The organism is Bacillus sp. FSL K6-0923 (genome assembly GCF_038630825.1).
In the GTDB taxonomy this organism is placed as follows: domain Bacteria; phylum Bacillota; class Bacilli; order Bacillales; family Bacillaceae; genus Bacillus; species Bacillus pumilus.
Genome location: NZ_CP152044.1, coordinates 858,644 through 916,314, shown reverse-complemented (window position 1 = coordinate 916,314; position 57,671 = coordinate 858,644). Strand labels below are relative to the sequence as shown.

Genomic DNA, 57,671 nt, shown 5'->3' with positions numbered 1-57,671 from the left:
TCTAGATCCACGCTAAAGGCGTACTTTTCATCAAGAAAGACGTTTACCCGCTCTGTATTGTTTTTTTGAGCGGAGATTTTTGTAATATAGGGCATCCTGTGATCACTCCTTTTTTCAAACAGTCAGGATGTTTCTTCTGATTCAAAATCGTGAAAGATATAGGTATGTATATGAGAGGAGAGATGTCAATTGAATATCGCCATCACCGGAGGAACCGGTTTTATCGGCCAGCACGTCACGAAAGTGCTCGCTGCTGAAGGACATCATCTATATATTTTAACAAGAAATCCAAAGGAATCCGAACAAAATCATTTACACTATGTGCAGTGGCTGACAGAAGGTGCTGCGCCTGAACATGAATTGCCTGCGATTGATGTCTGGATTAACCTTGCTGGAAAATCCATTTTCACCCGCTGGACAGACAAGGCAAAAGAAGGCATCCTCTCTAGCCGTATTCAATCCACACAAGAAGTAAGGCGCATTATAGAAGCGCAGGAATCGAAACCATCTGTGCTCATTCAAGCAAGTGCTGTCGGAATTTATGGCACGTCTCAAACAGGAGATTTTACAGAGGAATCACCTCCTGCGGATACTGATTTCTTAAGTCATACATCCAAGCGTTGGGAAGCTGAGGGGCAAAAGATTGAAGCACTCGGCATTCGTACCGTCTACACACGCTTCGGCGTCGTGTTAGGAGAAAATGGTACCTTGCCACTGATGACACTGCCATATAAACTATTTGCCGGCGGAACGATTGGCTCCGGCTCGCAATGGGTTTCATGGGTTCATGTCGAAGATGTAGCACATCTCATTGCTTATGCCATACACAATGACGACATCTCAGGTCCACTCAATGTCACATCACCGAATCCTGTTCAAATGAAGCAGCTTGGACAAACGATAGCGTCTACCCTTCACCGCCCTCACTGGCTGAAGGTCCCATCCTTTGTCATTCGAACGGCACTTGGCGAAATGTCATTACTTGTTTTAGAAGGTCAGCGTGCGCTGCCGAAGAAGGCATTGCTTTCTTCTTATGACTTTTTGCATCCTGAATTAAAAGAAGCGATTTTGCATTCAAAGGAATAATTTTTGTCAAAAACACCCATCCTATTAGAAATGAGATGAGGGGGCGATTTTGATGAAGAAAAAAGAACACCAGCCAACTTCAAAGCTGAAGAAAACCCAGGAAGTCCTGTATCAGCAGGAATTCAAAAAAGCGGAAAGAGCAGCAGAAAAAAGAAACAAATAAGATGGATATTCCACTCCAACAAGCACATAACTAAAGTGATCTTGTAAAGGAGGGAAAGGCTTTGAAAAAAGACCAACACCAAAAAGCCAATCACGAACTTGCAGCACAAGAGTCGGATGGCGAATATGTTGAATTTTCCAAAGAACTTGCAGATCCGAATGACGTAAAAGCAATGGCACGTATGAAAGCAGCCGACCAGCGCGCCAAAAAACAATAAGTAAAAAGCAGACCCATTAGCGGTCTGCTTTTCTTTTATTTGATTTCAGTAAGAAGACTTGATGCTTTCTGACGTGATTTTTCCTCAGGCACCTCTTCTGGATAACCAATATGAAGGATGGCAGCAAACCGCTCGTTTTCCTTTAGACCCATGTCCTGTTGAAAGCCTTTGTCGTATAAGATGCGGCCGCTCTTCCAGACCATACCGATTCCTTGATCCCAAGCAAGCAGCTGGAAGTTTTGAATGAGTGCGCTCACAGCGGCAAAATCATCATTTCTCACTACTGGGTTTTCGTCTTCCTTTAACACTACAAGTAAAAGGGCTGGAACTTTTGAAAAGTAATCTCTATATTGATTGATCTTTTCTTCCTTTGCATCTGGATTGTTGCGTTTGAAGAACGCAACGAAGCGATCAACAAATGTCGCTTTCGCTTCATCCGTCACCGCATATAGAAAGCGCCACGGCTCCGTAATTTTATGATTCGGTGCATAGACCGCATCCTCTAATAACGGCTGAAGCTGCTCAATGGTCACAGGCGTTTCTTTGAATTTCCGAATGGATCGTCTATATCTGACAGCGTCTCGTACCGTTAACGCTTCTGTTTGTTGTTTGATTTCTGGCATATGTGTCATCCTTTCAATCAATCTTAATTGAAATTGATTCTCATTCACATTATAAACATCATTTCGAGCAGTTGCAAATGATGTTTCCCATCCCGTCTGCTAAAAAGTTGTTTGAGTTTTTCAAGTAATGTTACAATCATATTACGTTTTAAACAAATTTTGATAAAAAAGCCAAGATGATGAAATGATTTCAGGTATTCCCATTTTGTCTGATTCGGTTCTTTTGTCAAAAGGCTTTCAACCCATGATTGGAAGGGAGGCTTCTGGATGGAATGAAAATCAATATCGGGCAAATCATTAAGCTCTACCGGTATAAACAAAATATGACCCAATCTGAATTGGCAGAAGGAATTTGTTCTGTCTCTCATTTAAGTAAAATCGAAAATGGCTCAAAAGAGGCCAATCAAGATACGATCAATTTATTGCTTGAACGACTCGGCATCAGTCAAGAAACGCTGTCACAAAAGGCGCGTCACCTGCTGTCACTCTTGGATGAGTTTCAAATGAATATGTATTTCTATGCACTCGATCAAGCGGAACAAAATGCAGAAATGATCATTCAGCACGAGGAACAGTTCTTTTCGCTGGATTTAGGCATTCAGTATCATTTGTCCTTATTTCAATTTTATTTATTATCGGACAAGCAGCCGCTTGCCTTAAAAACACACCGCGTGCTGAAAAAATTTGAAAAAACCTTTATTGAAACGGAAAAAGAAATATTTGAATATCTAGATGGCATTCATCTCATTAAAAATGGTCAGCTTGAAGAAGGCATAAAGAAACTGGAGAGCTGCTTTTCTTATGCGTCTGTTGAACAAAGTGACCTGTATTATCACTATGCAAAAGCACTTGGAAACATGGGACATCTTGGTGATGCGCTTGAAGCAACCCATCAAGCGATGGATTTATATAGACAAAAGAACAATTTCAAACGGATCATTCACTGCACACTCATTCATGGCGTGATCTCACTGGAACTAAAAGCCTTTCAAACGGCGAAGAAATATTTAAAAGAAGTGATTTTGCACACATCCCTTTATCCTGATGCCTATATTAAAATGACCGCATATTTTTATTACGGGGTACTTTTAAAACGGGAAGGTGATTTCTCTTCAGCTGTGCCTTATTTACTAGATTCACTCAATTACTTTAATCAAGAACAGATAGAAGACCGGTACTGTGAAACTCTGTATGAAATCGCGACATTATATGCTGAATACGACCGCAAAAAGGCACTTCCCTACATACATGAGCTGTTAAAACAGCCTCGTATTCAGCCAAACTGTTTATATATGATCAAAATCTATAAATTGATGATTGAGGAAAACCCTCTTGATTTGAAAACCTATTTGATCGAAGCAGCCCTTCCTTACTTTAAACACAATGAGCTGCACAGTGAGTACTTATTTGCTCTAAGAACCTTGCTTTCCTATGCGGCTTCTGAGCTTGACGAACGTACCTATATGTCCTACACGAAAACGCTGCTTCATCATCTTGCATCATATGTCCCCTATTACAAAAAAGCATGACCTTCTGCCGATCGAAGGTCATGCTTTTCCTATTCATTAAATGGTCTTCTGTTGATCTGTATCAGGACGGGTGACTTGTTTGACTGAATGGACATACCGCTTTCTCGCAAAGTAATCGTACGCATGCTGCCCAAAGCCTAACCAAATGCTGAGCACGATGAATGGGATCGTTCCCCATAATGCAGGGATATTGCAAGCAATTTTCAGCAATGTATAGATCCCCGAATTTTTTTGGTTTTTGGCTAAGGAAATTGACACGATCCGCTTTTCTGCCTTTTCTTCACTTATTTTGTTCAGTTTGAGCAGCTGCGAGTGTCGAAAGGATTCAAAATGAATACGGTTCTTCCAATCGAGAGCTTTCAACAAGTCTATCGCTTTTGCACATGAAGGACTTTGCCCGTCATAAAACACAAGCAGCCTAAGTGATTTGATGGAACGCTGTTCTCTTTTTTTCGATTCAGCGAGCTTCTTTTTTTCTTGATCGAGATAAATGATTTTTTTCATAGATTGATCGCCAGCCCTTTTCCGTCATTTGTTTTTTTAGTTCGTTCAAAGGAGATTACAACTAGATTACTATAGTTGCTGGGCCTCTTGTATTGGGAAAAAGCAAACCAACGTGCGTTATATGAGCCTTTAGATAAGGGCAAAATTAAGGTTTTCATGGCACATATGAGGTTTTTCAACTAAAAATGGTTGGGAAAATCGTGATGCGTTGCGGTTTTCTGCGGTTTTTTGTAGAATTCTGCGGTTTTTCTACATCTTTATGCGGTGTTTTGTAGGTGAAACGCAAAAACAAGATAAAAAAAGACTACTTCCCGTTGCGGCGAAGTAGTCTTTTGGTTTATATTTTTTCCAAAACTTCTACTATTTCTTTCTCAATATCTTTCCATAAGTAACGATCTGTCGTATAGTGATGTGCGGCTTCTTTCGCAAATACTTGAAAAGCTTCCTCAAAATCAGGAGCATCCTTGTCTGGTTTTTTCTCATCAACAAAGCGCTGTGCTTCTGTTGAGCGTGGTCCCCATTTTCCTACTTCATTCCCGTCTTGATCAATGATCACGATAATCGGAATCGATCTTGCGGTTCCGTTCGTTAAATACTGATCCATCAGGTCTAGATGCTCGTCCCGAATGAAATAGCGCGCTTCAATGAGTGCTTCACTTGCAATACGCATGAAAATTGGTACATTGACCATCGCATCTCCGCACCAATCCGCTGTGATGACAAGCGCTCTGAGCTTTTTCTTTTGCAGCTTTTGAAGCAGCTCTTTTTCTTTTTGATGAATTGCGTACTGGTTGTACACCGTGAGTAGATTTTCTCGGTTTTTCTCCATGTTGTGTACATATGTACGTTCAGTTAATCCCTTTGCAAACCATTCATTTAATGTCATATTTACATCCCCCTTACTCTTCAACTTTACCACTTTTGCTATTCTTTTGTCTAAAAAAACCTTCACCTAGTGAAAGGTAAAGGTTTTTGATCTATGGACGCCGGCTGCGATTTGGGTCCATCCCTATCAGCTTGGTGACAAGCACCATTGTGACAGGTAAAGATGTATTCTTTTTATACGCTAAATATTTTCCGCGCCATTCAGGTTTATATTTCTGTTTAAACGATCGTAATCCACTGAAGCTGTACATAAATCTGACGTTGTTGAAAATAACACTCGCCAAACGCTCCGTGAGAAAGGACTGATGAAATGTTCCTACATTTGATAAAGGCGCCATTCCCATGTTAAAGGATTTGTAGCCTTTTTCTTTCGCCCATTGAAAAAGGTGGATAAACAGCGCATCCATCATCCCGTTCGGTGCATCATGCATATGACGCATAAGGTCGATCGATATCTCCCCTTCTTGATACATCGGCATTAATGACACAAAAGAAATGATCTCCCCATGTTCATCCTTCAGTATCGCAATTGGTGCTTTTTGAAGATAATCTTCTTGAAAATAGCCGAGCGAAAACCCTTTTTCTTTTTTCTTTCCAAGCCAGCTATCAGAAATCTGTTTTAAGGTTGAGATCAGCTCATCTGAAAAAGGAGGTTCCAGCATGTCAAACGTATAGCCTTCTCGTTCAAACTTATTGGCCACAGCCCGTAAATTTGATTTTTTCTTACCGGAGAGAGAGAACGTTTCTAAATCGACCATGGCTTCTTCTCCAAGCTTAAAGAAATGAAAGCCTAAGTCATGGTAGAGCGCCATCCCTTCCCGTTCTACTTGATAAAAAGCGACGCGATAGCCTGCTTTTTCTGTCTGCTGTAAAAACTCTTCAAGCACTAGTGGATAGGATGCTTTACGTCCAGAAGGATCTCCGAGCACAATGACGCAGCGGCCAATGCGTCCAAATTGAAGCATCGCCTCTCCATCACTTGAGAAAAATAATTTTTTATCGCCTAAAAAGCCAAGATGACTAAGGGCATTGCCGCCCTTTTCTTCTAAAAATGTTTTTAGTTTTTCCTCATCTGCTTTTTCTCCAATCGGAAATGCTTTCTTATTAAAAATCAATTTACTAATGAAGAAGAAAAGCGGTACACCGATAAGCGCAATCATGCTTGTCATCGTGATGTGCCGTTCATTATGCACGAGGTAATCCTTACTCAAGAAATGCCCGATTTTGGTCCAAATAAAGTTACCGATGACATTATAGTTAAACAGGACGAGTAAATAACCAGCGGCAGCCGCTACAAACTGATACAACGAATAAGGAGCCTGCTGCTTCACAAATTGATTTCGAAGAGAGAAAAAGACAGCCATGATGACTGGCAGTATAAAGATAAGACTTAAGTTAAAGCCTTTTAACAAAGTAAACACAAAGCCGCCTGCTAGGGCGATCATCGTCAGCACGTATGATCTTTTCGTTCGTTTGTACACTTCAATGGACAAAACCATCAGGATAATGCCGAACATTAAAGAAAGACCATTAAATCCTGATAACAAAAAGCGTGGAATGCTCGTAATTACACCTAATCGATCGACAGGAAGGACAACAGACGCCATAATGAGCAAGCCGCTTCCAAAGGTTAAAATTGATAATGATCCGTACAGTAAACGGATTAATAAAGCACGGTGCAGCACAATTAAGACGTTCGTTGTTTCTACGGCTGGTGCCATTCTGGGATTGCCTTCAAGACGTCTAAGCGTCGTTCCCGTTAAATCATAAGCAGCTAGACAAAGCCCAAGGATAAACGGGAAGATCGAGTACACGAAGCGGTACAAAACGAGCGCCGTCAGCACCATCTCTTTATCAAACCCAATGTACTGCATACTCAATAAAAAGATGAGGTCAAACGAACCAAAACCGCCCGGAACCATACTGATTAAACCGCCAATTGACGCAATCGCAAATACGCCTAATACAATCCGGACATCGACATTCATCCCCATAGAGACGACAGCCATGTACATGACAAGACCAGCTGCGAGCCATTCTAAAAACGATGCACCAATATAAGCGTAAATCGGATGCTTCAGTCCGCTTTCACCGCTCTCAATTGAGCTTTTTCGTATGGACGCCATAATGATGTAAATAGGCACAATACAAGCAAAGATGATCACAAAAGCCCACAGCCACGGCTCTTGGCTGATAATACTTTCAACAGGAAGCACCCTCACCAAGATCAGATCGCTGAAAATAGATAAGCCCAAAAGGACCGAGGAAGTCAAAAGGGCAATGCCTTTGAGCAGTTTTTTCGTATCGGTTATGTACTCCTTATATAGAAGTGTTCTAAGCCCTGCTCCTGATAGACCGCCGAACCCAAGGACACTGTTAAAGGAGTTCGCAATCCAAGAAATGCGAATCGTTTTCCAGCCGCTGATGGGCATATTCAGGCTTTTTCGTAAAATAAAATCATATAAGGACATCGATAACACTGCAACCAGTCCAAGAAAGACAAGAATAAACAAGTCCATTCGATTCAAGCTGTCAATGATATAAAACGTTTTTTTAATGGAAAGGCCGCTCAGTTCCTTCTTGGCGACAAAAATTAAGACAAGGATAATCACGATCGGAAAAAGCATTTTTAAGATCGTCATACCCGTTTTTTTGTTCCACATGTTTTTCCCAACTTTCTAAGTTGCTTCATTTATTTCGACTGAACATTATTATACAACAAATACCACTTGATTCATGCAGTTTAACATTCAAAAGCTTGACGAACCTTTCAATTAGAAGTAAAAATCAGTAATATAGAGAAAAGAGCCGCTTAAAGGAAGTGAACAAGCGTGGAATACAATATTCATGACACCACAGTATTAAAAGAAGAGATTCTATCTCCAGAGGAAAAAAAGACATGGGTGCTTTATATGAAAGTACTCACAGCTGCAGGTCTTGGAGATGTGTCAGAATGGATGAAGCTCGATATGAGTATGCCTCAAATGAAGGTACTCATGCTGCTCAATAACCATGGCTCTCTCAAGGTATCCGAAATCGCTGAAAAAATGGGCGCTTCTTTGTCCAATATGACAGGTCTGCTTGATCGGTTAGAACAGTCTCATTTTGTTGAACGAAAGCACTCTGAGCGTGACCGGAGAATCATTGTCGTCGAACTAACTGAGGAAGCGAAAAATATTTTCAGAAGCATTTATCAAAAAGGACACGAAAAAATCAAAAACTCCCTGCAACGGCTCAATGACGAGGAAAAAGAAAAAGTCAACGAAGGGCTGGCTATTTTAGAAAAAGCACTGCGTCCTGAACGCGGCTAAACATGAAAAGGAAAAAAGACGGTCACTTGAGATCCGTCTTTTTTAGTTCTTCTTCTACTTGTTTATCTGAGAGAATGAAGGTTTTTTGAAGAACGACTCTGTCATCCCATAAAAGATAGGCTAAACCGATGATGAGAAATAGAATGCTGATCCACGTACCGCCAGGGAGCAGCTGTTCAAGTTCCTCAATCGTTCTTTCTGAGCCTAAGCTGTTACTATAGCGTATCTCAAAAAGCACATATTTCGCTAAATAAAACAATGCCGCCATACAGATAAACATGGCGCCGACAATTCTTCTACCAGACATGCGTTTACTCCTTTAATTCCACTGATTTCTTTTGATTAATTCCGTGATATGAGCAAGGTGATGCTTTGAGTGCCAGACGTACATACCTGTTGCATCATATAAGGATACCGTTTGTTGATCGGCTGGGTGATAATAAGAAGCGTTGAAGTCTTCCTCTGACATTCCCCGCAGTAAAGTGACCCACCTGCGATGCAGACTGCTGATTAAGGGCAGTGATAGGCTGATGGGCGCTTTGCTGTCTGGAAGCTCGGCGAATCCCGCCTGATCATATGGACGTATGTGCGGTGTTTCTTCTGTGAGCGCAAGCTTGAATCGTAAGTATGCATTCAGATGACTGTCTGCTACATGATGAATAAGTTGACGGACAGTCCATCCTCCAGGCCGATAAGGTGTATCCAGCTGAGCAGCTGTCAATTGATTGGTGACCGTTTCATATTCTTGGGGAATCTCAGCCAACTGATCAATCCATGACTCTAGCTGTTCCTTTGTTTTATTTTCAACCGGTTCATATAAGCCAATCGGATATTGTAATGACGTCATACCCTCTCCCCTTTCTCAAATCCTTCTAGTACAAATTTACCAATCATCTTTCCTTGTTCAAGGGTTTGATGTGCCTGCTTCAAGTTAGAAGCATTGATCGGACTGAGAACCTTTGTTAAGGTATGCGTTATTTTTCCCTGCTCAAATAACTCACCCGCCTCTGTCAAAAGCTCATGCTGTTTGATCATGTCCGCTGTTTCATACATAGGGCGTGTGAACATGAATTCCCATACAAATGCCGCACTTTTATTTTTGAGTAATTGAATGTCTAGGTTGTGCTGATTCTCGACAATGGTACAGATCGTGCCTTGCGGTTTTATGGCTTCTGCCATGCCTTTGAAATGTCCGTCTGTATCATTTAGGCATAAAATGAAATCCACTTCGCCTATTTCTTTTTCCTGAAGCTGCGCAAGAAGCGGCTCATGATGATCAATGATATGATCAGCACCTAATGACAGACACCACTCTCTTGTTTCAGGTCTCGATGCAGTGGCGATCACAGTGGCATTTGCTAATTTGGCTAGTTGTATGGCAATAGAACCTACTCCGCCTGCACCGCCGATGATGAGCAGTGTTGCCCCTTCTGCATTTCGTTTCATATGCATCCGGTCAAATAACGCTTCATATGCCGTAATCGTCGTCAGAGGCATCGCGGCTGCTTCTGCAAAGGATAGATTGGCAGGCCTTTTTGCCACAATCCGTTCATCCACAAGCTGATACTCACTATTTGAGCCTTGACGCGTGATATCTCCCGCATAGTATACGTGATCACCTGGCTGAAATAATGTACACGCTTCGCCGACTTCAACAACTGTACCGCTTGCATCATAGCCAAGAATTTTCAGTTTTTCTTCCTTCTGATCCTTCGGTGATCTCACTTTCGTATCAACTGGATTCACTGACACAGCCTCTATCTTCACCAGTATATCCCTACCCGTTGCTTTAGACTCTTCTACTTCCTGATCCATCAAGCTTTGCTCATGCTCGATCGGTAAGTACTCCAATAGTCCAACAGCTTTCACTCGCTTGCACTCCCTTTCTCTATGCTTCTTTTCCACATTTTATCATAATTTTCTGATGTTTATGGGTAATCAAACGAGTGAATGCACATTAAGAACTCTTCAAAGCCTTTCTCTCCCTTGCTATATAAGAAGGGCGTGCCTTTTGCAATGAAGGAACATAGGAAAACCAGCTTGTGGATTTAAAGAATAGCTGAACGTAATAAAACTGGATGTGCTGAAGGGAAAAGAGCATGAATAGAAAAATAGCTAGTAAAAGAGTTAGGTGATCAGCTGCTCCATGTATCCATTCCGTGATAAAGAAAACAACAAAACCGATCATGATCAACTGTTCCAGCCTTTGCATGAGCTGGGTCAAGACATGTCCTCGTTTCGATAGATCACCAGACTGGCGCTTCCTGATCTTTCTCGATTTATAAAACCAAATGGTACATTCTACTAAGTTATGAGTCATAAAAAGAGCGATGAGGGCGATCAATAAAGGTGATGGGGTATAAAGGACTTGTGCAACGAATGGAAACACTAAAAAATAACATGCAATACATGCGTGTCTCACTGATAAGAGAAATAGTTCTTTTTCTATGTATGGTTTCATCTGTTTCACCTCCATATGTACTACGTCTGCTCTGCCATAAAGTTCCCTCTGCTTATCAAAAAAGGATGCCAAAAAGGCATCCTTCCTGAATCATATTTAAAATGCAGCGCTTAGTACGACAGGTCCTTGCGGCAGCTTGTTATCCTTTTTTGGTTCAAGGGTGACTGCCACGGTATCCCATGATTCGCTTGCTTCTTTTTCAGATAACGCATAGGTGACGGTTCCTTCTCCTTTGTTATCTGTTTTAAAGGCACCAGCTGGTACCGGCTGATCTCCTTTAATGAGCCACACTTGATAAACAGCAGATGAATCAAGCTGATCCTTTAATCCGTCTGCACTCACAACCAGCTCTTTTTTGCCGTTATGCTCAATCACTGAAAAAGCACCCGTTGTTTTTGGTGATGCGGCTGATGCCAGTGATTTTGTCGCAACAACTCTGACAGGTTCTTCCGCCTGTTCTTTTCCATTCAATAAGAAATACACGTTTCCAGCTGCTGAAATGAGAAGCAGTGCGGCAACGAGCGGCAATAGCCACTGGTTTCGTTTCTTTTGAAGTGGTTTCATCTCGTTTGGTTCACGTACTGCCTTGAGGTCTTTTCTATGGCTATTCTTTTCTTCGACTGTCTCTTCTTCAAACACCTGGGATAAAATACGGTCTTTCATCCCTGCCGGAGGTGTTTGGTCACCTGCTAGAAATGGAATGTCAGACATGAGCGATGTCAATTCTTCAAGCTCTTCTTTGCAAGCTGAGCAGTGCTTGAGATGCTCTTCAAATTGTGCTTTTTCCTCTCCTTGGATATGCCCGTTGAAATAATCAATCACTTGATGTTTACACTGAGTCATGCCTCTTCCTCCTTTCCTCCGCGAGACAGTCTCGTCCGTAAGTGCTTCAATGACAATCGAACTCTTCCCTTCACCGTTCCAATGGGGATGCCTAGCTTTTCAGCAATGCTTTTTTGTGTCATTCCTTTAAAATAGACATCTTCTATGATGGTTTGCTGTTCTTTTGACAATGTAGATACTGCTTCACGTATGATTTGTTTTTCCTCGTTCCATTCGACTTCCTTTGATACATCTTCTTGATGATCGGCTAAATATTCAATATGCTCATCTTCTAGTGCCGTTTCGTTCCGGTGCTTTCTTAGAAGATCAATGGCCGTGTTGCGTGACATCATGAATAACCACGATGAGAATTTCCCTTTATCCGTATGGTATTCTCCTATGCCGCGCCAGAGCTTGATAAAGACTTCTTGAAGCACTTCCTCCGCAAGTTCACGGCTTCCAGTCATTTTATAAATAAACGAATATAACACACGTTCATAACGATCATACAGCACTTCAAGCGAAGGCTTGTGACGATCAAATTTGATCTTGTGATATAGCTCAGAATCTTTCAGTGTATCCATGGTCATCTCCTTCCTTTTTCATGAGAAAGAGCATGCTGCATTCATCATGAAATCCTTCACGTATTGCTTATCACTCGATTTGCTGAAATAAGCCTACTTTGTACTTTACTCTTTTTTCAAGGAGAAAAAAAGAGCGCCGAAAAAGGAAATGTGCTCCTCATGAGAATGTACTTACTGTACGAAAAGCAAGGCCATTTGGATCACTTATATCTAAAAAGTCAAGAATCCATGTGTTTCCATTCTCTGTTCAGTTGATTTTAGCAAACTCTCATGTCCCTCACAATGGAAATGAAGTAGAACGCATTTTTTCAACATGTCATAATAGAAGGTAACGAAATGAATTGGAGTGTCCTTACATGATGTTGACGATCGTTCTTTTTTTATTAGCAGGAATAGCAGAAATTGGCGGCGGCTATCTTGTGTGGCTTTGGCTGCGTGAAGCAAAACCTATCAGCTTCGGGATCGCCGGCAGCCTCATCCTCGTCGCTTATGGGGTCATCCCTACCTTCCAGCAGTTCCCAACTTTCGGACGGGTTTATGCGGCCTATGGCGGTGTATTTGTGGTTCTTGCTGTGTTTTGGGGCTGGTGGGTCGATCGAAAAACGCCTGATCTCTATGACTGGATGGGTGCTTTGATCTGTTTAGCCGGGGTCAGTGTGATGTTATTTGCGCCCCGCAGTTAATTGTCTCATGTCTACAAAACAAAAAGGGCTAAAATAAGGTTATTTTAGCCCTTTGTCTTCTTTTTTAGCGCAAAATTTACATTCTAAATTGTGTTTCGTATAACCGGCGGTACAGACCGTTCATTTTGAGTAACTCTTCATGTTTTCCTTGCTCTTTTACGCCTTCTTTTGTGAGAACGATAATGCGGTCAGCATGCTGTATTGTCGCTAAACGATGCGCAATAATAAAGGTCGTTCGTCCCTGAGCCAGCTCTTCTAGTGATGCTTGGATAAAAGACTCTGTCTCGGTATCAAGCGAAGAGGTCGCCTCATCTAAAATGAAAATCGGCGGATTTTTTAAGAAAATACGTGCTATGGAGATACGCTGCTTTTGTCCGCCAGATAACATCATCCCGCGCTCACCAATGATCGTATCAAGCCCTTTTGGCAAACTATTGACTAAATCCATCAGCTGAGCCTTCTCTACTGCCTGCCAAATTTCCTCTTCCGATGCATCCAGTTTTCCGTATAGGATGTTTTCACGTATCGTTCCATGAAATAAATAAATCTCTTGCTGCACGACACCAATTTGAGAACGCAGCGATGCAAGTGTCATCTTTCTCGTTTCTATGCCATCAATTGTAATGCTCCCCTCCTGCCATTCATAAAAACGGGGAATCAGACTGCAAAGGGTCGATTTCCCAGCACCAGATGGGCCGACAATGGCAATTTTCTCTCCTTGTTTGACCTCTAGATTGATGTCATGCAGCACGGGTTTGTTTGATTCATATTGAAAAGAAACGTGGTCAAAAATGATATTCCCTTTTAACTGCTGGACTTCGATTGCATCCTCATCATCCTTTTCATCTGGTGTTTGATCGATGAGTGATGCGAATCGTTTAAAGCCGGCTGCACCTTTTGGATACATTTCAATGACTGCATTAATTTGTTGAATTGGTCCTAAGAAAATACCTGTTAATAGGACGAATGAAACAAATTCGCCATACGTCATATTTTTTTGCAATACAAACCATGCACCACACACGAGGCCAAATACCGTGACGCTTTTAATGAGGAAATGACTCACTGCTGTATGAACTGCCATCATTTGATACGTTGTCAGTTTTGTTTTTCTAAACTCCTCGTTATGCTCGATAAAACGATCCATTTCATGTGACTCATTTCCGAATGCTTTCACCACACGAATGCCGCTAATATTGTTTTCCACTCGTGAATGGAATTGTCCAATGCTTGAAAACATGTTATCAAAAGCAGCAGACATTTTTTTCGTAAAGTAGACGGATAATCCGATCAAAAATGGAACGACAATAAATGTAAGGACCGCAAGCTGCCAGTTAATCGATAGCATGAGGCCAAACGCGCCCGTTAATGTCATAATGGCAATAAATAAATCCTCTGGGCCGTGATGTGCCATCTCTCCAATATCCATTAAGTCATTGGTCATACGAGAAACGAGCTTACCTGTTTTCTTTTGGTCAAAGAAGCGGAAGGACATTCTCTGTACATGAGAGAATAGCTGGTTCCTCATATCAGTCTCAATATTGATGCCCAGCTTATGGCCAAAATAGGTCACAACGTAATGCATGGTGGAGCTGATAACGTATAAAACAAGCAGCAAACTGCCCCAGAACCAAATGGCTTCCCAATTACCATTTGGCAGTAAATCGTCCATCACTTTACTGATGGCTAGTGGAAAGGATAGTTCGAGTAAGGCCGCCAGTACCGCACAGGAAAAATCTAATATAAATAGTCCCATATAGGGTTTGTAGTATGAAAAAAAGCGTTTAAACAATTGACAGACCTCCTACTGATGAGATAAATCTGTCAATATATCAGCAAATTTTTCAGCTTGATTCATGACTGCAATTGGATCATAAGGCCAAAAGAATTCTGCATCTAGTTGATAGGTTTGCTCTTTTTTGACAGCTTTTAAACTCTTCCAAATGGAATTATTTTTATCAAATGTCCCGCCATTTGATTCATCAATGAATATATAATCTCCTGCATATTTCGGAAGGGTTTCATAGGAGAGTACTTCGTAGCCTGTTTTACTGTTTAAAATTATATCTTCGACCTGCTTTGGTGGGTTCATTTGCAGTTGTTGATATAGTGCCTGTCCACCTCGGTAAATTCCGTTCCCATACACATACACATCGTTTTTAAACGCGCCCATGATGGAAACTGTGTCATTCTCTTTTAATGCAGACTTCACTTTTTTTCGAGCTGTTTCGATTCGTTGATCAAAGGAGGCGAGAAACGCCTTTCCTTCCGCTTCTTTGTTTAACACTTTAGCCAAAGTCTTGATTTCTTCCTGTGCATCTTTGAATGAATTGTAAGGGTATACGAGTGTTGGCGCTATTTTTTTATACACATCATAGACTTTTTCGTCCTGTACTGCTGTGATAATCAGATCAGGCTTTAAGCTGAGTACTTTTTCAGCTGAACGTTCGTCACTCATGTCCTCTATGCCTTTGATCTTGTCCTTCAAGTGTACATTCTTTAAATCTTGTGTTGTTGCACCTACAGGGTGAACATCCAAAGCAATGGCACTGCCTAAATATCCATCTATGAGAATGCGTTTTGGGTTTGCCGGAATGTCGATTTTTCCTTTTACGGTCTCAATGGTTTTTGTTTGTTCCTTTGTTTCTGCCGTTTTGGCTTGTTCTTTATGACCACATGCTGACAATACCAGCATGAGGATGACAGCACATATCCAATATGCCTTTTTCATATGAGTATTCCTCCTTCATTTCCCCGATATAAATGAGAACAGTTATCAATTACTAGTCTCATGTATTCTAACAACCTCGTACGAAATGGTCTATGGAGGATTCTCGCAACTTACATATGGACAATTGTTGGATCGGCTACCTGAGTCAATTGAGAGACAAATCGGTTCATTAAATGAATCACCCGCTCCCCCTCATCAAATCGAAACTCCTCTAGCTTTAGTGGATAGAAGGTTCCGTTTTTCACAGAGGATAATTGACGAAGAACATCGCTTTCCTCCAGCCGCTGATCCATTTGTTCATACCACCCATGTTCAACGCTTACAATAAAAAACATGTGATCCGCCTCGAATTCTCTTAGCCTCTCTAAAGGAATGACTGTATGTTGATTAGGGAGAAGAACTTCTTCTAGAATCGTCTTCGGAGGCTTTAAGTCAAGCGTTTCATAAAGGTAGAAGGCGCCTCTAGCATCATAGGACCACATATACACTTTGTCATGTCCTCTCATTTCATAAATCGCCACTGTCTCTCCTTTTTCCCTAAAGGAAGATAGATCATTTCTTGCCTTTTGACTCACATGTTTGAAGCGTTTCACCCAATCATCTGCCTCTTTCTCTCTTCCTAACAGGCGGCCTGTAGATAAGACTTCTTGTACCACATGACCACCGCCATATGGCAAAACAAGGACAGGGGCAATCCGCTCCAAGCGCTTGATCAACTCAGGCTTCGAATAAAAATAGTTAGGAATGATGATTAAATCTAGTTGAAGTGATTTAAAAACGTCATCAGGCGTGTCTTCATCTATGACCAGCGCACCGGCCAGCTGATCTTTGAGTATATCTGAATGAAGAAAGGTTTCTTTGTCAATGCAGACAGGGCGAATGCCTAGCGCGACCAATGTTCCGACAAATTGAAAAGCAGCAATCCGCTCTGGTCTTCGATTGTTTCGGAACTGACTAGGGGTCCTTCCTGTCTTCCGCCTGAAGATCCTGCTGAAATATAAACTGTCTGTATAGCCCACTTGCCGCGCAATCATTTGAATTTGATCATCTGTTTGCAGAAGACGTTTTTTTGCTTCATCCATTCGAATTTGGGCAATATAGTCCGTCACACTTAGTCCCATACTTTGTTTGAAAAAGGTCGAAAAATAGCTCTCATGAAAACCCATCTTATGGGCTAAGTCTTTTCTCGTTAGCTTTTTTTCATAATGCTGCGCCATATATTGCAAAATCATTTCAATAGAATAATGGACCTTCTCAGTGTATAGCTTGGATTGACGGTGAAAGATGTGCATGATGTCCTCCAGCCCTTTCACCTGTTCTTGGGTGCTTTGACTCGTCTTCATTTGACTCGTCTTCATTTGTTTGATGCAGGAAAAAAGCATGGCAGAGCCTTTGACCATCGATCCATTATCCGGGAGATCGTCATAATTCATCTTATAGACCAATTCATTTTGCGCATCATTTGCCAGGGTAAATTGGTTAAAGGTGATTGTGTGAATTGACACCTCCTCGCTTGATAAAGATTGGAGCATGACGTTTATACCTGAGCGAATCAATATACTGTCTTTTGCGTTTAGCTGATATTGTAATCCTTCCATTTCAATTCTCACAGATCCATCGCAAGTCAAGAACATAGGGGAAGATGTTTGCCAGGAGACTGTTTGTTTGACAGAAAGAGATCGCTCTCTACTTTCTTTCATGCGCAGAATGGTATGAGTACGGGTTGTCATTTTCTCTTTCTCCTTCCATATAAAAAAAGTGCTAAAATTTTAGCACTTCAATGGTTGACTGGATGTTCCTGTTCATTAACGAGCGCCAGCCGTTTGCAATTCTTTGTTTTTCTCTTTAAAGCGTTCGTTATGAGAAGAAACATACGCCACTTTTTCGGCTTCTGGCTCGATATACAGCTTTGCACTATTGAGCGCATTGACTCCGTCAACAAATGCCCCAGCAATTAAGCGGACCTTGCTTTTATGTGTACATAAATCGCCTACCGCATAGACGCCCGGTAAATTGGTTTCCATTTTTTCATTGACCTCGATTAGTCCCCATTCACCTTGCTTGAGTCCCCATTCTGATAGCACGCTTAAATCGCCTTTCATACCGTGGTTGACGATGACAGCGTCTGTTTCTATTCGTTCGATTTCACCTGTCTCTAAATGTTGAATAGTGACAGCATCAATTTTGTCACCTTGACCATGAAGTTCCGTCAGTTCATGTGGGGTTAAAATTCGTGTGCAAGATGCTTTCATGTTGGCGACGTTTTTCTCATGTCCGCCAAACATGTCACGGCGATGCACGACGGTGACACTTTCAGCAATTGGAACAAGGGCATTTGCCCAGTCAACCGCAGAATCGCCGCCTCCAGAGATGACCACTCGCTTTCCTGCAAATGTCTTAAGCTCCTGCACTGTGTAATAAAGGTTTGTCACTTCATAACGGTCTGCATGCTCGATTTCAAGTTTCCGCTGAACAGGAATACCGTGGCCCATTGCTAAAATGAGGGTCTTCGTCAAATGGCGATCACCATTCTCAGCTGTCAGCAAAATGTTCTGATGTTCATCGCGCTCGAATGACGTGATTTTTTGATTCAGTGCAATCTCTGGTTCAAATGTTTTCGCCTGCGTTTCCAGCTGCTGAATCAACTGTTCACCTCTTGTTGGCGGCAAACCGCCTACATCCCAAATGACCTTTTCAGGATACAGTAGGATTTTCCCGCCAAGGCTTTCGTTATACTCAAGTACCTTCGTCTTTAAATCCCGCATCCCACTATAAAAGGCGGTGTACATTCCTGCTGGACCGCCGCCAATAATGGTGACGTCAAATAATTCAAGTTGTTCTGTCATTTGAGTCCCTCCAGTTTTTCATCGATTGATCTATTTATAAGTGATATTGATTCTCATTATCATATGTACCTATTGTAGTCTACTCTGGTGAAGGGAATCAATAGCTTTCTGCAAAAAAGAACAGGACGAGCGCTTTCTCGTCCTGTCCTCCATCACACAATCGTTAATCCAAGGTCCTTTAATTCCAGCGAAACAAGTCTTGCAATCGCATCTGCTCCTTCTTTTGTAAAGTGCGTGCGATCCTCTATGCCTGTTGACAGCATAAAGTAAGAAGTCGTTTTCTCTATGCCGGAAATTTGATAAAACTGAAGGCTTGCCGTATTTAAATCTACAAGAAGGACTTCTTCTTCATCAGCTAGTTCTTTCATAGCGGCACAGTAATCAGGGAAATCATTGATATATTCTCCGTCTTTTTCATGAAAGCGGCCAACTGGCGTTAATAAAAGCGGTGTAGCTCCTTTCGCTCTTGCTCCGTGAATATATTGAGACAAATAGCTTTTATACGTTGTGAAAGGATCTGTATGCCGTTCGGGCTTCTCCGTTGAAGCATCATTGTGCCCCATTTGTGTAAACAGCCAGTCCCCAGGCTGAATGTCAGCCAATATTTTATCAAGCCGTCCTTCTTCAATGAATGTTTTTGAGCTTCTTCCACCGATTGCGCGGTTGTCGACGCTCACACCCTGCGCTGTGTAGCGATGTAAAAACTCTCCCCACCCTCCTTGAACAGGACGATCTGGGTAAGATGAAACGGTTGAATCACCAGCTAAATAGATGGTTGTCATGTTCATACGCCCCCTTTTTCATATAGCCACTCTAATAAGCGATGCGGACATCCAAGTGGCTGCTGAAAAGATATGAAACAATCAGCATCGCTACTTCATTCATTCTCTTTTTAATGATCAAAACCCTGCTTACCGGTAGATGTGAATACGTTAAATATGCGGCGGAAGTTCTATTTTTGTCTCAACGGCTTGCTTTAACGCCTGAAGCATATAGCCAATTCCCTTATATGGAGCTAGCGGATAAATCGCTTTCTGATGAGGAAGTAATAAAGGATCGATCACCTTTCGATATTTCTTTCCACCTAGTATCACTAATTCATCATATGCAGTGAGATATTTTTCATGAAATTGCTGACTTAGTGCTTCTCTTGTTATCTGATCAGTATGCGGTGTACCAAAAGCCACATCATAATTTTCATGAATAATATCATCTGCCTTTAAGAATCCATGCTTCGCTGAAATGATTAGGTAGTCTGAAAAGAATGTTTGGGCATAGCTTTTCGTACGCTGATGCAGCGGACTTAAATAAACGAGGTTCGCCGGCTGGCTCCCTGCCTCTGGATGGACGTCCCACATTTTCTTCGCCCCACATGGAATGATACAAACTCGCTTCACTTGATTTTCTCCTTCCTTCGTTGATACATCCGATACAACATACAACCTAGCGCTGTGCCAAGTGTATTTAAGAGAATATCATCAATATCGCTGCTTCTTGTAATCATACCAGATTGCGAGAATATCCATTGAAGCACTTCAATCATTGTTGACAAGAAAAAGCCAGCAAGAATCGCCTTTTGCCAGCGCAAGGTTCGGAATGCTTGATAGAGAAAAAAACCAAGTGGCACAAATAACAAAATGTTCCCTGCCAAATTTAAAAAAACAAGATTGGGATAGCCGTGATGATAGGCATGGAGATTTTGATAAATGGACTGCAAAGGCATGAGGTTGACACTCACTTGATCCCTTGGTGCGGAAAAACGATTAGGAAAGACCGTCAAATACAATAAAACATTCGTATACATAAACAGACAGGCAAGAACGATTTCTGTTCGTAAATAGATAAATCGTTTGTGCTTTTTCGCCTGTCTGTATCTCATATGTAGATAGAGCGGGACGAGCAAGAGAAAATAAGCAATGGAAAACATCGCACTGAATGTCATACGGAGAGCTGCCCCTTTCTCACATGATGCTTGACCATATTTACAGCTTATTCAGGCTTGCCTGCATCTATTCATCACTTATTCTCCTATTCAATGACGAGAAACCCATATTGACAAATCGTCATTTTTCCGCTAAACTGACTGACATTCAGTCATTTAAGGTCGGTGATGATGTGTCGAAACGAGAAAAGATTATGCTTGCTGCCATTGGCGCGTTTAAAGAAAAAGGAATCGAAAAGACGACCATTTCGGATATTGTGAAAGCAGCAGGAGTAGCGCAAGGAACGTTTTATTTATATTTTCCTTCAAAGCTTTCCGTCATGCCTGCTATCGCAGAACATCTTATCGCACAGATGGTGCCTGCGATCGAAAAGGAATTAACTCAGCATGCAGATGTCCTCGATCAAGCAGATGCGCTTGTTGAATTCATCTTCTCTTTTACAAGACAATACCGTGACGTCCTTGCTCTGACCTACTCAGGTTTAGCAGCCACGGAGCATTTAAAGGAATGGGAAGATATTTATGAGCCGATTTACAAATGGGTCGCTGCTTTTTTAGAAAAAGCAAAGCAGGACAAAAAGGTCCGTGCGAATTTGAACTGTCAATATGCAGCCAAATTCATTATCGGTTTACTGGAATCGTCTGCTGAGCAAATGTACTTATTTACAGAAACAGATACAGAAGAGGTTCTGATTCAAAAGCGAGAGGTAAAGCAATTTCTCCTTTACGCACTTGGCATAGAGACACCTTAACTTAGTACAGCACTTGCTGTACGCTCTTTTTTGGTTTCAAAATGACGAATCGTCAGTTTTTAGTTTTAGGAGGAAATACGATGAAAAAAAGCTGGATGTATGTCGCACTCACTTGTTTATTCGAATTACTTTGGGTATTTGGTTTAAATAAAGCTGATGCTGTGTGGGAGTGGGCGATCATTATCTGCCTGATCCCGATTGATTTTTATTTTTTAATGAAAGCCTGCGAGAAGCTGCCGACAGGCACCGTGTACGCCGTGTTTGCCGGAGTTGGAACGATTGGTACGTCTTTGATGGATTATGCACTGTTTGGCGGTTCGTTTTCATTAGAAAAACTCTTATTTATGGGTATTTTAATTCTCGGCATTATTGGACTGAAAGTGTCTGATGGAGATGCACATGAGCAGAAAGGAGAAGCGGTATAAATGGGCTGGTTTTTTGTGCTGTTAGCCTCTGCCTTTGAAATTGGCGGAACCATTGGTCTCAATATGTTCAGTAAGAAAAAGCAAATCACGACAGGCATTTTATTTGTTGGCGGATTTGCCCTATCCTTTTTGTTTTTATACGCCTCGTTCTCTTCCGTTCAAGTATCCGTTGCCTATACAGTCTGGATTGGACTTGGAACGGCGGGCTCTGTCTTGTTTAATATGATTCTATTTAAAGAGCCGAAAAACATGATTCGTATCCTCAGCTTGCTGCTGATTGTGATTGGCGTCGTTGGGCTGAAGTTATTTGCGTAATTAAATCACAAAAAAGGAAGGGATCAAAGTCCCTTCCTTTTTTATTTCTCGTTTAATGGATATCTTGCTGCTCGAGCAAGATACCCATTGCGTAAATCATTTCGCCTTTTTCATCTAATAAAAAGTACACAATCAAAGGTTCGCCAAAAGCTACTGTTTGCTGCGTGAACAAAACACAGGTGAATTTTTCGATACCAATTGGAAGCTTTCTTTTTAATATAGGGTGAAGAATAGGCGAAGTCCGGATTGTATCTACATCAACATCCCAACATTCGTTTTTTAAAGTTGGATAATGCTCTGATAACAATTGGTGTAACATGTCGGTTGTGAGCGTCGCTTTTCCATCGTACCCATCATCTATTATGTTGGTGTTATACATCCGACGGCTGCTCACTTTTTGAAGCATTGATTCGTATTCCTTTTAAGACAAATCGTTTCTGGCCATCAAGAGTACAAGTGATCAATGTCAGTTCATTTTTCCCGCGATCCTTTAGTACATCAACATCCGTCGGTTCAATTGTAGCTGAGCTGACAATTTTATATTCGTATGTTTTCGCTTGATGATGTAAGACGACTTTTTCTCCTTTCGGCACCTCAGGCAGCTGCCTGAAAAGCCGATCGCCTCTATACCCTCTATGGCCCGCAATCGTGAAATTCCCTTCACCTGGCATTTGATGAGATTTGATCTGAGTTAGTGCAATACCTAAATTTTCTTTTGATGTAACAGGAAGCACTTTTTCGTTTAAATCAATTGACGGGATCTCTAGCTCCATTACATCTCGAAGGTCTTCTTCTGACACAGTGAGATGTGGAATAGAAGAAAGGGCATCACTGTCATTTTCTTCTATCATCTTTAATGCCTGTTCCATTGCCGCTGTCTCTTGAGAAGTTCGCCACTCATATATAAAAGGAACGGAGATGAGCATTAGTCCCGCGACCACCAAAAAGCTGCCTAATAAGGTTCTTTTTTTCATTAATACACTCGTTCCTTCCTTTTACTGAATGGTTCTTCTTCTAAGAACAAGGAGAACAGCTCCAGATACTATTAGTAAAATCCCTGCATACATCATATAACGCAGCCATTCTTCTCCAGTCTTTGGCAGCTCACCGTTTGAGTCATGGGGCGGATGTTGATCCCCTTTATCTGAGGCTGGAGGATTCGTGTGGTCCTCTTCATTCTTCATTGGAGCATTTTTCACAATCATTGTCTTGATCTCCACTTCGCCCATTTGAATTGTAAAAGCGAGTGGTTTTTTTAAAGCTACATAACCATTTGGAGCTTTCGTCTCTGTGAGTGTATATTCACCAGGTTTAAGCCCTTTGACAATGGCTTCTCCGTCTTTTCCTGTTGTCACAGATTTTATCGTTTTTCCAGCTTTTGTACGAATATCAAAGGCTGCACCTTTTAAGGTTCTATCTGTCTGCTGATCTACCTTTATGATACGCAGACTTCCTAAGATCAAATGATTCTTTGCTGTTAATTGAAGTGGCTTCTGCTGATTTTTTTCAATTGTAAACAGGATCGGCTTATGATCCAATTGATAGCCATGAGGTGCTTTCGTTTCAACGAATTGATATTCTCCCGGTTTTAGATCGTTGATATGAAGCTTTCCTTTTTGGTCGGTTACAAGTGATTTCTTCAACGTTTTCCCTTCTTTACTCAGAAGAGCAAACTCTGCATGTTCGAGCGTATGTCCCTCATCATCCACTTTGGTCAGTTCCACTGCTCCCGGCGTCAGTTTGTTGATCATTTCTACTTTTGCTGGTTTGTCTTGACCTAATCGAATCGTAAATGAGACAGGTGTCTGATCCAATTCATAGCCGGCAATGCTTGCTGTTTCGACAAATTGGTAGGTTCCTGGCTTCAGTTGATCGACTGTCAGTTGACCGTTTTTGTCTGTCTTTAAGTCTTTCTTCACACGCTGACCGTGCGCATCAATCAGTTCAAAGGTCACGCCAGCGAGCAACTGACCATCCTCCCCTTTTTTCTCAAGTTTCACAGCACTTGTCGTCCGAATATTTTCTTTTGTCACTTTCACCAGTTGATTTGGATTGAAATCAATCTTGAAGTCTACTGGTTCTGCATCAAGTTGATGTCCAAAAGGAGCCTTCGTTTCAACCAATTGGTAAGCGCCTGGTTTCAAATCGTTGACAGTGATGATGCCTTTTTCGTTGGTTGTTAAACCTGACATCAATTCTTTACCATCGTCATTGAAAAGTGTAAATTCTGCGCCTTTCAATCTTTCTTTTTCTTCCCCTATTTTTGTTAGTTCTACAGAACCTTTCTTGAGCTGATTGATGGCCTCCACTTGAATCAATTCTTTTTGACCTAATTCAACTTCAAAGACAAGTGGTGTCGCACTCAATTCATAGCCTTCAAGACTCTTTCTTTCAACAAATTGATAGGTTCCAGGTTTTAGACCCGTGAAGGTAATCTTTCCATCCTGATTGGTTGTGATTCCTTCTCCTCCTGCCACTATTTTTCCTTTGGCATCAGATAGATCAAAGACAACCCCTTCTAATGATTTTCCATCTTCTCCTTTTTTGTGTAACAGCACTCCGCCTGTAGTGCGGCTATTTTCTTTTGTCACACTGACTAGCTTCTCAGGGTTAAATGGGATAGCAAAAGTGACAGGTGTTTCGTCAAGCTCATGACCGAATGGAGCCTTCGTTTCAACAAACTGATAGGTTCCAGGTTTAAGATCGTTGACGATGATTTCCCCGTTTTGATCAGTGAGAAGACCTGTTTTTATCTCTTTTCCATTTGCATCTACAAGCTTGAATTCTGCTCCTTCAAGCGCTTCATTCTTTTCACCAAGCTTCGTGAGCTGGACAGCTCCAGTTTTGAGATCATTGATCACTTTGATCTCTGCCGGTGTTTTTTGTGCGATTTCGATGGTAAACGGATAAGGTTTATTTTTCTTTTGATAACCATCAATACTCTCTGTCTCTACAAGCTGATATTTGCCCGGTTTGAGGTTATTGACCAAAAGCTTCCCATCTTCATCTGTTGTCAAATCTTTACGTACAACTTCGTCATTTTGATCCGTGATTTCAAATCGAACACCTTGAAGCTTCTTGCCATCTTCCCCTTCTTTCATCACTTCTAATGCACTTGTTTCATATAGGTTCTTTTGTGAAATGATGACTGGTTCTGTTGGATCGAGTGGTACTTCAAATGTGATTGGTGTTTCATCTAATACATAACCATCTGGTGCTTTTGTTTCAATGAGCTGATACGTACCCGGTCTTAGTTCGCTTATCGTGATTTTGCCATTTTCTCCTGTGACGAGCGAACCATTTAGCTCATGTCCGTCTTGATCTAAGAGCTTGAACTGTGCACCTTCTAGTCTCTCTCCGCCTTCACCTATTTTGCTCAATTCAGCAGAGCCTTTGATGATGTCATTTACTGCAGTTACAATCGTTGTTTCTGTTTGATTTTCTTTAATGGTGAACGGCCATTTTTGCTGATTTAATTGATAGCCTTTCGGTGCGTTTGTCTCCACAAAATAATAAGAACCTGGGTCAAGATGTTTGAAAAGAATTTCTCCTTTTTCGTCCGTTTTCAAATGGGTTTGAACGGTATCCCCAGATTCATTTTTTAGTTCAAATTCTGCATTCTCTAATGCAGCACCTGTCTCTTTGTCTTTTTTCGTGAGCTTGACATGCTGGCGGATTTCTTGGTTCTGCACCGTCATGCTATTTCCTGTTTTCGCTTGATCTCCTGATTCGTAAGGCTGATCAATTGTGACATTGATTGGTTCTTTCGTCTTAATATAACCATCAGGTGCTTTCTCTTCTGTCACGATATAGTCACCATACAGAAGACGATCAAATCGAAGAGCTCCTTCTTCATCTGTTGTCTTTGTTCCAATGACGATACCGCTCGCCGCATCTGTCAGAGAAAAGCTTGCTCCTTTTAGCGCTTTCCCACTACTCGCATCTACCTTTTTAATGGTTAAAGCGCCAATCGCTCCTGTGCCATCTCCCATGCCAGCGGTACGTTTGACCACAATTGAGGCTTCGGATTCCTTTTTAATTTCTTTTACATTTTCACCTCTAAACGTTACTTCATTTTGTAGTGTACTTCCCACCTTATCTAAAATGAGAGATTGGTATTCTAAAATATATGGTCTCGTGATTTCTTCTTTAAATTTGATTTGAAAAGAATCTGGATCGAATTCAAGGTCTAGCTCATAATCCTTCCCTTTTTCCAGTTCTTCCTTTTTGGTCACTTGCCCCTTTTCATCTATTGTCGTCGAATACAGATGAAATGAGTTTTCTATTATGGCTTGGTTACTGCTCGGATGGTCTATAATCGTCGCATCTTGGACTGTTGATTGACCAAAGTTGATATTCAGTTTCCAATCAATGACTTTTCCTTGCTGATTTCCTGATTTGCTCGTGTATTTCCCTCCATTTGGAATGGACACCACAGCATTCACATCTGATTCTTTCGTCTTTCCATCATAAAGGGTCGCTTTATTTTCATAGGTTTTCTGTACTAAATCCATTCCTTCAACACTTGTTTGATACGTGATTTTGTATGGGGAATCAATGGCATGTTTGAAAGTGACTTCGAATCCTGATTCTCCCTTTTCATTTTCAAGGAATTTGATGTCATAATGTTCTTTCGCTAATACCTCTTTTTCTTCCGCCCCATTTTCCCCGCCTTGTAAATCAAGCGAGTAGACGATGATTGAATCTTTAAGCAAACGCTGATTTCCTTGAATGAAATCCTCGATTTTCGCCTCTTCTAAATGTTTCAAGTTATAGTTCACACCGATATTCCATGTGATCTCTTTTTTCTTTGCATCATATGTTCCGTTCTTGAACCCATTTGACTGCGTGTATGTGTCAGGCGTGAAGACAGATTGATTTTCCTTCGTCAAATCCTTGCCATCTTCATTTACCCATTCAAGCTTTACATGATTTTGCAGGTTCTTTTGATCTTTATCTGCTCTTTTTTCATAATCAAAAGACGTTGTATATGTGACGGTATGTTCTGTCTTGATTTCTTTCATAAATTGAATATCAAAACCATTTGTATGTTCAACGATTTGATAATCTGTGCCTTCTTCAAGCACTGTATTACCTGTCGTCACTTTTAAACTATCTTTTTGCAGCGTCAATCCTTCGTTTGTAAACGTATCTTTTAATATCAGGTTGTTCATGGTTTGTTGATCTTTGTTGAAGACGATACGCCATGGAATGGTCTTGTTCTTGTAATTCGGTGTTCCATGATTTTTCGTCAGGATTTGCTGATCAATTCTTTGCTTTCCTTGTTTGCTCTCTTTACCAGCTGTTACAGTATTGATAATCTCTTCAGCTTCGAAAATCCGCTCGGTTGCTTTTGTTTGATATGTGATGAGATAAGCCGATTGAATATCTTGATTGAATTGCAAGGTAAACCCGTTTTGTTCATCCTTTTTTTGAGGTTGAACCACATAATTTCCAAACGCTTTTGTTCCTGATTCTTTACCATCCTGATCAATTGTGACTTCCTTGACTTGAAATGAATCAGAAATCAGCGCCTGCGTGCCATTAAAGAAGTCTTCTAACAAAGCATCCTTTTCAGCAATCTTTTTTTCGTTATAGTTATAACGAATTTCCCACGTAATTGTTTGTGTGACTGGGTCGTAGTGGGCGGCTTTTTTATTTAAAGGACTGCCTCTTGTCACATTCACTGTTCCTTCTGCTGAACTAATCACTTTATCAGCAGAGACAAGGGACGCTTTATTACGAAACGCAGACTGATCTTGATTCGTAATGTCCGTTTCATACATTAAACGGTAGGCTAGATGCACGTCATCTTTAAATTCAATCGTGAAATCTTGACCATCTGCTGTTTGGCCGATTGTGTAGTGATTTTCGTCAAGCAGCTGACCAAGCGATGTTTCACCATTTAGCTTTGTATCAACACGGTAAAGCTTGATTGAATCTTTCTTTAACGCTTGACCTTCTTGAATCGGATCTAACAGTTTCGCTTGTTTCACATCGTCTAAGTCCATATTAAAATCGACTGTCCATTGAATGGTTTCAGCATTGTAAGATCGATTTGGTTCTCCCTTTTTCGAGACGTTTGGACCATTTGGAATGTATTGAATCGGGATCGATATCGTATCTTTGCCTTCAATCGGGGTAATGACCACTTCTTTTTCTTCAGTAATGACTGTTTTTTGATCTAATTGCGTCCACACTTGAAGTGTTCCATGGATATTTGAATATTGTTTTATAAAATCCGTGAATTCGATGGAGGCATTTCCGCTCTCATCTACAGAAAAATAACCAATGGTTGCCTGATTAAATTTCATCTCAAGACGATCGATTTTTTCATAAATCACTAATTCCTCTGGAACCTTGAAATGGAATTCATCCCCGCCATTATAGCTATGACCATTTGGGATCGCCCACTCATAGTTAATGGAAATAAGCGAGTTGATGTCAGGCTTATCAACTGAATTTCCTTCCTGATCTTCAAAAATTAATTTTGCATCAGTGAGAAGATTTTCTTGTATTTGCAATTGTTTTGAAACACTTTGCAGCCCTACACGCTTAGATACGTTCACTTTGTTCTTTAGTAATTCATCTTCATCGCTTTTTTTCGTTTGAGCAGTTTCTTGATTCTTATCGTTTTTTTCAGATGAGGTTGAGTCCTCTTTTGGAAGGCTTTCTTCACCCTCATTTTGCTTTGTTTTCTCTTTTTGCTCAGCTATACTAGTGACATCGATGTCTATTGATCCTTCTAAATTTGGATCAAGCTCGACATCCTCTTTCAATATGACCGTCACTTCATTTTGTTTTGAAACGGTATACTCGCCAACAGATATGTCACCCACAGTAATTAGTTCCTTCTGCTCCTTTTCTACCTGTATGCCTGCAGGAAGTGAGAGAACATACGGAAATTGCTTTTTTAGATCAATTCCTTTTATCGACCAATGAACAATGGCCTTTCTGACTTGCTGATCTTCCTTGTTTGATAACTTGTTTCCTTCGCTGTCAGCAAACTCAATATCCCCAAAAATATTTTCTTGAATTTCTTTGGCCTGTGCTCCTGCTAAAGGCAATATTCCCAATATACTTGACTGTATGACTAACACGGTGATGAGAGCCAATGACAATATTTTTTTCAATACATACACCCTTTTCTAAAATTAATTTTCAACAACAATAAAAAAACAATTTGGATACTATCTGATAAATCACTCCGCTTCTAATCAAATATTTTTTTAAAATAGCTCCTTAAGACCCTATGAATAAAATGAGTTGATCAATCATGAACTTGAAAGGGAATCATGAGTAGTGGATATAGTATCTGGATAGGGGTCTATAGAAATGGGGAATAGTGAGAGGGATCGTGAAAAGAATAAATGTGAATTTTTCTATTTATACTGGAATGAACAATAAATAATGTGTACATGCATATATAAGCATGTATTCACATATGGTTCGTTCATATGAAACAAGCATGTATCATATGGTATGTATGGTGAGACAGTTCAGCATCATGTAGATCGCATTCCTTTCTACTCCCTTTCATATGGTAATCAAAAAGCTGCTGCGTTTTATTCTTACATTTACCGTTTCAACAGCAAAAAAATAAACGAAATATCTAAAATGATCCATTTTTATAGGATTCATGACTCATTTATCACCTTTTAAAAGAAAAATATGGAGAATCAACGTATAACATTTGTTTTCGTCTAATTTTTTTCTCTTTTATCATGAAAAGTGAAGACAAAACGATTTAGCCTAAACATTACAATCATTTCATGCCTATTTTGAGAATCAAATGTTCTTTAAGTGAACTTCATAACATAGAGCAATCCAAGGAAAGGAGTTAGTTGTTTGATGGAGCTCATTGATAATAAATCAAAGAGATGGATAAACATTTTAAAACTGCTTGTATCCAAAAATAAGTGGTGGAGCCTTCAAGAGATATCGAATGAACATATCGGTTCGGTTCGTGCCATTCAAAGCGATTTAGAACAAATGAAATCGTTCCAAACAGAGAACGGAGAGCCGTTAATCCACATAAAGCCAAGACAAGGCATATCCATTTGTTATACACAGACGATACGAGTCGACTACTATATCAAAGAAATTTTAAAAGATACGATTGAAATTCGATTGATTGACGGCATTTTTTTCGAACAAAACAGGTCTTTCTATGAATGGATGGACACGCTTAATATCAGTAGATCCACATTGTATAACACCATTCATAAAATCAATTCCATTCTTATCTCTTATGACATTGAGTTACGCCCAGATAGTATGCAGTTCCATGGAAATGAGAAGGAGATTCGTCAATTCTTTGTTGAATTTTTGTTTGAAGTGTATGGAAGCCGGCTTTGGCCATTCGATGATATTCAAAAGCAAGACGCAGTTGATTTATTACAGGAGCTATTTCAGGTGCTTGAAGTCAATGTGCCAGATGTGGCAATAGATAAATACTGCCTGTGGTTTGCCGTCTCCATTCACCGAATGAGGAAAAATTTCACAATAAGCCGTAAATATACGTACTCAATGAAAGAGGAAAAACAAAATTCTGCAGCCAAAGGGATCTATAATCAAATCAAAACATGGGAAGAGCATATTTGCCGAATGACCAAAGACGTATTTGATGTGACGCTGGATCATCATGAATTTGTCTTTTTGCTATTGATCGAACCAGCTATTGGTCACTTTAAATCAATTGAAACTGTCGAAGAAAAATTGACGTTCTTTCAGTCACATACACCACGACTCTATGATGCCATTCATTCATTTATCAACCAATTGGAGTCGATTTTTCATCAAGAAATAGCGAATCGCAAGGTGATGACACTCATTCTTCTCCAATATTATGTGTATTCCAATGAAATTACCGTAAGAGATGGGTTCCTTTTCAAAAAGAAATCGAGCTATTTATCAGAGGTAAAAAAACAGTTTCCTTACTTCTATTCGAGGATTACTCATATCATCCAAGAGTTAAAAACAGACGATATCCTCGGTTCTTTTGTGAAAAATGAACGGGAATTGATTCGTATCATTACGTCTTCATGGAGAGGACTTGTTCATTTGGAGATGGAACGGAGAAACGCGCTGAACATTTTTGTTATTTCAACATTAGGCTATTATCATAGCTTGTTTATTGCTGATTTAATTAAATTAAGCGTGCCTCCTCTCATTCACATTTTCACAAGTCCAGAGAATACATTAAATGATACTACGATGGATCAACTTGGGATTGATATGATTGTGACTGATACTGAGCTTCCGGTTCAATTCGGGCGGTCTACGCTTCTGATCAGCTCTTTTCCAACAAAGAAAGAATTGGACAACTTGCACCGAAGATTGGTTGATATGATCGACTAATGTATATCAAAAAAAGCTGCTGAGGAGCTCTCTAGCAGCTTTTTGCTTCTGTATTAATGAAGCACGATTTGTTCATTCATCAAATCAATGGCATAAAGTGATTGCTCATATTCATCTAATAGAAGGTATACTTTGAGTGGTGCAGCGGTTTGATCGGTCTGCTGCGTGAATAGGACACAAGTGAATTTTTCGACCCCCTCTGGCAGCTTGCTTTTCAGAAAAGGATGAAGAATAGGAGAGATTCGAAGGGTATCAACATCTTTTAGCCAAAGTTCATCTTGTAACGCAGGATAATGGTCAACCAAAAACTGACGAAACACTTCCAATGTACTCAAGGTAGATATCCTCACTTTCTTCTATCATGGCTTCAAGCTTACCTAAAACAAACATGTTTAAAGTCATCCTATGATGTCAGTCCACCAAATGTTGTATACTACTAGAGACACGATTTCATTTTTCTTCAAAAAGCAATGTAGATCAACTTTACTGTCATGAGGTTTTCATATGTATGACGTCTACTATATTCCAACCGATGGACCTATGATCATATTCTTATCTGTTTCTTTCGTGATGAAACGACAACTTCCTGCTACAAAATTCCAAATTTCTTCAAAAAATTGGTGCATTGAGACAAAAAAGAACAGCTCCTCACTGTTCTTTCAAAGAAAACACTTCGCCGCTCTCTGCATCAACACCATCATGGCAATCGAGCTTTCCGCACAGAACATATTGTTTTTGCGCTTCGTCATAGACGTAGATAGGTGTAATTTCAAGACATTCTCTCAATTTTTCAAAGGCTTCTTTCTGAGTTACAGAAATTTCACTTGCCGCTTGAGAGGGGCTCAGTATCCCGCACACTTGAAACATTTCCTTTTTATCTATGTAATGAACGGCTTCAAACGAGCTGGCGTCAATGAAGACCTTGATCTTGTCCATAAACCCACTGCCTTCTTGCCCGTTCGTTTTTAATATTGCATGGATGTATCCATGATCACGATGGAGTGTTTTCAGAATCCACTTCCCTGAATCCTTTGGATATTTTTGCGCCAAGAAGGTTCGGACTGCTTTGATACACTCAGCTTGCTCTTCTTTTGATATCGGGAAGGAATCTGGTGACGGTTCCAATGAGAAAGCTTGTTCAGCTGAAATATTCTCATGAATGTCTATTTCTTTTTTTTCAAAGGTATTGTTTAACGGTTCATTCCATTCAATGACCTTATTCACATGTATACAATGCGTTTCTTCACGTCCAATTTCAAACGGAATCGTGCCTGTTCCATCGTTTTTCACATAAATTTCTTCTAACGCATAAATAGATCGGATTCGGTTGTGCTCGAAGGAAGGCCATTGAAACAGCTGGACTTGCTGCTCGGCTAAATTCTCCAGCTTATCAAGGGAAAGCGCATATTTCTCAGCTTTCAGTAATGTTTTGGCTAAAAATGGACCGTGGTGTGTAAAGTACATGAGCTGTCCATGTTCATCCCATTTCACTTCGATTCTGCCTGAAGGTGTTACTTTCACACCATCTATTGCTTCTTCGAAAGAAAGTTCCCCTTTTTCCTTCTGATGCATATAAAAATGCTCTCCATAGATCAACCCTGTTTCTTGTTCGATCCATTGAATGACATGGGCTGGATAAGGTCTCTTAAACGTGACACCATGCTGCGCATAGGTTTTGTCCATGACAAAAATAACCGATTCGATCTGTCCTGTATTCAAATTCACTTCAATAACAGCAGTGCCGTCTGGGTTGACATCGTCATCCTCAGGTTCATGAGAGGGGAACCATTCCATATTCAATGTATAAATCGTTTCATTGAACATGTTGACGTAACGATAAAAGCTGTGTCTTTTTAGATCATAAAGATCCAAGCCAAATTTCGCCTTTGTCTGATCGATTAGTTGTTGAATGTTTGCATTCAATGGTTTCACCTCAAAATGGTTATATTTTATGGAAGAACAAAAATGACGATAAAGATGAAGATGATGATGGCCATAAAAAATCCTAAAGCTATTGCCATTATGTTTGACTCTTTTGTGTAGCCTGTTAATTCACCTACAGTTGATCGATCAATTTTTCTAAAACGAAAAAGCATGCTTATATTTAAAATGGCTAGAACCATCAAAAACAAGAAAATGATCAATGCAGGATCGACGTCACTGAATGTATTATCCACATTTTGAAAAGTGAATGATTGAATAAACATAATGCCACTCAATATGACTTTCCAAACATGATCTAACCGTTTTTCTTTTTCCCACTCTTTCCCTAATTTCTCTTTTTCATAAATAGCTATCTGCTCGAAAATTGGAATGAAAGATTTTGTTGTCCCTTTTCTAATAAAGCCTAAAATACCTTGAAGAAGCATTAAAATTCCTAAACAAAAAAGGAAATGTGTAAATTGGATTTTAACAATTTGAATCAACATAAAAAAAACGATAATCATAAGTCCGACAAATAAATTAGAGACAGCTATTTGTTTTGTCCTCATCTTTTTCAGTGCAGCTTGTTCCATGTCATAAACTCCTCCCCGTTTAAATGTTTCTGTTGAACGCTCTATCTTTATTACGATTCCACCGAAAAAACGTTTCAATATTTTCCCTTTTTATTGTCAATTCGGCTTTTTTCGCAAATGAAAAGACGCCCATCATTCAATGAACGTCTTATCCTTCTTCATGAAATCAGCACATCATTTCTTGAGCAGCTGTTCTGTCTTTTATTTGTTGAGCCGCCATGTGTTTAAAGTCATCAATAGTCAGCTGTCTAGATGTCTTTTCTCCATGCTGTCTGATATTCAGTGTTTTTTCTTGCATTTCTGTATCGCCAATGACAGCGATATAAGGGATTTTTTGCATTTGTGCTTCTCTCATTTTATAGCCGAGTTTTTCATCCCGTTCATCGATTGTGACTCTGATTCCAATCTTTCTTAATTGCTGCTGCACCTCAAGGCAGTGGTCGAGGTGAACCTTTGAGACAGGGATGATTTGTACTTGTACTGGTGCCAGCCATAATGGGAAGGCGCCTGCAAAATGCTCGATGAGAATGCCAAGGAAACGATCAAGAGAGCCAAAAATGGCACTGTGAATCACAACTGGCCGTACCTTTTCATTCTTTTCATTGATATATGTTAAATCAAATTTCTCAGGCATTTGAAAATCCAGCTGAATTGTGGCGCACTGGTGGCTCCGCTGCAAGGCGTCTTTAATATGAAAATCGATCTTCGGTCCATAAAATGCCCCATCTCCTTCATTTAGCTGATAATCGACCTTTAGCCGATCAAGCACATTCTTTAGCGCTGATTCTGAAATATCCCAAATGGCATCATCCCCTAACGCCTTTTCTGGACGAGTGGATAGTTCCACAGAGTACTCAAACCCAAATGTCCGATACACATGATCAACTAATTGGAAAATCCGTTTGATTTCAGCTTCAATTTGATCTTCTCTCAAAAAAATATGGGCATCGTCTTGGCAAAAAGTTCTGACCCTGAACAATCCATTTAATGCGCCGCTAAATTCATGACGATGCACCTGACCAAACTCAGCCATTCTGATCGGAAGGTCTCTGTATGAAAATAAGCTGTTTTTAAACATAAGCATATGCCCTGGACAATTCATCGGTTTTAAAGCAAAGCTTGTATGATCAACTTCTGAGAAATACATATTTTCATGATAATGATCCCAGTGACCTGACTTTTCCCATAGCTCTTGGTTCATCATAAACGGTGTGCTCACTTCTTCATATTGCGCTTTGCTTCGAACTTCTCTTGAAAAGGCCATTAATTCATTTCTCACAAGCTGCCCTTTTGGTAAGTAAAACGGCATACCTGGCGCTTCTTCTGAAAACATGAACAGAGATAATTGTTTCCCTAATTTCCGGTGATCACGTTTGTTTGCTTCTTCTATGAAATGAAGATAATTAGCTAGTTGTTTTGGATGTTGAAACGCGACACCATACACTCGCTGCAATACATCTTGATGACTATCCCCCCGCCAATAAGCCCCTGCAACACGTGTTAGCTTAAATGACTTTACGAACCCAGTAGAAGGTAAATGAGGACCGCGGCATAAGTCGATAAATTCACCCTGCTGATACACTGTGATGGCCACTTCTGAGGGGAGTCGTTTTAAGATATCTAGCTTATATGGATCATGTGCAAACAACAATTCAGCTTCTTTGTAAGAGACCTCCTTTCTTTGGATGAGAAGATTCTCGTTTATGATTTTTTTCATCTCTTTTTCAATTGCAGCCAAATCCTCTACACTTAATGTTTGATTGAGCTTCATATCATAGTAAAATCCATTTTCGATAACAGGTCCGATTCCAAGTGTGACATTGTCGTATAACCTTTTCACAGCTTGGGCTAATACGTGTGCAGATGTATGGCGCAGCACTTCAAGCCCTTCTTTTGAATCGAGTGTGACAATAGACAGCCGAGCATCACTTTCCAGCTGATGACTGACATCGACCATTTGTTCATTGATCTTTCCTGCCACTGCTTTCTTCCTTAAGCTTGGGCTAATATAGGAGGCAACATCTGCGACAGTCGTACCTGCAGAGAACTCCTTTATCTTTCCATCTGGAAATTGAATCTTCACCATTTTTTCTCTCATGACTGACACACCTTTCATTTTTTGATATAAAAAAACACACTCATCCCTCATAAAGGGACGAATGTGTAATCCGTGGTTCCACCCAAATTCCCATAACGCATATTCGCTTTATGGCTCTGGTGCCGTAACGTGGCATAGTCGGTATTGGATACTTCAATTTTCCCCAATACAGCTCAAAGGTGGTAAGACAACTTTTCTGCGTTAGGAAGATTTCAGCGTGACTTCCCTCTCTGGTAACCAATAAAAGTGGCTCATGTCCTTTTCAAAGCAATGATCATAGTTGAGAGAACAAAAAAACACACCCATCCCTCATAAAGGGACGAATGTGTAATCCGTGGTTCCACCCAAATTCCCATAACGCGTATTCGCTTTATGGCTCTGGTGCCGTAACGTGGCGTAGACGATATTGGATACTATGATTTCCCCAATACAGCTCAAAGGTGGTAAGACACTTTTCTGCGCTAGGAAGATTTCAGCGTGACTTCCCTCTCTGGTAACCAGTAAAAATGGCTCATGTCCTTTTCTTCGCTTTTAATTTCTCCATATCTTACATGAAGGTGATGGATCATGTAAAGCATTATTTTTTGCAGTGCTACCGAAATTCATTCTTTAAATGATATGCTGGTTGTATTTACTTGGACTGTATTCAATTTGAAACGCAGGGAATAAGGCTCGTTTCACTTCTTCAGTGATGCGCTCTCCTTCTTGATTGAATTTCTTTTCCATGTCTGCACCATTTAGCACCAAATCATCTGTCTCTTCGTCAAACCAGCGGCCATACTGTATGTTCCAATTCCAGATCTTCGAGAAAAGTGTATCGCTTATTGGTACATCGTCTCTTTCTAAATGACATTGACAATGCCCACAATGAAAAGGTTCACCACCGTAATCTCCTTCAATTTTCACGAAAGGATGCTCCACAAATTCTCGACAGCACACCCATTTTTTGAAGTGCTGTCCGAACTCTGTCAGTTTAAACGAGTAATAACGCATGGAAGTTCGACTCCCTATCATGTCAAAAATCCCTTGATCAATTAATGTCTTAAGTCGATACTCAATAAAATCATCGCCGATATACTGTTCTAAATGACCGATCACTTCTCCTATTAATCGTGGCGTTACGATGTACTCCTCTTCTGGATGGGACTGATGAAGCCGCTTTGCCATTTTCACTAAATAAGCATCAAATTCATCCTCTGGTACGCTGATCGTTTGTCCTTTTTGCCATACTCTCAGGGTATGGTGTTCTTTAGCAAATAATAGCCATTCGTTTTGTAATTTCTCTCTTTCTTCTTTTGACACTGCGTGAATATGCTCTTTACTTCTGTACAAAACCTTCAATTTTTCAGATGTGATTTCCCCTGTATGTCGAATATCCATTCGTCTTGTATTTGTATTGAACAACTTGTCAAACGCAGTCGTTGTATTAATGAGAGACAATTCAATGTTTTTCTCTTTTAATAAGTAGATGGCATATCGCAAACCAATTTGCTCATGGGCATTATTGCCTGTCCAGATGAGGATACGCGTACCATCTTTGATATCTTTTATTTGCTGAATCATTCTATGCTGATCGATGACCATGTCATCAAAATGGCCAAATTCATTTGACATCACGTGACGAAGCCACTCTATACGCTTCTCCTGTCCCTCATGTTCTTGCAATTTCAGAAGGGGGCCAATCGAATAAATGTCATGAAAGACGATCATATCATTTACTTGCTCTTGCTTCATTTCGCAGAATGCTTGTTTTAAACTATCGGCAGCCGCTGCCCCAAATACGATATGTATCATTATTCGTCTCCCTTTATCTTACAGTTTATTTCATCTTCACCTATTTATGGTTCTTGCGTCAATTCTATTGAGTCAATTTCATTCAAAAGTATGACAATGAGAAGATAAGATATATAGAATGCAGAATTGAAGAGACTATATCCCACGAAATGGGGCTATATGTTTGCTGAGCTCGCTTTGAGACTTTCTCTCTGAATGATTGATAGAAATCCTCTTCATTCAGTTCATGTTCTTATTCACAAATTCTCCTTCACAATCGTTCTCTTGGCTTTCTTCACAATTCTGCTAGTTGCTTTTGTGTCAGAATCCTTTGACCACTGGTCGCACAGGTTCGTTACCCAATTTGGTTGTGTTTTACTCGCGTCATTGAGCCAGTTTCCTACAGAATCTTGAACATATGTGGATGGATCGGATTTGAGTAAATTTAGAATAGGCAGTGCCCTCTCTGGCTCTTGTTTTAATAACTCAATATGCTTTGTCCATACCCCTCTCGGACGGATCGACTCTACAGAGAACCGGCGAATGTTTTCATCCTCGCTTTTTGCCCATTCTGTTAAATGCTCTATACTTTGATCAAGCTGAAGACTTAGACTTTCTCTCACTGACATCCATGCAATTTCTCGAACACCAAAATGATGATCAGCTGCAAATGGTTGAATGTACGCCAGTTTCTCTTCCAATGTTGATAAACTCTGTTTGTTCATATAAGCAGCCCAGCATCGAACGCTATCAGATACGTGGTGAGCAAATACCTGCAGCACTTCCGCTTGTTTTTCTTCATTCTCTTCACGCAGCACGTCATCTAACAATTGACCAATGAGCCGAATGGCTTTCATTCCTGATTCAGCTTTTTGTTTAGCGATCTCAGATGATACTTCCCCTAAACGATGGTCTAAACCAGCGGACGACAAAACATGCTGTATTAGCGTCATATGATTGACAGCCAGCCATTCAGTTAAATTCACACTTTCGATCTCTCCCTGATTCAAAAGGTTCAAAACTTCATGGGGGATATCAGTCCCTTTTCGAGCGCCTTTTCGATTGATCATTTCCTCACTTATTGGCATTCTGTACTCTCTCCTTGTCTAGCAGCTTGGATATTGACTCCTATTGTAGCAAATAAAAAACTTCACTGGTGCATTCTTCAAATCAAAAAGGAACTACCCCAAATAAGTAGTTCCTTCCATACAACATTGAATGTCAGTTAGCTTCCTTGCTCGATCACCTTCAAACTCTTACGCTGAGAAAATCGGCCAAACGCTACCATTAGAATGGTCATCAGTAAAGCGAGAAAAACCGTGCCAGCACTGATCAAGCTTAGGTTTAATATAGATGTTTCGCTTAGCACAAACCCTCCTACACCAGAGCCTAAGGCAAATCCGAATTGAATAAATGATGTATTGACACTTAACGCGATATCTGGAGATTTTGGTACAAGTGTGACAAGATATAGCTGCTGAGCTGGTGATGTGCTCCATGTAGCGATCATCCATATCATGATGACAGCCACCATAACCACGAGATTCCCTGTGACGAATGCTAGCAGCATGAGCATGATAATTTGCAAAATGATTCCTGTGAAAATCGTGAATATTGGGCCTTTTTTATCTGCTGCCACCCCTCCAAGGCTGGAGCCCAAAAAGCTGCATATTCCCGCTAGTAACAAAATGCCACTGATTTCTGTGATGCTCAGGTTTGCTGATGCTTGCAGGAAGGGCGTTAAATAGGTAAATAACGTGGAATATCCACCTACATAAAATAGCGTCACTGCCACCGCAAGTAATATCCGCTTATCTTTTAAAATCGATAACTGCATACGAAGCGTCACCGGTTCTTGTTCTTTCATAGAGGGGATTCGTCTGTACACAACAATCAGCGGAATAAGCGTGATCACTCCAATGGCTGCAAATAATGCTTTCCATCCGATTATACTGCTTAGAAATGTCCCGATTGGAACGCCTAAAACCAAGGAGCTGCTTAATCCCATTAAAATGATGCCAATAGCTGTTCCTCTTTTTTCACGTTCTACAAGACGAGTCGCAACAGCCATTGCCACTACAATAGCCGTCCCCCCACTGATTCCTTGTAAAATCCTTGTCATCATTACCATTTCAAATGAATGGCTGACACTTGTGATGACATTACTTAAAATAAAAATCATCAGCATCCATGACAGTATTTTTTTGCGGTCTATATTGATGGTCAGTGCAATGACAATAGGTGCACCGATGGCCGCTGAGAGCGCTAAAGACGTGACCAATAATCCAGCGGCAGACGTCGTGACATGTAAATCATCTGCGACCATTTGGATAATGCCTGTAATGATATATTCGATTGTTCCAATTAAAAAGGCTGCTAATGCAAGTAAATAGACAACGGTTTTATTCTTCATCGTGACGTTTCTCCTTTGGGCAATGTTTACGATTTGTTTTCATTTATAATCGGAATTTGAATTTCAATGAGTCTGCCTTCTTCAGTTTCAGACAATGGATAATAAATCTCTCGGCCCGGCTGGTCTTCTTTCACGCGGTATCCATTATTTTCGATCCATGTCGCTAGGTCAATACAAGCTGTTTGTGCAGATGGAGAATGGGAATGAAATAATAGTGTCGCCATAGTCTCTTCAGCAGGTAACGTACGTATCGTGATTCCTTGAGGAAGAGTGCCTTTTAACGCTTTGACGGAATACCCTACCTCAAATTCGAACTCACTTTCCTTTTCGAATGATTCCCTCCATAGCACTACTTGTGGTCCCGAGATCGATTCTTGTTGATGTTTAAGTAATAAATGATGAAACGTTTGAAAGAATGAGGGAATCTCATCAACCGTTCCGTTCGATTGAAAAGACATGATGCGTTTGCTTTCAACAGATTTGATGATGACCTCCTGTTCTTTTTCAACACATCCCTCTCGTTGAATGAGGTGCATCCGTTCCTTAATACGCGCTAATTTCTGTTGTTCTCTCTCGATCAATTGCTGAATCTCACTTTCTTTCAGCAGAAACATGCCCTGAATCTGCTCTACTGAGATATCTTCACGAAGAAGCTGAGCCATTTGCTTTAACGTAAAGCCTAATTCCTTGTACAGAAAAATTCGATTGACCTCAAGCAGCTGCTCAGCTGAGTAATAACGGTATCCCGAATCTTGATCAATCTGCTTTGGCTTTAATAAATCAATTTGGTCATAGTATCTTAAGGTTTTAACAGGCACTTTACTTAACATAGAAAAATCACCGATCTTGAACATCCTGCATCTCCTCCGTTTTGTTGATCTGATCAAAGTATAAACCTTTCAGTTAAGGGGAAGGTCAACATGAAGTTGAATAAATTTTTCAAAAGCGCGAAAAAACCTAAATGTCTCTAACATCTAGGTTTTGCTCATTATTCTAAAATTGTTCTAACAAGCCCATCTCTTCCACAATCTTTATATCATTCATACATCGTTGCAAACTTACTTTGTTTTCTTTTTTCTGTAAATCCGAAGAATAACCTAAGCATAGATTAAAAATACAATCTAACCTTTCACCGACTCCGCTAAAATAATAATTTGTCAGTACTCCACTTTTATCACTTGCGAGAACCACAACTGTAGCCATCTCTAGTACATATTCAATATCTTCTTTAGAAATCGTTCGATCCTTTTTCTTAGCATTGATAAATTCATAACTATGAATAGAGCGTATCCTACCTTCAAGTAAATTGAGTATAGACCTTTTATAGATGACATACACACTGTGAATATCACTTTTATCAGGACAATAGGGATCTTGTAAAATGAATTTTATACGCTCATCTTCTTTTTCCATTTTTATTGCATCAAGATCATTTAATAAAATGGAATCAATTTCTTCTATTTTCATAGGACGAAAAGTGTTGACTGCATGTGTTTTACTTTTCATTTGATGAATCCAAACAATCCAATCTTTCCAAGCACTTTACAATAGCTCCGCTTTTAAAGAAATTGAGGATGACACCCTCGCTAAATCGTTCGGCTCTCACAACCTCCATCATCAGAGCAAGCACGCACTGCGCATTTAAATTTGAGATGTCCACGTTCTCCATATCGTTCAGTCCCGATTCAATCCCATTTTCTATCATGATTTCTCTGTAGCGGATAAGCTCCATCTCTTCGTGTTGTTCGGCAAAGGTATAAATATCTGTAATCAAGTGACGGACCGTTTCGGAATAATTCACAAATGGCATCTGAATCGGATGTTCAACTGTACCATCATTTTCTTGATCGATGACCCATTCCCCAATAGGATCTTCCTGAAGCATCGGTAAGTATTTTGTTAGAATATCGAATTGGCTCATTCTCATTCTCCTCTATTTCATTGATATGGTTCACTTTGTTTCTCGCGATTTCATCAAGTATTTTACTAGTGAGATTATTTAGCCACGCTGGTCTCCCTCAAACCTTTTATTTACCCCATACTCTCAGCTGCTTTATGACCAATGCTGCCGTTTCACTCGGATGGCTGAGAGGAAAATGATGACCATATGGAATAAAGTCAACTTGACCAAGATGTGATGGGGCTGAATAGCCTTTGTCATCATTTCCCCAAATGATATGAAGATGATCCTTTGTGACCTCATTGAAATCATCTTGATTGGCTTTCTGTTGTAGTAAGCTGTTAAGCTGAACCGTCGTATTTAATATTCTAGGAGACGTAAAACTATTTCTGACTTTTTCAATATAATGTTCAGGGATGCTCTCCGTATTTTCAAACAAACCAGTCCTTAAGACATAACGCCCTATCATATTAGTCGATGCCCATTTCAATGTCCATTTGTTCATAAATTGAGGAACATTTCGTGATGCAGCATTTTTCTTATGAATAGGCGGCTGAAGTAAAGTGATTGAATACTTCTGATCGATGTACTCTTGTACCAATGCTTCCAGAAGAATATATGCACCGAATGAATGGCCAATTAGATGTGCACCATTCGCCGCTTTCTCCAATACCTTTTTTACGACATTCAAATAGATATCTAGAAGATGTTTCTCTCGTTTAAAAGGAGAACGTCCCAAACCTGGAAGATCCAAGATCCATACAGGTTGATTCGTTTTTTCATGCAGTTCTTGTGCTAAAGGGAATAAATCCTCTCCATCACTCAACAAACCATGTAATAAAATAAACGGCTTCCCCTCTCCTTGTAATTGGTAAAGGGTCGTGTTATCACATAGTGTTCGTTTAAATAAATGATCATCCTTACCGTTTGGATTCATCATTCGATAATCCAGATCAGCTACTACAGCAGGGAAAAATTTCATGACACTTGTCTTCTGAAACCAACCTTCTCCCATTATTTTTTTCACTGCAACATTTGAAAACGTTCTTTTTGTCATAAAGTTCAATCCATCAGAAGGAATGTTTGTGATTTTACTTACGCCACTATTCATCATAGCTTTCATCAATGGCATTGGGACAGATATTTTTGGTGACCTCATATTCATACTTTCTGACATCACACTCAATAATTCACCAATATTCTGATCGCGCTGCCAGTCTTCAACAAGCGTATATGTTTGAATAGCCGGCTGCTCCAATTTGAAAATCTGCACAATAAACCTCGCAAACTCATCGTTTGAAATAAGTGGCAGCCTATAGTCCTTACCTCCAGGAATCACCGGCATGAGCCCTCTTTGCATACTCTTCACAAGCAAGCCTACTCCTGCTATTTGCTCTGTACTCCCCGTTTGGCTACTACCGACGACAGTTGGCGGATTAATGACAGACAGCGGATAACCTACTACTGATGCCTGTTGACGAATATAAAGATCTGCTAAAAATTTTGTTCTCTCATATGGATTTTTTATTTTCAAATAGCTGTTTCCTTCTTTAAACACATCAATTTCAACCTTGCTATGTTGATCATCAAAGGGACTCATATAACCGACAACATGAATAAATTGCTGCAAGCCCTTCAATTGATGAATACTTTTAGCTAACTCACTCATATGTTTGGCGCCATTTAAAAAGACGGAAGCGGCCTCTTTACTTGTCGCTTGAATATCCATGGGTCCTCCTGCGTGAATGATCACATCCGTTTTCAATACCTTCTCCTTATCTTCAGCACTTAAACCCAAATCGACTTTCGTCAAATCACCTTCAACAAAGTGCATCACTGCTTCTTTTAAGATGCCTCTTTCTTGAAAAGTGCGTGTTGCTTTACTTTTCGATCTCACTAAAAGAAGAATGTTCACATCCTCTTTGGCTAATTCTTTTACTAACTCCTTTCCAATAAAGCCTGTTCCACCAATTAAAAATACTGTTTTCATATGAAGTCTCCTTTTTAGTACTATTCAGTACTAATTTGATGTAAAAAAAATGCTTCTTTTATCGAAGCAAGTTAAATAAATGATCTGCTGTTTTTGTGATGACAGTGGCATCCTTCAATGTTTCTGAAATAAATAACGCGCCTTCAAGATTGGTAATAAATAGGGATGCAACCTCATCAATATGAATCGTCTTTCTGAATTCTCCATTCTCTACTCCTTGTTTCAGTAATAGAAAAACCTTCTTTTGTAATCCTGTAAAAAACAGTCCTATTTTTTCTTTAATTTGCGTAGCCTGTGTAGGACTTTGAATATAAAGAGTAATAAATGGACAGCTCCCCTTATAGTCTCTCGATTGAACTCCTTGTGATAATTGCTTTAAAAACAGTTGGATACGTTCTTCAACTAAAAATTGGTTCTCAGATAATACATCATCAATGGCGGATTGATACATGTCAATCCAATAATCAACGACCCCTTCTAATAATTCCTCCTTATTAGAAAAGTGATAATACACATTAGACTTTGACACTTTGCTTACACGTACTAATTCATCCATGCTTGTATAAGCAAATCCTTTTTCTAAAAATAATGTTGCAGCTACTTCAAGCACACGTTTTTGATTCATTAATTTTACTTTTTTCATAATTAGAACTATATAGTACTAATTTAAATATGGCAAGTGTTTATTTCATTTAGAAAAAAGTCTGATGAAAGAAATGCCCCAAAACTAAAAAAGCTCGAAAATCTAATATGATTTTCGAGCCTTGATTAAAGTCTATTTTTTCACGAGAGATACAACAGTCTCCACATGACTAGTATGCGGGAACATATCGACTGGCTGCATGTATTCGATTTTGTAGTCTTTTGACATGTATTCGAGGTCTTTTGCTAGTGTTGATGGGTTGCAAGAGACGTAGACAAGACGTTTTGGTTGGACTTGTTTGACGGAGTCTAAGAAGGTGCGCTCACAGCCTGTTCTTGGCGGGTCCACGACGATGACGTCAGGACGGAAGCCTTCTTTGACCCATTTTGGCAGCCAATGTTCAGCTGTTCCTGTCACATAGGTCGCGTTTTTCATGCCGTGTTTTTTAGCATTTTTCTTGGCATCATCAATCGATTCTTTGATGACATCCATTCCTCGTACTTCTTTGGCGCCATCTGAAAGCCACATCCCAATCGTCCCAACGCCGCAATACGCATCGACAACTTTTTCTTTGCCAGTCAGCTTTGCCGCTTTTTTCGCTTCGTCGTAAAGCTTTAGCGTTTGCTTCGGATTCAATTGGAAGAAAGCACGTGCACTCAGTTCGAAGGAGACGTCTCCTAAAAATTCTTGAATGACCATGTTGCCAGCTAGGTGAGATGTCTTATAGCCAAAGATGACCGACGTTTTTTCACCATTGATGTTGTGCATAATGGACGTCACTTCTGGCAAACGTTTTTGAATGGCTTCGGCAATTTCTCTTTTCTTTGGAAATTCAGGTTTTGATGTGACTAGAACGACCTGTACTTCACCTGTTTCAAAACCGACACGCACAACAATTGAGCGTACATCGCCTTTTCTCGTCCGTTCATTGTAGACCGATACACCGAATTTCTCTAAAATTTTGCGGACAACGCCCGTTGTTTTGTTCGTTTTTGGATGCTGCACGATGCATTCCTTGATCGGTACAAGCTTATGAGAGTTCAGTCCGTAAAGCCCTGCAATGATGTCACCGCTATGAGAACGCCCTACTTGAAACTGACTTTTATTTCGGTAGTGCCATGGATCTTCCATACCGATCGTCGGCCTGATATCAAGCTGTTCAACTGGTAGTTTTGTATGTCGTTCCATTGATTGAATGACAATATCTCGTTTTTCCCTTAGCTGCTGCTCATACGCCAAATGCTGAAGCTGACAGCCTCCGCACTCTTCGTATACTGGGCATGGCGGTTTCACTCGATGCTCGGAACGCTTTCTTACTTTTCTAACCGTACCTTCTGCATATTTTGCTTGGACATTCGTTGCTTCCACAACCACTTCTTCGCCTGGAAGCGCACCTGGGACAAAGACCACTTGCTTTTTAAAATACCCGACCCCTTCCCCATTAATGCCAAGGCGTTTAATGGTAAGCGGAAACTGCTGTCCCTTTTGCAAAAGGGCACTTTGCTGTTTTTCCTTCACTTCATTCTCTCCGTTCTATCTGAACCCTTGATAGGTTGTCTTCATTTTATTCCATCTCATTAGTATACCATGACTTGGACAAAGAGAGAAAATCCCTTTCATTTATCTGTCTCAATGCTTCTCCATAAATATAAAGATGCGTAGCTTAAATAGGGAGTCCACTCCTTGCTTAACACTGCCATCTCTTCTTTTGTCGGCTTTTCAGGCAGGTCAAAATGACGCTTGATGGCGTTTTGAATCCCGATATCTGCCATCGGAAAGAGATTTGGTCTTCCAAGTCCATTCATGAGCACATTTTGAACTGTCCAAGGTCCAATCCCTCTAATTGGAAGCAGACGTTCTTCCACCTCCAGATCAGTTAATTCGTGTAATTCTTCTAAGCAAAGAGAGCCGCTCACAATTCGCTTTGAGACATCGATGACATATTCCGCTTTTCGCTCACTAAATTGGAGCTTTCTCAATTCCTCTGTTTCAAGTGAGGCGATGGTTTCTGGTAAAGGATCAAACCAAACCCCCTCTATTTGCTCGCCGTACGTATGAACAAACCGTTTTGTGAGTTCATAAGCAAACGCCAGATTAAGCTGCTGATGAATGATGCATTTCATCAAGCAATGATATAAATGAAAATCCAGCATGAGAGGTGTCCCCTTATGACGCTCAAAAACGGGCGCTAGATTGGTTTCAGAAAAATGCTCATGCACAGCGTCTAATTGATGCTCCATGCCAAATATTCGTTTCACCTCACAGATGAGAGGTTTCTCAGGACCATTTCCTTTCACCCGAAACGTGGGCGCTTCTTTTGTTCCGGTGGCTTGAACGACGACAACGTATGGTGTTTGTTCTAATCTGATTGGTACTTTGATCTCTCTTTTATTTAAATCGACTGCTTTTAATGGATCACTTGATAAGCGACGCAGCACTTGATCAAAGTGATATGGCGGTTCAACGGTCAGCTCTTTTTCCCACATATTTTCCTCTTCCTTTCTGCAAACACGCAGATGCGATTGTTTCACTTTGCATGAATGATTCTCTATATTGAATACTTTCTAACATAAAGAGTACAAGAATTTATCAGTTATATCTTCCTTATTTCCGGTCATTTTCCTTTTGGATGAAGGAACATTTTTAGTCGAATTCAGCTAAAATTCGACAGCACCCTTCATGATTTTAGGTTCATTTTCCTTAAATTAGAAATAGACCCTCTGGGTGATAGCTTCTATCTTGAAAATATTTGTATAATTATGACATATCAAGGAGGTGAACAAAGGAATTAGCTGATTAGGCAATCATTTGTTTTATCTTGCAGGAACATATTTTACCTCATTGATCACCGGCTTCACCTAGTTTCACTTTTTACGAAAAAGAAGACCCAAACTTTTTTTAAAAAAGGAGATCTGACCAATGAAAAAAACCATTCTTTCTATTGCCCTTGCCACTGCTGTTTCTTCGACACTACCAGTATTCGCTGACGCTGCGGAGAAAAAAACGTCAGCACCCGTCTCTACTACACTACAGCAAACTGTATTAAACAAAGCGGCTGAAGGAAAAGCTGGAACGACAGCTAGTCCTAATGTTAACGTCAACTTCGATGTTCTTGGAATTGCCAATGCCATTGTGAACGCAGTAAATGCAAATGCCAACCGTTCTGGATTCGTTAAAAGCGTGATGGAAAGCACATTCTATGCTGCTGGCGGCAGATATAATGTCATGGTCTTTAACCTCAGCCAGAACTATGAAGACCGTTTTAATGGCGTGAAAACTTTTGCTACTGCTAATCTTGGCAATGTCGTTTATGGTATTTGGGTATTTGAAAGCGGCACCTTTAAAAACAACGGTGATGGCGGCTGGGATAACTGGGCGTTCAGAGGCTGGTTTGACCGTCAAGATAAATTTGTTACGTTCCATCGTCCTTAATTCTCGGTTTTATCCATCAATCATACACGCACATTGGACCGATCTCAGTGATGAGATCGGCTTTTTTTATGCAGAACACGTATAAGTTCACCGGTGCTGCTTCATGATATAATGCAAGTCTGGAGGGGTGCACATGCTGAAGAAAATTGCAGTGACAAAAAACGGCGACTTGATTGAACATGCAACATTGCAGCAGCTTTCAAGCCCAGATATCGCCTGGTATTGGATTGATTTTCATGCGCCTACGGAAAAGGAAGCCGCGCTTTTGAAAGAATACTTTCAATTCCATCCGCTTGCGATTGAAGATTGCTTCCATTATTTACAGCGGCCGAAGCTTGATTTTTATGAAGGATATTTATTTTTCGTGCTTCATGCTCTGAATCAAAAAACGCTTCGATCTGAGGAAATCGATCTGTTTGTTGGTGACAATTATATCGTGACCTTTCATTTGAAGGAAGCGCCATACATTGACCGTGTCATTCGAAAACTCAAAGAATCTGATAAAGCCCGAAACAGCGGGCCTGAGCATATCGCCTACATGTTGATTGATCAGCTTGTCGATGATTATTTCCCTATTATTTATCAAATAGAGGACAGGCTGAATGAAATCGAGGATGAAGAAGGTCATAAAACATATGGAACATTGATGAACGAAGTATTCGGGATTCGATCCGATTTGCTCAAACTGCGAAGAACGATTATCCCGATGAGGGACCTTTTATATCGTATTGTTAACACGCATATGCTGAGAAGTGATACGAACCGGCAAGCATACTTTAATGATATTTATGATCACCTTTTGAAACTAACCGAGATTGTCGAATCAAACCGTGATATGACAGCCGATTTACGAGACAGCTACCAGACGCTGAATTCTAATCGAATGAATGCGATCATGATGACATTGACCATTGTGTCGACCATCTTTATTCCACTGACCTTTATTGTTGGGGTGTACGGAATGAACTTTGATAACATGCCTGAATTACACTGGAAGTATGGCTATTTTGGCGTACTGATTTTCATGGGTCTGCTCGTCTCGGGTATGCTTTTGTGGTTTAAGCATAAAGGATGGTTCCGCATATTCAAATAATGTGTAGAGAGAATGGCTGAGGAGGCGGTTAGATGAAAAACTGGATTCCATTGTCTCATCAAGAACGAAAGCTCGTATGGGAGACGCTCTATCGAGATTTCAAATTTCATCCGAGTCTCTCTCGTTTTCCCTCATTTCGGGTACCTTCTCCTTTCGTTACATATGATATTTCTGCTTATTTTGAGGACTCTTCCCTTCTACATGCTGATGAAGACCTTGAAGAGAAAGCATGACTTGTTTTTCAGGAGCTTATCAGAACAGACGAATATATGCTGGCACTTGATTGGCAGCACGAATGCTACTGGATCACACCATACGGCTCATTTGAAAAAGATGAATTTGGAGAATGGACAGTGCCTGTGCTTCCGAACGGAGATTATTATTTCTTTTTATCAAAAGAGATGCATTGGGGCTTGCTAGGACATCCTTGGGAGCAAAGTATCACAATTTTTGGTGAGGGCTTGATTGATTCTTTCTCGCGCCATCATCCGATTTTGTTTCAGCGTAAAATAAGAGAAGGATAAAGAAAAAGCTCGCAGGTGTTCTGCAAGCTTTTTTTCTATAGCTGAGGGAGATGCCATACTTTTTCAAGCATGAGATCGTCTAGGCTTTTAAAAGAATAACCTTGTTTTTTCAGTGCCGTGATGGCATCATCCAATGCCTCGGCATTGTCCCTTGAGACGGTATGCAGTAAGTAAATGGCACCTGGGTGCGCCTGTTTCATCATTTGATCGTAAGCATACTGTTTTCCTTTTTGATGATGGATATGCCAGTCCACAAACGCCACTGACCAAAAAACGGTTTGATAGCCGAGCTCTTTTGTTTCCTTCAGCACTCTTTCACTGAATACACCGCGCGGCGGACGAAGATAGAGGTTGTCTTGTTTTCCAGTGATTTTGTACACGGCTTCATTGACACGCCCAAGCTCTTCTTTGATTTCTTTCGTACTCTTTGTTGTTAGATCTGGATGGTGATAGGAATGGTTGCCGATGATATGACCTTCCTCCGCCATACGTTTGACGAGCTCCGGCTGGTCCTTAACAAAGTGTCCTGTCACAAAGAAAGTGCCTGGTACTTGATGTTTTTTCAGCACATCTAAGATCTTCGGCGTGTACCCATTTTCATAGCCATTGTCAAATGTAAAATAGATCTCTTTCTTTTTCGTGTTTCCTAAATAGAAGGCATCATACTTTTTTAAAAGGGCGTTCAGTTCTTTACCCGCATCTGCTGGCTTATGTTCTTTGCTTTTCGCAAATCCCCAATGGACAGGCTGATTAGACACGGCTTCCGCTTCTGAGAGAGGCATAGATACAAAAAGCGCACATAAACAGATGAGCATGTATTTTTTCATTTACGTCACTTCCCGGTTTTTCTTCTATTGTGCAGAATAAGACCGAGACTCATACACTGATTCACCTGCCAATTTAAAGAAAAAAGCCCGCACTGTGCGAGCTATTCTTCCTTCCAATCATTTTTAAACCGTTCATATTTCGCTTCTAGGTCGTCAATCATCTGGATCAGTCTGTCTATATCCTCAACATCTGTTGATTCAGGATCTAATGAATCAATCACATTCATAAACATATCTAATCGGTTCTTTAAATAATCAACCTGCTGCTCTTTGCTGTCTGCTGCCTTGCCCATAGATACACTCCCTTTAGCATTTGTTTCTAGCTTATCTTTTTTTCCCTTGTAAATCAATGAAACCCCACTTGCGTATAACGGTGATGGGGCTTAAAATTAACTGTTGGCGGGTCCACGTTTGCCCGAATGAAAAGGAGATAGATACCATGAACCAAAAAACAGCACTTCGTCCGATTACACCTGCATATGACCCTTGGGAAGCCTATCTAGATGTGCAGGACTACGGAGAGATGAAGCTGACAAATATTGAATTTACAACCACGACGTTGTGTAACATGAGATGTGAGCACTGCGCGGTCGGCTATACTTTGCAGCCTAAAGACCCGAATGCACTGCCGCTTGATTTACTGCTTCGCCGTTTAGATGAAGTTCCGCTTCTGCGCTCAATCAGTATTACAGGCGGAGAGCCGATGCTTTCTCTCAAATCTGTGCGGGAATATGTCGTCCCTTTATTAAAGTATGCCCATGAACGCGGCGTCCGTACACAGATCAACTCAAACTTAACGCTTGATTTGGCGCGATATGAAGAAATTATTCCATACTTAGATGTCCTTCACATCTCACATAACTGGGGAACTGTCGAAGAGTTTGCAACGGTCGGTTTTGCAATGATGGACAGAAAACCAACCTTTGAGCAGCGTGAGAAATTATTTAACCGCATGATTGAAAATAGCCGGGCACTTGTCAAAGCAGGTGTGACCGTATCTGCTGAAACCATGCTTAATAAGCGTACGCTTCCATATATTGAACACATCCACCGGCAAATTGTGGAGGAGATGAAATGCCAGCGCCACGAAGTTCACCCGATGTACCCAAGTGATTTTGCCAGCGCACTTGAATCATTGACGCTTCCGCAAATGCGTGATGCGATTCATCAACTGCTTGATATTCGTGATCAAGACACATGGATGCTGTTTGGCACCCTGCCATTTTATTCTTGCAGCACAGATGAAGAAGACCAGCGCCTCCTCAAACGATTGCGTCAGGAGAAACATGTCACGGTACGAAATGACCCTGATGGACGCTCACGGCTGAATGTGAATATTTTTGATGGGAATATTATTGTGACAGACTTTGGTGACACACCGCCGCTAGGAAATATTGCTACTGATACATTGCAATCCGCGTATACTCGCTGGATGGACACAAAATTAGCAAAAGAGCTGAATTGTCATTGTCCAAGCGTACAATGCCTTGGTCCGAATGTTCTTGTGAAAAACAGCTATTATCAAGATGTTGATTTTACTTCTCGTACAGCCAGGGGGTAACCGATAGATGGACGATACTTTTCTAACAGTAGTCAAGAACAAATACATTGAAATTCTCCTTGTTGGACTCGTACTTTGGCTTGCCGTCTTTTTGATTAACAAAGCGCTTCAATTGTTCTTTAAACGAACAGAGTTTATAGAAGACAAGAAGAAAAAAACGATCGAGAGCTTGGTCAAATCTGTTTCAAAATACACCGCTTCGATTTGCTTTGTATTGTATGTCATTTCTCTCTTCTTTCATGATTTCGGAAAAATTCTTGCAGGTGCTGGTGTGGCTGGGATCGTCATCGGTTTTGGCGCCCAGACGCTGATTCGCGATATTTTAGCAGGCATTTTTCTCATCTATGAACGTCAAATTCATAAAGGGGATTATGTGACAGTGAATAACCTCTTTAATGGAACGATTGAAGAAATTGGTCTCCGATCTCTGCAAATTAGAGAATGGAGCGGCAAGCTGTTAACCATTTCTAACGGAGACATCCGGCAAATCCAAAACTATAACATGCACTACATGCGGATTACGGAGTCTGTATTAATTAGTGCGAATCAAAACCCAGACACAGCCTTTCAAGCACTCGAAACGGCCTGCGACAATTTAAATCAAATGCACCATGATTTTCTCAAAAAAGATGAATTCCAGCATGCCATCGAACCGTTTCAAGTTCATGGCATTATGGGTCTGAACAAGCTGAACCGCGGGATTGAGATCACAGTGAAAGGAATGGTCGAAGACGAAAAATACTTCGATGCTGCCCTCGCTGTCCGAAAAGAAATGATCAAACAACTTCATCAGCATGATGTCAAATTGCTTGAAGATCTCGTCTATCCCCAGCCTGCAAAATAACCTCATTTGTGATGGGGTTATTTTTTTGATTGTTTTTTGTTAACTAGTTAACAAAAAAGAAAGGATGTCGATTCATGACAAAAAAAGAGGCGCTATCATTTATTAAAGAGATGTATGAAGAGGTGTTAACCAAATTCAATATAGAAAAAGTGGAGACATATTTTTCACCTGAATATCAGCAAGTGACAGATGGAGAGGTTTCGACACTTGATGAGTTTAAAAAGCATCTATCCACATTAAAAGGATTGACAAAACAGCTTGAGATCCCCGCTTTTCATGATGTGTTATTTGATGAAGAGGCGCAGCAAGGGTGTTTTCGTTACACGGTACATGTGGAACTCGTAAGCGGAGACAGGGGTTTTATTGATGTCATGGCTCTTTTCACGTTATTAGATGGAAAGATCATTCGATGCGATGAACTGACGCGGGCTCATGAAAAACATGAAACGTTTGAACAGCTTGGACACATCAGCTAAGATATCTCTTCAGTCAGCCCCTCTAACTTCTATCCTCTTGACTAATTCATGTATAATAGAAAATAGATTGATTCATGCAGCATGGGGACCCTCATACTGTGTATTTTCTAAGTGAAAGAGAGTGAATAAGATGGGTCGTAAGTGGAACAACATTAAAGAAAAGAAAGCATCAAAGGATGCCAGTACAAGTCGTATTTACGCAAAATTCGGGCGTGAAATCTATGTGGCTGCCAAACAAGGTGAGCCAAACCCAGAATCAAACCAAGCACTTCGTTTTGTCCTAGAACGTGCAAAAACATATAGTGTCCCAAAACACATCGTGGACCGTGCCATTGAAAAAGCCAAAGGCGGTGCGGAAGAGAATTTCGATGAGCTGCGCTACGAAGGATTTGGTCCAAACGGATCAATGGTGATCGTTGATGCCCTCACCAATAACGTGAACCGCACAGCGTCAGATGTTCGTGCGGCTTTCGGAAAAAATGGTGGAAACATGGGCGTAAGCGGCTCTGTTGCCTACATGTTTGACCAAACAGCTGTCATCGGTGTCGAAGGAAAAAGTGAAGAAGAAACGCTTGAGCTTTTAATGGAAGCAGACGTTGATGTACGTGACATCATGGAAGAAGATGAAACGGTGATTGTGTACGCTGAACCAGATCAATTCCATCAAGTACAAGAAGCATTCAAACAAGCCGGCGTAGAAGAATTCACTGTCGCTGAAATCACAATGCTTCCTCAAAATGAAGTGACATTAGATGATGAATCTAAAGAACAATTCGAGAAACTAATCGATGTATTAGAAGAGCTTGAAGACGTGCAGCAGGTTTATCATAATGTGGATTTAGGGGAATAAAAATTGAAGCCATAGTCGTGGTTGAGTTCATTCAACTGCTGCTACGGCTTTTTTATTTTCTGAAAGACATGTAATATATAAATAAAATGTTCATTTCTACATCTTTCCAAGGAGCTAAGCTTCATCTTTAAAACATGGTGGTTTTCTTATTATGGATTTATGATCATTCCTATTATTGGGCTAAGTTTTGTTTTCAGCAACTTTATGATAGTAACAAAAATGATTTTCTTTCTCTACATCGCGTGGTATCTATATCAAATCTTTAACTTTTACATAAATGAACTGAAGAGAAAAAAAGAGAAACCGTATTAGCAAAAAAAACAGTCATCTCCCCTATTGATAAGAGGAGATGACTGTTTTAATTCATCCCTTGAAACCCAAACGTCAGGTGATCCTGCACAGGAATCCAAGCACCGATTCCTTGTGAGGTCACGTTTTTCACGACGAGTTTGCGTTTATTTCCTTTAAGCACAAGGTACACTTCTCCGTATGTCACCTTTCCTTTTTCATTAATCGCTGGTGCATAGGCATGAAGCGATGCTGCTTTTTTCGGAGAGACGTGGTATGACTGATCTCGCTTTGTTCCTGCGCCAATCACGGTGTCAAAAGCGAGGGGCAGCTTTGTCTTTTGAATGGCTTTTTGCATCATCAATGTTTTTACATCTTCTGGGCTTGGCACCTTTGCTGTGAGCCCGCCGCTCACTTTTACTTGCTGCTTTTGAACGTACTTGCCAATGGCTGTTTTGGTGCCGCCTCTGTTATCAATGTGATTTGTATTCACTTTTTTGTATTCCCAGTTGGCCACCGTTTCGTTTGAATCGTAGCTCAGTGCCCATCTTCCAAGGAAAATGGTCGCACGGTAACCAACAGCTAATGGCGTCCCTGAAATACTGGATTCATTCAGCATTTTGATCAAATGGGTATTCTCAATCGGCACATCTGTTGTTTTAAACAAATCGGCTGTCAGCTCGCTCGGCTGGAGCAATGGCTGATCCTGTGACGCATTCGGATACGTATTCTCCTTAGAAATACTAGCGACAGACGATGGCACCTTAAATGGTTTCGCCGCCTCCGCTGGAAAACTGTATAGAAAACTTAAGGATAAGAGAACAACAAACATGATGCGGGGCATCTTTTTCATATCATCACTCTTTCTCATTCATTTTTCCATAGTATTTTCCGCAAAGTCGTCCCTTATCCACAAAAGATTATAAAAGGAAAAATCCAATCGCCATAATGAAATAGGCAGCAAGTAATGTGGCGCCTTCAAACCAATTGGTATCTCCGTCATTAGATAAAATGACTGTGAGTAATACAGCGGACGCCATGGCAATGAGCTCTGGTAAGGAGAAAATGAGCGGCATTTGCGTATTGAAAAAAAGCGAGCTGATGACAAGGATTGGTGCCACCATCATCGCCACCTGAAGCGTGGAACCAAAAGCGATTTCCACTGCGACATCCATTTTGTTTTTATACGCCATGATAACAGCAGAGGCATGTTCTGCGGCATTGCCGACGATGGCCACAATAATGACTCCGATAAACAGCTCACTCCAGCCAAATTGCTTCCCTACCGTATCAAATGTATGGACGAGGCGCTCTGAAATGTACGCAACGGCCATCGTTGCAAGCAGCAAAATCAAAGTCGCAAACTTTCCAGACCATTCAGGTGTTTCTTCTTCCGTCTCTGCTTCGCCTTCCATGCTCTCCTGCTTAGCAACATACACCCCGCGGTGGCTGACCAGTTTGAAATAGAGCGCCGCGACATAAAGCAAAATCATGACAATACTGATCCCAATGCTTAAAACAAACTGTTTATTCTCTGCCATCTCCACCGAAAACACTTCTGGAATGACAAACGCCACAATAATGGCAAACATGAGCAAGCCTGAGTTGTGCCTTGCATCGTGGACATTGAACACTTGGCGCTTATATTTTAAACCGCCAACGAAAAAAGACAGCCCCGCCACAAGCAGTAAGTTTCCGATCACTGATCCAGTTAATGATGCAAGGACGATGGCTGTCAGTCCTTGCTTTAATGCAAAAAACGAAATAATTAACTCCACCGCATTTCCAAATGTGGCGTTTAAAAGCCCGCCAATTCTGGGGCCCGCTATGATGGCAAGACTTTCTGTGGCTCTTCCCATAAAACTAGCAAGACCAATAATCGCGATACAATACACAGCAAACATGATAACCTGCGGAAAATGAAGAAAACTGCCAATCACCGATAGCGGTACACCAATTGCGACAATCACAAGAAACAAACGATTCATACAGCCATTCTCCTTTACATATGTCTGACTGTTATTCTTTCGTGAGTGCCGGCATCATATACATGTTAGATTCGCGCGTGTGAGAAGGTGATATCAATACTTCCTTTCACGGACTGCACCATAGAGCAATGCTTCAATGCAAGGGTGATCACTTTATCGATTTGTTCATCAGATGTATTAATGTCTTCAAATAAGATATGTAAATGAATGCTGGAAATCTTGTTTACAGCTCCTGCCCTTGTCGTTTCAGGTGTGATCGTCAGCCCTTCACAAGATATTCGCTTTTTCCGGCACACATGAATGAGCATTTCTCCAAAACAGCCAGCAATAGCTGAGGTGAATAATTGAGATGGCCTGTACCCCGTTTTTTCATTGCCTGATATATGCAGCTGCCCTTCATCTATTCTCGCGATCCATCGATCCGTTTCGTATCTCAGTTTCATTCCTTTTCCACCTTTCTATTGAAACCCCTATGGTTCCATTGTACGATGAAAATATGAACTTGTAAGGAGCTTCTTATGTCGAGAATTCACTTTATGATTTTAATTTTACTTGTATCTGTATCAGGTTTTTCGCAGGGAGCGTTACTGCCTGTCATTTCGATTATTTTTGAACATGCCGGGACTTCTCCTACGTTAAACGGACTGCATGCCACAGGCTTATATCTCGGTGTACTGCTTGCGTCTCCTTTTATGGAAGCACCGCTTCGAAGGTTTGGATTTAAGCCGTTAATCGTGATTGGCGGCGCTGCTGTCTTTTTAAGCTTGTTCAGCTTTGTTTTTTTTGAATCTTATGTTGTCTGGTTCTTCCTGCGGCTTATGATCGGGATTGGTGACCATATGCTGCATTTCTCTACACAGACTTGGGTGACCTATGCGTCGTCATCGAGAAACCGCGGGCGAAATATTTCATTGTATGGGTTATCTTTTGGACTTGGTTTTGCCGCTGGACCTTTTTTAACACCACTCATTGAAATCAATCCATCTTTACCTTTCATTGTTTCTGGTGCTGTTAGCTTATGTATTTGGCTGCTTGTTTTTGTTTTGAAAAATACATATCCAGATAGTGGCGAAGTGCAGACGTCAGAGCAGACAAACAGTTTGAAGCGCTTTAAGAAAGCCTTTCAATTTGGCTGGGTCGCCTTTATGATGCCGTTTTGCTATGGATTTTTAGAAACGACGCTTAATAGTAACTTCCCTGTATATGCGCTAAGAAG

57 protein-coding genes and 1 pseudogene (2 of these 58 running past the window's edge) are annotated in these 57,671 nt (G+C 40.6%); 18 read left to right on the top strand and 40 right to left on the bottom strand.

Features of this window, described 5'->3' with window-relative positions; translation table 11 throughout:
• A protein-coding gene (gene recX / locus MHI16_RS04470) for a recombination regulator RecX (protein ID WP_061407133.1) crosses the window boundary here: on the bottom strand, positions 1-95 show its beginning. Its footprint begins 697 nt before the window's first position; 95 of the gene's 792 nt are visible here — the first part of the coding sequence; it begins with the start codon at positions 93-95; the stop codon falls past the left edge of the window.
• Between the two features lie 94 nt (positions 96-189).
• Here recX and MHI16_RS04465 point away from each other — a divergent pair, with 94 nt between their 5' ends.
• The 3 genes from MHI16_RS04465 to MHI16_RS04455 all read left to right on the top strand — a co-directional run bounded on the left by MHI16_RS04465 (position 190) and on the right by MHI16_RS04455 (position 1,466).
• Positions 190-1,086 carry a TIGR01777 family oxidoreductase gene (locus MHI16_RS04465; protein WP_061407131.1) on the top strand — a complete coding sequence of 299 codons (897 nt, stop codon included), beginning with the start codon at positions 190-192 and terminating at the stop codon, positions 1,084-1,086.
• A gap of 52 nt (positions 1,087-1,138) precedes the next feature.
• Positions 1,139-1,249, top strand: a complete 111-nt coding sequence (locus tag MHI16_RS04460; protein ID WP_017358836.1) for a YfhE family protein — start codon at positions 1,139-1,141, stop codon at positions 1,247-1,249.
• 61 nt (positions 1,250-1,310) lie between these two features.
• Positions 1,311-1,466 (top strand): YfhD family protein, encoded by a 156-nt coding sequence (locus tag MHI16_RS04455; protein WP_003217852.1) that lies wholly within the window; start codon positions 1,311-1,313, stop codon positions 1,464-1,466.
• A gap of 35 nt (positions 1,467-1,501) precedes the next feature.
• On the opposite strand, the gene MHI16_RS04450 is transcribed toward MHI16_RS04455, so the two are convergent.
• Positions 1,502-2,089, bottom strand: a complete 588-nt coding sequence (locus MHI16_RS04450; protein WP_061407129.1) for a nitroreductase — start codon at positions 2,087-2,089, stop codon at positions 1,502-1,504.
• Between the two features lie 272 nt (positions 2,090-2,361).
• Here MHI16_RS04450 and MHI16_RS04445 point away from each other — a divergent pair, with 272 nt between their 5' ends.
• Positions 2,362-3,618 carry a transcriptional regulator gene (locus MHI16_RS04445; RefSeq protein WP_061407125.1) on the top strand — a complete coding sequence of 419 codons (1,257 nt, stop codon included), beginning with the start codon at positions 2,362-2,364 and terminating at the stop codon, positions 3,616-3,618.
• Positions 3,619-3,654: 36 nt separating this feature from the next.
• Here the strand turns inward: MHI16_RS04445 and MHI16_RS04440 are convergent, their stop codons facing one another.
• The 3 genes from MHI16_RS04440 to mprF form a co-directional block, all read right to left on the bottom strand.
• Positions 3,655-4,122 (bottom strand): DUF393 domain-containing protein, encoded by a 468-nt coding sequence (locus MHI16_RS04440; protein ID WP_058015767.1) that lies wholly within the window; start codon positions 4,120-4,122, stop codon positions 3,655-3,657.
• 337 nt (positions 4,123-4,459) lie between these two features.
• On the bottom strand, positions 4,460-5,008 hold the full coding sequence (locus tag MHI16_RS04435) for a thioredoxin family protein (RefSeq protein WP_058015766.1): 549 nt from the start codon (positions 5,006-5,008) through the stop codon (positions 4,460-4,462).
• 91 nt (positions 5,009-5,099) lie between these two features.
• Positions 5,100-7,670, bottom strand: coding sequence for a bifunctional lysylphosphatidylglycerol flippase/synthetase MprF (mprF, locus tag MHI16_RS04430; protein ID WP_058015765.1), 2,571 nt, complete (start codon positions 7,668-7,670; stop codon positions 5,100-5,102).
• 168 nt (positions 7,671-7,838) lie between these two features.
• On the opposite strand from mprF, the gene MHI16_RS04425 reads away from it, so the two are divergent.
• Positions 7,839-8,318, top strand: a complete 480-nt coding sequence (locus MHI16_RS04425; protein WP_003217817.1) for a MarR family transcriptional regulator — start codon at positions 7,839-7,841, stop codon at positions 8,316-8,318.
• Between the two features lie 22 nt (positions 8,319-8,340).
• On the opposite strand, the gene MHI16_RS04420 is transcribed toward MHI16_RS04425, so the two are convergent.
• From MHI16_RS04420 to MHI16_RS04395, 6 genes are all read right to left on the bottom strand, one after another.
• A complete protein-coding gene (locus MHI16_RS04420) occupies positions 8,341-8,625 on the bottom strand; it encodes a hypothetical protein (RefSeq protein ID WP_058015764.1) in 285 nt (94 codons plus the stop codon).
• Between the two features lie 12 nt (positions 8,626-8,637).
• A complete protein-coding gene (locus MHI16_RS04415) occupies positions 8,638-9,165 on the bottom strand; it encodes a YfiT family bacillithiol transferase (RefSeq protein ID WP_058015763.1) in 528 nt (175 codons plus the stop codon).
• A complete protein-coding gene (locus tag MHI16_RS04410; protein WP_058015762.1) occupies positions 9,162-10,187 on the bottom strand; it encodes a zinc-binding alcohol dehydrogenase family protein in 1,026 nt (341 codons plus the stop codon). The genes MHI16_RS04415 and MHI16_RS04410 overlap by 4 nt, the downstream gene beginning before the upstream one ends.
• A gap of 88 nt (positions 10,188-10,275) precedes the next feature.
• Positions 10,276-10,779, bottom strand: a complete 504-nt coding sequence (locus MHI16_RS04405) for a hypothetical protein (RefSeq protein ID WP_058015793.1) — start codon at positions 10,777-10,779, stop codon at positions 10,276-10,278.
• Between the two features lie 96 nt (positions 10,780-10,875).
• Positions 10,876-11,622: an anti-sigma factor gene (locus MHI16_RS04400; RefSeq protein ID WP_058015761.1), complete on the bottom strand. Its 747-nt coding sequence runs from the start codon at positions 11,620-11,622 to the stop codon at positions 10,876-10,878.
• The gene (locus tag MHI16_RS04395; protein WP_050944756.1) at positions 11,619-12,185 is read right to left on the bottom strand and encodes a sigma-70 family RNA polymerase sigma factor; all 567 of its coding nucleotides are present in this window, start codon (positions 12,183-12,185) and stop codon (positions 11,619-11,621) included. The genes MHI16_RS04400 and MHI16_RS04395 overlap by 4 nt, the downstream gene beginning before the upstream one ends.
• Before the next feature lie 356 nt (positions 12,186-12,541).
• Here MHI16_RS04395 and MHI16_RS04390 point away from each other — a divergent pair, with 356 nt between their 5' ends.
• Positions 12,542-12,868, top strand: a complete 327-nt coding sequence (locus tag MHI16_RS04390) for a YnfA family protein (protein WP_058015760.1) — start codon at positions 12,542-12,544, stop codon at positions 12,866-12,868.
• A 76-nt stretch (positions 12,869-12,944) separates the two neighbouring features.
• Here MHI16_RS04390 and MHI16_RS04385 read toward each other — a convergent pair whose 3' ends face one another.
• The 7 genes from MHI16_RS04385 to MHI16_RS04355 all read right to left on the bottom strand — a co-directional run bounded on the left by MHI16_RS04385 (position 12,945) and on the right by MHI16_RS04355 (position 20,387).
• Positions 12,945-14,660, bottom strand: coding sequence for an ABC transporter ATP-binding protein (locus MHI16_RS04385; RefSeq protein ID WP_058015759.1), 1,716 nt, complete (start codon positions 14,658-14,660; stop codon positions 12,945-12,947).
• A gap of 12 nt (positions 14,661-14,672) precedes the next feature.
• A complete protein-coding gene (locus tag MHI16_RS04380; protein ID WP_268465893.1) occupies positions 14,673-15,599 on the bottom strand; it encodes an ABC transporter substrate-binding protein in 927 nt (308 codons plus the stop codon).
• A gap of 110 nt (positions 15,600-15,709) precedes the next feature.
• On the bottom strand, positions 15,710-17,329 hold the full coding sequence (locus MHI16_RS04375) for an AraC family transcriptional regulator (RefSeq protein ID WP_268465896.1): 1,620 nt from the start codon (positions 17,327-17,329) through the stop codon (positions 15,710-15,712).
• 75 nt (positions 17,330-17,404) lie between these two features.
• Positions 17,405-18,445 (bottom strand): NAD(P)/FAD-dependent oxidoreductase, encoded by a 1,041-nt coding sequence (locus MHI16_RS04370; protein ID WP_268465898.1) that lies wholly within the window; start codon positions 18,443-18,445, stop codon positions 17,405-17,407.
• A gap of 152 nt (positions 18,446-18,597) precedes the next feature.
• Positions 18,598-19,227 (bottom strand): rhamnogalacturonan acetylesterase, encoded by a 630-nt coding sequence (locus tag MHI16_RS04365; protein ID WP_039167979.1) that lies wholly within the window; start codon positions 19,225-19,227, stop codon positions 18,598-18,600.
• Positions 19,228-19,377: 150 nt separating this feature from the next.
• Positions 19,378-19,842: a DUF6884 domain-containing protein gene (locus MHI16_RS04360; RefSeq protein ID WP_058015755.1), complete on the bottom strand. Its 465-nt coding sequence runs from the start codon at positions 19,840-19,842 to the stop codon at positions 19,378-19,380.
• Positions 19,839-20,387, bottom strand: coding sequence for a VanZ family protein (locus MHI16_RS04355; protein ID WP_058015754.1), 549 nt, complete (start codon positions 20,385-20,387; stop codon positions 19,839-19,841). The genes MHI16_RS04360 and MHI16_RS04355 overlap by 4 nt, the downstream gene beginning before the upstream one ends.
• Before the next feature lie 173 nt (positions 20,388-20,560).
• Between MHI16_RS04355 and MHI16_RS04350 the strand changes: the two genes are divergently transcribed.
• The 3 genes from MHI16_RS04350 to MHI16_RS04340 all read left to right on the top strand — a co-directional run bounded on the left by MHI16_RS04350 (position 20,561) and on the right by MHI16_RS04340 (position 21,879).
• Positions 20,561-21,139, top strand: a complete 579-nt coding sequence (locus MHI16_RS04350) for a TetR family transcriptional regulator (RefSeq protein WP_058015792.1) — start codon at positions 20,561-20,563, stop codon at positions 21,137-21,139.
• An 80-nt stretch (positions 21,140-21,219) separates the two neighbouring features.
• Complete coding sequence (locus MHI16_RS04345) at positions 21,220-21,564, top strand: SMR family transporter (protein ID WP_058015753.1); 345 nt, start codon at positions 21,220-21,222, stop codon at positions 21,562-21,564.
• Entirely contained in the window at positions 21,565-21,879 is a 315-nt protein-coding gene (locus MHI16_RS04340) for a multidrug efflux SMR transporter (RefSeq protein ID WP_034665057.1), read from the top strand. It begins immediately after the preceding gene.
• Positions 21,880-21,931: 52 nt separating this feature from the next.
• On the opposite strand, the gene MHI16_RS04335 is transcribed toward MHI16_RS04340, so the two are convergent.
• From MHI16_RS04335 to MHI16_RS04325, 3 genes are read right to left on the bottom strand one after another with little or no spacing between them, the layout of a single operon-like run.
• The gene (locus MHI16_RS04335; RefSeq protein WP_058015752.1) at positions 21,932-22,258 is read right to left on the bottom strand and encodes a hypothetical protein; all 327 of its coding nucleotides are present in this window, start codon (positions 22,256-22,258) and stop codon (positions 21,932-21,934) included.
• Positions 22,251-22,853 carry a class D sortase gene (locus MHI16_RS04330; RefSeq protein ID WP_058015751.1) on the bottom strand — a complete coding sequence of 201 codons (603 nt, stop codon included), beginning with the start codon at positions 22,851-22,853 and terminating at the stop codon, positions 22,251-22,253. Before MHI16_RS04330 ends, MHI16_RS04335 begins: the two co-directional genes overlap by 8 nt.
• Before the next feature lie 21 nt (positions 22,854-22,874).
• Positions 22,875-29,021: a SpaA isopeptide-forming pilin-related protein gene (locus MHI16_RS04325; protein WP_342498115.1), complete on the bottom strand. Its 6,147-nt coding sequence runs from the start codon at positions 29,019-29,021 to the stop codon at positions 22,875-22,877.
• A gap of 709 nt (positions 29,022-29,730) precedes the next feature.
• Here MHI16_RS04325 and MHI16_RS04320 point away from each other — a divergent pair.
• A complete protein-coding gene (locus MHI16_RS04320; protein ID WP_342498114.1) occupies positions 29,731-31,239 on the top strand; it encodes a helix-turn-helix domain-containing protein in 1,509 nt (502 codons plus the stop codon).
• A gap of 53 nt (positions 31,240-31,292) precedes the next feature.
• Here the strand turns inward: MHI16_RS04320 and MHI16_RS04315 are convergent, their stop codons facing one another.
• The 14 genes from MHI16_RS04315 to MHI16_RS04250 form a co-directional block, all read right to left on the bottom strand.
• Positions 31,293-31,574, bottom strand: coding sequence for a hypothetical protein (locus MHI16_RS04315; RefSeq protein ID WP_058015748.1), 282 nt, complete (start codon positions 31,572-31,574; stop codon positions 31,293-31,295).
• A 313-nt stretch (positions 31,575-31,887) separates the two neighbouring features.
• Positions 31,888-33,171, bottom strand: coding sequence for a hypothetical protein (locus tag MHI16_RS04310; RefSeq protein ID WP_342498113.1), 1,284 nt, complete (start codon positions 33,169-33,171; stop codon positions 31,888-31,890).
• Positions 33,172-33,188: 17 nt separating this feature from the next.
• Positions 33,189-33,755, bottom strand: a complete 567-nt coding sequence (locus tag MHI16_RS04305) for a hypothetical protein (RefSeq protein ID WP_342498112.1) — start codon at positions 33,753-33,755, stop codon at positions 33,189-33,191.
• A gap of 166 nt (positions 33,756-33,921) precedes the next feature.
• A complete protein-coding gene (gene thrS / locus MHI16_RS04300; protein ID WP_342498111.1) occupies positions 33,922-35,853 on the bottom strand; it encodes a threonine--tRNA ligase in 1,932 nt (643 codons plus the stop codon).
• Between the two features lie 609 nt (positions 35,854-36,462).
• Positions 36,463-37,647 carry a DUF1835 domain-containing protein gene (locus MHI16_RS04295; RefSeq protein ID WP_342498110.1) on the bottom strand — a complete coding sequence of 395 codons (1,185 nt, stop codon included), beginning with the start codon at positions 37,645-37,647 and terminating at the stop codon, positions 36,463-36,465.
• 236 nt (positions 37,648-37,883) lie between these two features.
• A complete protein-coding gene (locus tag MHI16_RS04290; protein WP_061407113.1) occupies positions 37,884-38,714 on the bottom strand; it encodes a DNA alkylation repair protein in 831 nt (276 codons plus the stop codon).
• Positions 38,715-38,851: 137 nt separating this feature from the next.
• Positions 38,852-40,039, bottom strand: coding sequence for an MFS transporter (locus MHI16_RS04285; protein WP_061407111.1), 1,188 nt, complete (start codon positions 40,037-40,039; stop codon positions 38,852-38,854).
• A 26-nt stretch (positions 40,040-40,065) separates the two neighbouring features.
• A complete protein-coding gene (locus MHI16_RS04280; RefSeq protein WP_061407109.1) occupies positions 40,066-40,893 on the bottom strand; it encodes a MerR family transcriptional regulator in 828 nt (275 codons plus the stop codon).
• Positions 40,894-41,032: 139 nt separating this feature from the next.
• A complete protein-coding gene (locus MHI16_RS04275; RefSeq protein ID WP_061407107.1) occupies positions 41,033-41,545 on the bottom strand; it encodes a hypothetical protein in 513 nt (170 codons plus the stop codon).
• Positions 41,535-41,960, bottom strand: coding sequence for a DUF6508 domain-containing protein (locus MHI16_RS04270; protein ID WP_061407105.1), 426 nt, complete (start codon positions 41,958-41,960; stop codon positions 41,535-41,537). The genes MHI16_RS04275 and MHI16_RS04270 overlap by 11 nt, the downstream gene beginning before the upstream one ends.
• Before the next feature lie 106 nt (positions 41,961-42,066).
• Positions 42,067-43,929 (bottom strand): alpha/beta fold hydrolase, encoded by a 1,863-nt coding sequence (locus MHI16_RS04265; RefSeq protein ID WP_342498109.1) that lies wholly within the window; start codon positions 43,927-43,929, stop codon positions 42,067-42,069.
• A gap of 58 nt (positions 43,930-43,987) precedes the next feature.
• Positions 43,988-44,554 carry a TetR/AcrR family transcriptional regulator gene (locus MHI16_RS04260; protein WP_342498108.1) on the bottom strand — a complete coding sequence of 189 codons (567 nt, stop codon included), beginning with the start codon at positions 44,552-44,554 and terminating at the stop codon, positions 43,988-43,990.
• Positions 44,555-44,704: 150 nt separating this feature from the next.
• Positions 44,705-46,090 (bottom strand): 23S rRNA (uracil(1939)-C(5))-methyltransferase RlmD, encoded by a 1,386-nt coding sequence (rlmD, locus tag MHI16_RS04255; protein WP_061407102.1) that lies wholly within the window; start codon positions 46,088-46,090, stop codon positions 44,705-44,707.
• Between the two features lie 98 nt (positions 46,091-46,188).
• Positions 46,189-47,058: a DNA-3-methyladenine glycosylase gene (locus tag MHI16_RS04250; protein WP_342498107.1), complete on the bottom strand. Its 870-nt coding sequence runs from the start codon at positions 47,056-47,058 to the stop codon at positions 46,189-46,191.
• 433 nt (positions 47,059-47,491) lie between these two features.
• Here MHI16_RS04250 and MHI16_RS04245 point away from each other — a divergent pair, with 433 nt between their 5' ends.
• From MHI16_RS04245 to MHI16_RS04235, 3 genes and pseudogenes are all read left to right on the top strand, one after another.
• The gene (locus tag MHI16_RS04245; RefSeq protein WP_044139727.1) at positions 47,492-48,004 is read left to right on the top strand and encodes a hypothetical protein; all 513 of its coding nucleotides are present in this window, start codon (positions 47,492-47,494) and stop codon (positions 48,002-48,004) included.
• A 133-nt stretch (positions 48,005-48,137) separates the two neighbouring features.
• Entirely contained in the window at positions 48,138-49,097 is a 960-nt protein-coding gene (gene corA, locus MHI16_RS04240) for a magnesium/cobalt transporter CorA (RefSeq protein ID WP_342498106.1), read from the top strand.
• A gap of 32 nt (positions 49,098-49,129) precedes the next feature.
• A pseudogene (locus MHI16_RS04235) lies at positions 49,130-49,621 on the top strand (DUF2716 domain-containing protein).
• Between the two features lie 35 nt (positions 49,622-49,656).
• Here the strand turns inward: MHI16_RS04235 and pdaA are convergent.
• Positions 49,657-50,448: a delta-lactam-biosynthetic de-N-acetylase gene (pdaA, locus tag MHI16_RS04230; RefSeq protein ID WP_061407100.1), complete on the bottom strand. Its 792-nt coding sequence runs from the start codon at positions 50,446-50,448 to the stop codon at positions 49,657-49,659.
• A gap of 101 nt (positions 50,449-50,549) precedes the next feature.
• Positions 50,550-50,741, bottom strand: coding sequence for an SE1561 family protein (locus MHI16_RS04225; protein ID WP_012009274.1), 192 nt, complete (start codon positions 50,739-50,741; stop codon positions 50,550-50,552).
• A gap of 146 nt (positions 50,742-50,887) precedes the next feature.
• Here MHI16_RS04225 and yfkAB point away from each other — a divergent pair, with 146 nt between their 5' ends.
• The 4 genes from yfkAB (at position 50,888) to MHI16_RS04205 (ending at position 54,179) form a co-directional block, all read left to right on the top strand.
• Complete coding sequence (gene yfkAB / locus MHI16_RS04220) at positions 50,888-52,009, top strand: radical SAM/CxCxxxxC motif protein YfkAB (RefSeq protein ID WP_050944782.1); 1,122 nt, start codon at positions 50,888-50,890, stop codon at positions 52,007-52,009.
• A gap of 7 nt (positions 52,010-52,016) precedes the next feature.
• Positions 52,017-52,853, top strand: coding sequence for a mechanosensitive ion channel domain-containing protein (locus MHI16_RS04215; RefSeq protein ID WP_058015734.1), 837 nt, complete (start codon positions 52,017-52,019; stop codon positions 52,851-52,853).
• A 74-nt stretch (positions 52,854-52,927) separates the two neighbouring features.
• Entirely contained in the window at positions 52,928-53,329 is a 402-nt protein-coding gene (locus tag MHI16_RS04210) for a nuclear transport factor 2 family protein (protein WP_342498105.1), read from the top strand.
• A gap of 130 nt (positions 53,330-53,459) precedes the next feature.
• Positions 53,460-54,179, top strand: coding sequence for a YebC/PmpR family DNA-binding transcriptional regulator (locus MHI16_RS04205; protein ID WP_012009270.1), 720 nt, complete (start codon positions 53,460-53,462; stop codon positions 54,177-54,179).
• A 358-nt stretch (positions 54,180-54,537) separates the two neighbouring features.
• Here the strand turns inward: MHI16_RS04205 and MHI16_RS04200 are convergent, their stop codons facing one another.
• The 3 genes from MHI16_RS04200 to MHI16_RS04190 form a co-directional block, all read right to left on the bottom strand.
• Positions 54,538-55,299 (bottom strand): YfkD family protein, encoded by a 762-nt coding sequence (locus tag MHI16_RS04200; protein WP_342498171.1) that lies wholly within the window; start codon positions 55,297-55,299, stop codon positions 54,538-54,540.
• Positions 55,300-55,387: 88 nt separating this feature from the next.
• Positions 55,388-56,455, bottom strand: coding sequence for a calcium/proton exchanger (gene cax / locus MHI16_RS04195; RefSeq protein ID WP_058015730.1), 1,068 nt, complete (start codon positions 56,453-56,455; stop codon positions 55,388-55,390).
• A gap of 65 nt (positions 56,456-56,520) precedes the next feature.
• Positions 56,521-56,898, bottom strand: coding sequence for an OsmC family protein (locus tag MHI16_RS04190; RefSeq protein ID WP_144463008.1), 378 nt, complete (start codon positions 56,896-56,898; stop codon positions 56,521-56,523).
• Between the two features lie 75 nt (positions 56,899-56,973).
• On the opposite strand from MHI16_RS04190, the gene MHI16_RS04185 reads away from it, so the two are divergent.
• A protein-coding gene (locus MHI16_RS04185; RefSeq protein ID WP_306011849.1) for an MFS transporter crosses the window boundary here: on the top strand, positions 56,974-57,671 show its 5' portion. 484 nt of this gene lie beyond the right edge of the window; the window shows 698 of its 1,182 coding nt (coding positions 1-698); it begins with the start codon at positions 56,974-56,976; its stop codon lies off the right edge, out of view.

What these genes read in the sequence shown, in the direction of transcription:
- MHI16_RS04460 (WP_017358836.1), top strand. Translation starts at nt 1,139, where the DNA reads ATGAAGAAAAAAGAACACCAGCCAACTTCAAAGCTGAAGAAAACCCAG.
- MHI16_RS04450 (WP_061407129.1), bottom strand. Translation starts at nt 2,089, where the DNA reads ATGCCAGAAATCAAACAACAAACAGAAGCGTTAACGGTACGAGACGCT.
- MHI16_RS04445 (WP_061407125.1), top strand. Translation starts at nt 2,362, where the DNA reads ATGAAAATCAATATCGGGCAAATCATTAAGCTCTACCGGTATAAACAA.
- MHI16_RS04440 (WP_058015767.1), bottom strand. Translation starts at nt 4,122, where the DNA reads ATGAAAAAAATCATTTATCTCGATCAAGAAAAAAAGAAGCTCGCTGAA.
- MHI16_RS04435 (WP_058015766.1), bottom strand. Translation starts at nt 5,008, where the DNA reads ATGACATTAAATGAATGGTTTGCAAAGGGATTAACTGAACGTACATAT.
- mprF (WP_058015765.1), bottom strand. Translation starts at nt 7,670, where the DNA reads ATGTGGAACAAAAAAACGGGTATGACGATCTTAAAAATGCTTTTTCCG.
- MHI16_RS04420 (WP_058015764.1), bottom strand. Translation starts at nt 8,625, where the DNA reads ATGTCTGGTAGAAGAATTGTCGGCGCCATGTTTATCTGTATGGCGGCA.
- MHI16_RS04415 (WP_058015763.1), bottom strand. Translation starts at nt 9,165, where the DNA reads ATGACGTCATTACAATATCCGATTGGCTTATATGAACCGGTTGAAAAT.
- MHI16_RS04405 (WP_058015793.1), bottom strand. Translation starts at nt 10,779, where the DNA reads ATGAAACCATACATAGAAAAAGAACTATTTCTCTTATCAGTGAGACAC.
- MHI16_RS04400 (WP_058015761.1), bottom strand. Translation starts at nt 11,622, where the DNA reads ATGACTCAGTGTAAACATCAAGTGATTGATTATTTCAACGGGCATATC.
- MHI16_RS04395 (WP_050944756.1), bottom strand. Translation starts at nt 12,185, where the DNA reads ATGGATACACTGAAAGATTCTGAGCTATATCACAAGATCAAATTTGAT.
- MHI16_RS04390 (WP_058015760.1), top strand. Translation starts at nt 12,542, where the DNA reads ATGATGTTGACGATCGTTCTTTTTTTATTAGCAGGAATAGCAGAAATT.
- MHI16_RS04380 (WP_268465893.1), bottom strand. Translation starts at nt 15,599, where the DNA reads ATGAAAAAGGCATATTGGATATGTGCTGTCATCCTCATGCTGGTATTG.
- MHI16_RS04375 (WP_268465896.1), bottom strand. Translation starts at nt 17,329, where the DNA reads ATGACAACCCGTACTCATACCATTCTGCGCATGAAAGAAAGTAGAGAG.
- MHI16_RS04370 (WP_268465898.1), bottom strand. Translation starts at nt 18,445, where the DNA reads ATGACAGAACAACTTGAATTATTTGACGTCACCATTATTGGCGGCGGT.
- MHI16_RS04365 (WP_039167979.1), bottom strand. Translation starts at nt 19,227, where the DNA reads ATGACAACCATCTATTTAGCTGGTGATTCAACCGTTTCATCTTACCCA.
- MHI16_RS04355 (WP_058015754.1), bottom strand. Translation starts at nt 20,387, where the DNA reads ATGACATTCAGTGCGATGTTTTCCATTGCTTATTTTCTCTTGCTCGTC.
- MHI16_RS04345 (WP_058015753.1), top strand. Translation starts at nt 21,220, where the DNA reads ATGAAAAAAAGCTGGATGTATGTCGCACTCACTTGTTTATTCGAATTA.
- MHI16_RS04340 (WP_034665057.1), top strand. Translation starts at nt 21,565, where the DNA reads ATGGGCTGGTTTTTTGTGCTGTTAGCCTCTGCCTTTGAAATTGGCGGA.
- MHI16_RS04335 (WP_058015752.1), bottom strand. Translation starts at nt 22,258, where the DNA reads ATGTATAACACCAACATAATAGATGATGGGTACGATGGAAAAGCGACG.
- MHI16_RS04330 (WP_058015751.1), bottom strand. Translation starts at nt 22,853, where the DNA reads ATGAAAAAAAGAACCTTATTAGGCAGCTTTTTGGTGGTCGCGGGACTA.
- MHI16_RS04320 (WP_342498114.1), top strand. Translation starts at nt 29,731, where the DNA reads ATGGAGCTCATTGATAATAAATCAAAGAGATGGATAAACATTTTAAAA.
- MHI16_RS04305 (WP_342498112.1), bottom strand. Translation starts at nt 33,755, where the DNA reads ATGGAACAAGCTGCACTGAAAAAGATGAGGACAAAACAAATAGCTGTC.
- thrS (WP_342498111.1), bottom strand. Translation starts at nt 35,853, where the DNA reads ATGAGAGAAAAAATGGTGAAGATTCAATTTCCAGATGGAAAGATAAAG.
- MHI16_RS04295 (WP_342498110.1), bottom strand. Translation starts at nt 37,647, where the DNA reads ATGATACATATCGTATTTGGGGCAGCGGCTGCCGATAGTTTAAAACAA.
- MHI16_RS04290 (WP_061407113.1), bottom strand. Translation starts at nt 38,714, where the DNA reads ATGCCAATAAGTGAGGAAATGATCAATCGAAAAGGCGCTCGAAAAGGG.
- MHI16_RS04285 (WP_061407111.1), bottom strand. Translation starts at nt 40,039, where the DNA reads ATGAAGAATAAAACCGTTGTCTATTTACTTGCATTAGCAGCCTTTTTA.
- MHI16_RS04280 (WP_061407109.1), bottom strand. Translation starts at nt 40,893, where the DNA reads ATGTTCAAGATCGGTGATTTTTCTATGTTAAGTAAAGTGCCTGTTAAA.
- MHI16_RS04275 (WP_061407107.1), bottom strand. Translation starts at nt 41,545, where the DNA reads ATGAAAAGTAAAACACATGCAGTCAACACTTTTCGTCCTATGAAAATA.
- MHI16_RS04270 (WP_061407105.1), bottom strand. Translation starts at nt 41,960, where the DNA reads ATGAGCCAATTCGATATTCTAACAAAATACTTACCGATGCTTCAGGAA.
- MHI16_RS04265 (WP_342498109.1), bottom strand. Translation starts at nt 43,929, where the DNA reads ATGAAAACAGTATTTTTAATTGGTGGAACAGGCTTTATTGGAAAGGAG.
- MHI16_RS04260 (WP_342498108.1), bottom strand. Translation starts at nt 44,554, where the DNA reads ATGAATCAAAAACGTGTGCTTGAAGTAGCTGCAACATTATTTTTAGAA.
- MHI16_RS04250 (WP_342498107.1), bottom strand. Translation starts at nt 47,058, where the DNA reads ATGTGGGAAAAAGAGCTGACCGTTGAACCGCCATATCACTTTGATCAA.
- MHI16_RS04245 (WP_044139727.1), top strand. Translation starts at nt 47,492, where the DNA reads ATGAAAAAAACCATTCTTTCTATTGCCCTTGCCACTGCTGTTTCTTCG.
- corA (WP_342498106.1), top strand. Translation starts at nt 48,138, where the DNA reads ATGCTGAAGAAAATTGCAGTGACAAAAAACGGCGACTTGATTGAACAT.
- pdaA (WP_061407100.1), bottom strand. Translation starts at nt 50,448, where the DNA reads ATGAAAAAATACATGCTCATCTGTTTATGTGCGCTTTTTGTATCTATG.
- MHI16_RS04225 (WP_012009274.1), bottom strand. Translation starts at nt 50,741, where the DNA reads ATGGGCAAGGCAGCAGACAGCAAAGAGCAGCAGGTTGATTATTTAAAG.
- yfkAB (WP_050944782.1), top strand. Translation starts at nt 50,888, where the DNA reads ATGAACCAAAAAACAGCACTTCGTCCGATTACACCTGCATATGACCCT.
- MHI16_RS04215 (WP_058015734.1), top strand. Translation starts at nt 52,017, where the DNA reads ATGGACGATACTTTTCTAACAGTAGTCAAGAACAAATACATTGAAATT.
- MHI16_RS04210 (WP_342498105.1), top strand. Translation starts at nt 52,928, where the DNA reads ATGACAAAAAAAGAGGCGCTATCATTTATTAAAGAGATGTATGAAGAG.
- MHI16_RS04205 (WP_012009270.1), top strand. Translation starts at nt 53,460, where the DNA reads ATGGGTCGTAAGTGGAACAACATTAAAGAAAAGAAAGCATCAAAGGAT.
- MHI16_RS04200 (WP_342498171.1), bottom strand. Translation starts at nt 55,299, where the DNA reads ATGTTTGTTGTTCTCTTATCCTTAAGTTTTCTATACAGTTTTCCAGCG.
- cax (WP_058015730.1), bottom strand. Translation starts at nt 56,455, where the DNA reads ATGAATCGTTTGTTTCTTGTGATTGTCGCAATTGGTGTACCGCTATCG.
- MHI16_RS04190 (WP_144463008.1), bottom strand. Translation starts at nt 56,898, where the DNA reads ATGAAACTGAGATACGAAACGGATCGATGGATCGCGAGAATAGATGAA.